This is a genomic window from Mycobacterium sp. IDUB_19 (assembly GCF_055419445.1).
The window spans coordinates 1-48,514 of record NZ_JBVAXR010000036.1 but is presented as its reverse complement, the minus strand read 5'-3'; the positions used below and the strand labels follow the sequence as shown (position 1 = coordinate 48,514).

47 protein-coding genes and 2 pseudogenes are annotated in these 48,514 nt (G+C 67.6%); 25 read left to right on the top strand and 24 right to left on the bottom strand.

The window, feature by feature from the left end; genetic code table 11:
- Positions 1-51 precede the first annotated feature (51 nt).
- Positions 52-1,488 carry a type I glutamate--ammonia ligase gene (gene glnA / locus ACZY0B_RS22270; protein WP_463766396.1) on the bottom strand — a complete coding sequence of 479 codons (1,437 nt, stop codon included), beginning with the start codon at positions 1,486-1,488 and terminating at the stop codon, positions 52-54.
- Between the two features lie 245 nt (positions 1,489-1,733).
- On the opposite strand from glnA, the gene ACZY0B_RS22265 reads away from it, so the two are divergent.
- Complete coding sequence (locus ACZY0B_RS22265; RefSeq protein ID WP_463766395.1) at positions 1,734-2,150, top strand: RDD family protein; 417 nt, start codon at positions 1,734-1,736, stop codon at positions 2,148-2,150.
- 12 nt (positions 2,151-2,162) lie between these two features.
- Here the strand turns inward: ACZY0B_RS22265 and ACZY0B_RS22260 are convergent, their stop codons facing one another.
- From ACZY0B_RS22260 to sucB, 6 genes are read right to left on the bottom strand one after another with little or no spacing between them, the layout of a single operon-like run.
- Positions 2,163-2,915, bottom strand: a complete 753-nt coding sequence (locus ACZY0B_RS22260) for a DUF4191 domain-containing protein (protein WP_463766394.1) — start codon at positions 2,913-2,915, stop codon at positions 2,163-2,165.
- Positions 2,916-2,959: 44 nt separating this feature from the next.
- The gene (gene lipA / locus ACZY0B_RS22255; RefSeq protein ID WP_463766393.1) at positions 2,960-3,898 is read right to left on the bottom strand and encodes a lipoyl synthase; all 939 of its coding nucleotides are present in this window, start codon (positions 3,896-3,898) and stop codon (positions 2,960-2,962) included.
- Positions 3,895-4,584 carry a lipoyl(octanoyl) transferase LipB gene (gene lipB / locus ACZY0B_RS22250; RefSeq protein ID WP_463766392.1) on the bottom strand — a complete coding sequence of 230 codons (690 nt, stop codon included), beginning with the start codon at positions 4,582-4,584 and terminating at the stop codon, positions 3,895-3,897. Before lipB ends, lipA begins: the two co-directional genes overlap by 4 nt.
- An 11-nt stretch (positions 4,585-4,595) precedes the next feature.
- Positions 4,596-5,495, bottom strand: coding sequence for an NAD(P)H-binding protein (locus ACZY0B_RS22245; RefSeq protein ID WP_463766391.1), 900 nt, complete (start codon positions 5,493-5,495; stop codon positions 4,596-4,598).
- 2 nt (positions 5,496-5,497) lie between these two features.
- Entirely contained in the window at positions 5,498-6,409 is a 912-nt protein-coding gene (locus ACZY0B_RS22240; protein ID WP_463766390.1) for a TIGR01777 family oxidoreductase, read from the bottom strand.
- A gap of 15 nt (positions 6,410-6,424) precedes the next feature.
- Positions 6,425-8,212 carry a 2-oxoglutarate dehydrogenase, E2 component, dihydrolipoamide succinyltransferase gene (gene sucB / locus ACZY0B_RS22235; RefSeq protein WP_463766389.1) on the bottom strand — a complete coding sequence of 596 codons (1,788 nt, stop codon included), beginning with the start codon at positions 8,210-8,212 and terminating at the stop codon, positions 6,425-6,427.
- 191 nt (positions 8,213-8,403) lie between these two features.
- On the opposite strand from sucB, the gene ACZY0B_RS22230 reads away from it, so the two are divergent.
- Positions 8,404-10,179, top strand: a complete 1,776-nt coding sequence (locus tag ACZY0B_RS22230) for an SDR family oxidoreductase (RefSeq protein WP_463766388.1) — start codon at positions 8,404-8,406, stop codon at positions 10,177-10,179.
- Between the two features lie 6 nt (positions 10,180-10,185).
- Here ACZY0B_RS22230 and ACZY0B_RS22225 read toward each other — a convergent pair whose 3' ends face one another.
- From ACZY0B_RS22225 to ACZY0B_RS22215, 3 genes are all read right to left on the bottom strand, one after another.
- On the bottom strand, positions 10,186-10,524 hold the full coding sequence (locus ACZY0B_RS22225; protein ID WP_463766387.1) for an aminopeptidase: 339 nt from the start codon (positions 10,522-10,524) through the stop codon (positions 10,186-10,188).
- 83 nt (positions 10,525-10,607) lie between these two features.
- Positions 10,608-12,167, bottom strand: a complete 1,560-nt coding sequence (locus tag ACZY0B_RS22220; RefSeq protein WP_463766386.1) for a leucyl aminopeptidase — start codon at positions 12,165-12,167, stop codon at positions 10,608-10,610.
- A gap of 31 nt (positions 12,168-12,198) precedes the next feature.
- Positions 12,199-13,302, bottom strand: coding sequence for an adenylate/guanylate cyclase domain-containing protein (locus tag ACZY0B_RS22215; RefSeq protein WP_463766385.1), 1,104 nt, complete (start codon positions 13,300-13,302; stop codon positions 12,199-12,201).
- A gap of 55 nt (positions 13,303-13,357) precedes the next feature.
- On the opposite strand from ACZY0B_RS22215, the gene gcvT reads away from it, so the two are divergent.
- The gene (gene gcvT, locus ACZY0B_RS22210; RefSeq protein ID WP_463766384.1) at positions 13,358-14,461 is read left to right on the top strand and encodes a glycine cleavage system aminomethyltransferase GcvT; all 1,104 of its coding nucleotides are present in this window, start codon (positions 13,358-13,360) and stop codon (positions 14,459-14,461) included.
- Positions 14,462-14,516: 55 nt separating this feature from the next.
- Positions 14,517-15,623 (top strand): branched-chain amino acid aminotransferase, encoded by a 1,107-nt coding sequence (locus ACZY0B_RS22205; RefSeq protein WP_463766383.1) that lies wholly within the window; start codon positions 14,517-14,519, stop codon positions 15,621-15,623.
- Between the two features lie 8 nt (positions 15,624-15,631).
- Here ACZY0B_RS22205 and ACZY0B_RS22200 read toward each other — a convergent pair whose 3' ends face one another.
- The 4 genes from ACZY0B_RS22200 to ACZY0B_RS22185 are packed head-to-tail and all read right to left on the bottom strand — an operon-like array spanning position 15,632 to position 18,650.
- Positions 15,632-16,390, bottom strand: a complete 759-nt coding sequence (locus ACZY0B_RS22200) for an adenosylcobinamide-GDP ribazoletransferase (RefSeq protein WP_463766382.1) — start codon at positions 16,388-16,390, stop codon at positions 15,632-15,634.
- A complete protein-coding gene (cobT, locus tag ACZY0B_RS22195; RefSeq protein ID WP_463766381.1) occupies positions 16,387-17,451 on the bottom strand; it encodes a nicotinate-nucleotide--dimethylbenzimidazole phosphoribosyltransferase in 1,065 nt (354 codons plus the stop codon). The genes ACZY0B_RS22200 and cobT overlap by 4 nt, the downstream gene beginning before the upstream one ends.
- On the bottom strand, positions 17,448-17,984 hold the full coding sequence (locus tag ACZY0B_RS22190; RefSeq protein WP_463766380.1) for a bifunctional adenosylcobinamide kinase/adenosylcobinamide-phosphate guanylyltransferase: 537 nt from the start codon (positions 17,982-17,984) through the stop codon (positions 17,448-17,450). Before ACZY0B_RS22190 ends, cobT begins: the two co-directional genes overlap by 4 nt.
- A gap of 27 nt (positions 17,985-18,011) precedes the next feature.
- Entirely contained in the window at positions 18,012-18,650 is a 639-nt protein-coding gene (locus ACZY0B_RS22185) for a DUF3043 domain-containing protein (RefSeq protein ID WP_463766400.1), read from the bottom strand.
- A gap of 240 nt (positions 18,651-18,890) precedes the next feature.
- Between ACZY0B_RS22185 and ACZY0B_RS22180 the strand changes: the two genes are divergently transcribed.
- Both ACZY0B_RS22180 and ACZY0B_RS22175 read left to right on the top strand, forming a co-directional pair.
- Entirely contained in the window at positions 18,891-19,967 is a 1,077-nt protein-coding gene (locus ACZY0B_RS22180) for a glycerate kinase family protein (RefSeq protein ID WP_463766399.1), read from the top strand.
- A gap of 70 nt (positions 19,968-20,037) precedes the next feature.
- Entirely contained in the window at positions 20,038-20,394 is a 357-nt protein-coding gene (locus ACZY0B_RS22175) for an iron-sulfur cluster assembly accessory protein (RefSeq protein WP_463766379.1), read from the top strand.
- Positions 20,395-20,417: 23 nt separating this feature from the next.
- Here ACZY0B_RS22175 and ACZY0B_RS22170 read toward each other — a convergent pair whose 3' ends face one another.
- Positions 20,418-21,086 carry an Rv0361 family membrane protein gene (locus ACZY0B_RS22170; protein ID WP_463766378.1) on the bottom strand — a complete coding sequence of 223 codons (669 nt, stop codon included), beginning with the start codon at positions 21,084-21,086 and terminating at the stop codon, positions 20,418-20,420.
- Positions 21,087-21,280: 194 nt separating this feature from the next.
- On the opposite strand from ACZY0B_RS22170, the gene ACZY0B_RS22165 reads away from it, so the two are divergent.
- Positions 21,281-22,255 (top strand): carbohydrate kinase family protein, encoded by a 975-nt coding sequence (locus ACZY0B_RS22165; protein ID WP_463766377.1) that lies wholly within the window; start codon positions 21,281-21,283, stop codon positions 22,253-22,255.
- A gap of 113 nt (positions 22,256-22,368) precedes the next feature.
- Here the strand turns inward: ACZY0B_RS22165 and asnB are convergent, their stop codons facing one another.
- Positions 22,369-24,369 carry an asparagine synthase (glutamine-hydrolyzing) gene (gene asnB, locus ACZY0B_RS22160; RefSeq protein WP_463766376.1) on the bottom strand — a complete coding sequence of 667 codons (2,001 nt, stop codon included), beginning with the start codon at positions 24,367-24,369 and terminating at the stop codon, positions 22,369-22,371.
- A 156-nt stretch (positions 24,370-24,525) separates the two neighbouring features.
- Between asnB and ctaC the strand changes: the two genes are divergently transcribed.
- The 4 genes from ctaC (at position 24,526) to ACZY0B_RS22140 (ending at position 27,828) form a co-directional block, all read left to right on the top strand.
- Complete coding sequence (gene ctaC / locus ACZY0B_RS22155) at positions 24,526-25,626, top strand: aa3-type cytochrome oxidase subunit II (protein WP_463766375.1); 1,101 nt, start codon at positions 24,526-24,528, stop codon at positions 25,624-25,626.
- 8 nt (positions 25,627-25,634) lie between these two features.
- Positions 25,635-26,054, top strand: coding sequence for a cytochrome c oxidase subunit 4 (locus tag ACZY0B_RS22150; protein ID WP_463766374.1), 420 nt, complete (start codon positions 25,635-25,637; stop codon positions 26,052-26,054).
- Positions 26,055-26,236: 182 nt separating this feature from the next.
- Positions 26,237-27,196 (top strand): MmpS family transport accessory protein, encoded by a 960-nt coding sequence (locus ACZY0B_RS22145; RefSeq protein WP_463766373.1) that lies wholly within the window; start codon positions 26,237-26,239, stop codon positions 27,194-27,196.
- Complete coding sequence (locus ACZY0B_RS22140; RefSeq protein WP_463766372.1) at positions 27,196-27,828, top strand: DUF2561 family protein; 633 nt, start codon at positions 27,196-27,198, stop codon at positions 27,826-27,828. The genes ACZY0B_RS22145 and ACZY0B_RS22140 overlap by 1 nt, the downstream gene beginning before the upstream one ends.
- A 19-nt stretch (positions 27,829-27,847) precedes the next feature.
- Here ACZY0B_RS22140 and ACZY0B_RS22135 read toward each other — a convergent pair whose 3' ends face one another.
- Positions 27,848-28,081 (bottom strand): hypothetical protein, encoded by a 234-nt coding sequence (locus ACZY0B_RS22135; protein ID WP_463766371.1) that lies wholly within the window; start codon positions 28,079-28,081, stop codon positions 27,848-27,850.
- A gap of 254 nt (positions 28,082-28,335) precedes the next feature.
- Between ACZY0B_RS22135 and ACZY0B_RS22130 the strand changes: the two genes are divergently transcribed.
- On the top strand, positions 28,336-28,776 hold the full coding sequence (locus tag ACZY0B_RS22130; RefSeq protein ID WP_463766370.1) for a DUF5994 family protein: 441 nt from the start codon (positions 28,336-28,338) through the stop codon (positions 28,774-28,776).
- 47 nt (positions 28,777-28,823) lie between these two features.
- Here the strand turns inward: ACZY0B_RS22130 and qcrB are convergent, their stop codons facing one another.
- The 4 genes from qcrB to ctaE are packed head-to-tail and all read right to left on the bottom strand — an operon-like array spanning position 28,824 to position 33,149.
- Complete coding sequence (gene qcrB, locus ACZY0B_RS22125) at positions 28,824-30,473, bottom strand: cytochrome bc1 complex cytochrome b subunit (RefSeq protein WP_463766369.1); 1,650 nt, start codon at positions 30,471-30,473, stop codon at positions 28,824-28,826.
- Positions 30,470-31,642, bottom strand: coding sequence for a cytochrome bc1 complex Rieske iron-sulfur subunit (gene qcrA, locus ACZY0B_RS22120; protein WP_463766368.1), 1,173 nt, complete (start codon positions 31,640-31,642; stop codon positions 30,470-30,472). The genes qcrB and qcrA overlap by 4 nt, the downstream gene beginning before the upstream one ends.
- A complete protein-coding gene (gene qcrC / locus ACZY0B_RS22115) occupies positions 31,639-32,508 on the bottom strand; it encodes a cytochrome bc1 complex diheme cytochrome c subunit (protein ID WP_463766367.1) in 870 nt (289 codons plus the stop codon). The genes qcrA and qcrC overlap by 4 nt, the downstream gene beginning before the upstream one ends.
- Positions 32,509-32,537: 29 nt before the next feature.
- On the bottom strand, positions 32,538-33,149 hold the full coding sequence (gene ctaE / locus ACZY0B_RS22110; protein WP_108921396.1) for an aa3-type cytochrome oxidase subunit III: 612 nt from the start codon (positions 33,147-33,149) through the stop codon (positions 32,538-32,540).
- A 161-nt stretch (positions 33,150-33,310) separates the two neighbouring features.
- Here ctaE and trpD point away from each other — a divergent pair, with 161 nt between their 5' ends.
- Positions 33,311-34,426, top strand: coding sequence for an anthranilate phosphoribosyltransferase (gene trpD / locus ACZY0B_RS22105; protein ID WP_463766366.1), 1,116 nt, complete (start codon positions 33,311-33,313; stop codon positions 34,424-34,426).
- Here the strand turns inward: trpD and ACZY0B_RS22100 are convergent.
- Positions 34,364-36,208 (bottom strand): annotated as a pseudogene (locus tag ACZY0B_RS22100) (DEDD exonuclease domain-containing protein); the annotation flags it as partial. The gene trpD and the pseudogene ACZY0B_RS22100 sit on opposite strands and share 63 nt — an antisense overlap.
- Before the next feature lie 130 nt (positions 36,209-36,338).
- Between ACZY0B_RS22100 and ACZY0B_RS22095 the strand changes: the two are divergent.
- The 4 genes from ACZY0B_RS22095 (at position 36,339) to pimB (ending at position 40,020) form a co-directional block, all read left to right on the top strand.
- Positions 36,339-36,593, top strand: a complete 255-nt coding sequence (locus ACZY0B_RS22095) for a hypothetical protein (protein WP_463766365.1) — start codon at positions 36,339-36,341, stop codon at positions 36,591-36,593.
- 185 nt (positions 36,594-36,778) lie between these two features.
- Complete coding sequence (gene ripC, locus ACZY0B_RS22090) at positions 36,779-37,957, top strand: peptidoglycan hydrolase RipC (protein WP_463766364.1); 1,179 nt, start codon at positions 36,779-36,781, stop codon at positions 37,955-37,957.
- A gap of 61 nt (positions 37,958-38,018) precedes the next feature.
- Positions 38,019-38,849 (top strand): hypothetical protein, encoded by an 831-nt coding sequence (locus ACZY0B_RS22085; protein ID WP_463766363.1) that lies wholly within the window; start codon positions 38,019-38,021, stop codon positions 38,847-38,849.
- Positions 38,850-38,859: 10 nt separating this feature from the next.
- A complete protein-coding gene (gene pimB, locus ACZY0B_RS22080; protein ID WP_463766362.1) occupies positions 38,860-40,020 on the top strand; it encodes a GDP-mannose-dependent alpha-(1-6)-phosphatidylinositol monomannoside mannosyltransferase in 1,161 nt (386 codons plus the stop codon).
- A 9-nt stretch (positions 40,021-40,029) separates the two neighbouring features.
- Here the strand turns inward: pimB and ACZY0B_RS22075 are convergent, their stop codons facing one another.
- Entirely contained in the window at positions 40,030-41,832 is a 1,803-nt protein-coding gene (locus ACZY0B_RS22075; RefSeq protein WP_463766361.1) for an AMP-dependent synthetase/ligase, read from the bottom strand.
- Between the two features lie 179 nt (positions 41,833-42,011).
- On the opposite strand from ACZY0B_RS22075, the gene ACZY0B_RS22070 reads away from it, so the two are divergent.
- The 5 genes from ACZY0B_RS22070 (at position 42,012) to ACZY0B_RS22050 (ending at position 45,441) form a co-directional block, all read left to right on the top strand.
- On the top strand, positions 42,012-42,401 hold the full coding sequence (locus ACZY0B_RS22070) for a polyketide cyclase / dehydrase and lipid transport (protein WP_463766398.1): 390 nt from the start codon (positions 42,012-42,014) through the stop codon (positions 42,399-42,401).
- A gap of 104 nt (positions 42,402-42,505) precedes the next feature.
- Entirely contained in the window at positions 42,506-42,943 is a 438-nt protein-coding gene (locus ACZY0B_RS22065; protein WP_463766360.1) for an SRPBCC family protein, read from the top strand.
- The gene (locus tag ACZY0B_RS22060; protein ID WP_463766397.1) at positions 42,936-44,222 is read left to right on the top strand and encodes an ArsA family ATPase; all 1,287 of its coding nucleotides are present in this window, start codon (positions 42,936-42,938) and stop codon (positions 44,220-44,222) included. Before ACZY0B_RS22065 ends, ACZY0B_RS22060 begins: the two co-directional genes overlap by 8 nt.
- Positions 44,219-44,617, top strand: a complete 399-nt coding sequence (locus ACZY0B_RS22055) for a hypothetical protein (protein WP_463766359.1) — start codon at positions 44,219-44,221, stop codon at positions 44,615-44,617. The genes ACZY0B_RS22060 and ACZY0B_RS22055 overlap by 4 nt, the downstream gene beginning before the upstream one ends.
- Before the next feature lie 86 nt (positions 44,618-44,703).
- The gene (locus ACZY0B_RS22050) at positions 44,704-45,441 is read left to right on the top strand and encodes a lysophospholipid acyltransferase family protein (protein WP_463766358.1); all 738 of its coding nucleotides are present in this window, start codon (positions 44,704-44,706) and stop codon (positions 45,439-45,441) included.
- Here ACZY0B_RS22050 and ACZY0B_RS22045 read toward each other — a convergent pair.
- Entirely contained in the window at positions 45,438-46,745 is a 1,308-nt protein-coding gene (locus ACZY0B_RS22045; RefSeq protein WP_463766357.1) for a glycosyltransferase 87 family protein, read from the bottom strand. The two genes, ACZY0B_RS22050 and ACZY0B_RS22045, sit on opposite strands and share 4 nt — an antisense overlap.
- A 90-nt stretch (positions 46,746-46,835) precedes the next feature.
- On the opposite strand from ACZY0B_RS22045, the gene ACZY0B_RS22040 reads away from it, so the two are divergent.
- The 3 genes and pseudogenes from ACZY0B_RS22040 to ACZY0B_RS22030 form a co-directional block, all read left to right on the top strand.
- Positions 46,836-47,738, top strand: coding sequence for a hypothetical protein (locus ACZY0B_RS22040; protein ID WP_463766356.1), 903 nt, complete (start codon positions 46,836-46,838; stop codon positions 47,736-47,738).
- A gap of 10 nt (positions 47,739-47,748) precedes the next feature.
- On the top strand, positions 47,749-48,255 hold the full coding sequence (locus ACZY0B_RS22035) for a polyadenylate-specific 3'-exoribonuclease AS (protein ID WP_463766355.1): 507 nt from the start codon (positions 47,749-47,751) through the stop codon (positions 48,253-48,255).
- Between the two features lie 83 nt (positions 48,256-48,338).
- A pseudogene (locus ACZY0B_RS22030) lies at positions 48,339-48,514 on the top strand (3-deoxy-7-phosphoheptulonate synthase class II); the annotation flags it as partial.

Below are 48,514 nucleotides of genomic sequence, written 5' to 3'. Positions count from 1 at the left end.
CACCCGCCCCGCGATCGCGGAACGGGTGGACTCAACCAGAACTACTGCGGCCTACACGTCGTAGTACAGCGCGAACTCGTACGGGTGCGGCCGGATCTGAACCGGCAGAATCTCGTTGTCACGTTTGAAGCTGATCCACGTCTCGATCAGGTCGGGCGTGAAAACGCCTCCCTCAGTGAGGTATTCGTGGTCCTCTTCCAGCCGGTCGATCACCGCGGACAGCTGAGTGGGTGCCTGCGGGATGTTGGCGGCCTCTTCCGGCGGCAGCTCGTAGAGGTCCTTGTCGACTGGCGACTGCGGTTCGATCTTGTTCTTGATGCCGTCCAGCCCGGCCATCAGCATGGCCGCGAACGCTAGATACGGGTTGCCCGACGAGTCCGGGCAGCGGAACTCCAGCCGCTTGGCCTTGGGGTTGCTGCCGGTGATCGGGATACGCACACACGCCGACCGGTTGCGCTGGCTGTAGACCAGGTTGATCGGGGCCTCGAAGCCGGGCACCAGCCGCTTGTAGGAGTTGGTCGTCGGGTTGGTGAAGGCCAGCAACGACGGCGCGTGGTGCAGCAGGCCGCCGATGTAGTGGCGCGCGGTGTCCGACAGACCGGCGTACCCGGTCTCGTCGTACATCAATGGGCTGCCGTCTTTCCACAACGACTGGTGGGTGTGCATGCCGGAGCCGTTGTCGCCGAACAGCGGCTTGGGCATGAACGTGACGGTCTTGCCGGCCTGCCAAGCGGTGTTCTTGACGATGTACTTGTACAGCTGCATGTCGTCGGCCGCGTGCAGCAGCGTGTTGAACTTGTAGTTGATCTCGGCCTGCCCGCCGGTGCCCACCTCGTGGTGGCCCTTCTCCAGGCTGAAGCCCGCTGTGATCAGGTTGGACAGCATCCTGCCGCGTAGGTCGACGTAGTGGTCGACCGGGGCAACCGGAAAGTACCCGCCCTTGGGGCGCACCTTGTACCCGCGGTTGGGGCTGCCGTCGTTCTCGGTCGGCTCGCCGGTGTTCCACCAGCCCGAGATCGCATCCACCTCGTAGAACGAGCCGTTGGTGCGCGAGTCGAAGCTCACCGAGTCGAAGATGTAGAACTCGGCCTCGGCACCGAAGTAGGCGGTGTCGGCCACGCCCGTGCTCTTCAGGTAGTTCTCGGCCTTGCGGGCGACGTTGCGCGGGTCGCGGGAGTACGCCTCGAGGGTGAACGGGTCGTGCACGAAGAAGTTGAGGTTCAGCGTTTTGGCTTCAGTGAACAGGTCTATCTGCGCGGTCGCAGGGTCGGGGAGGAGCAGCATGTCCGACTCGTGGATCGACTGGAATCCGCGAATCGACGAGCCGTCGAAGGCCAAACCGTCGTCGAAGACGCTCTGGTCGAAGAACGAAATCGGAATCGTGAAGTGCTGCATGATGCCGGGCAGGTCACAGAACCGAACGTCGACAAATTCGACGTTCTCGTCCTTGGCGAGCTTGAAGACGTCGTCGGGCGTCTTTTCCGTCACTGAAAGCTCCTTTGCTTGATAATCCGCGGCCTGACGCTATGGAGATGATGTTGCCCGCCCATCAACCCCGTGTTGCGCGGAGGTTACGTGACCACGCGTCCCACAAAGCAGAGCGGAGCACCGGCGGGTTCTATTGTGAGGCCCATGGATCGCAAAATCGTATCCGGTCCTCCGTGCGGACGCAGCAGACAGTACCGGCTTCCGGTCCCGGCGACCTCCATGGCTCCCGATCCGGCGAGAGGTCGATGATGCCGGAGTCGCGCCCGGCATACCCCGGCGAGACGCTCGGCCTGCCGCACAGCGGGCCGGGATCGCTGGCGTCGATGGGGCGCCGCCTGGCCGCACTTTCGATCGACTGGCTGATCGCCTACGGCCTGGCAGCACTGGCCATGGCGTTCGGCGTGTTCTCCGAGCGGATGTTGTCGACGGCGGTGTTGGTGATCTGGTTTTTGCTCGGCCTGGTTGCGGTGCGGCTGTTCGGATTCACGCCCGGTCAGCTGGCGCTCGGCCTTGGGGTGGTGGCGCTGGACGGACGCCTGGGCGTCGGCCGCGCGGCGGCGCGCGGGCTGCTGGTCGCCCTGGTGATCCCGGCGTTGTTCACCGACTGGGATGGGCGGGGCATCCAAGACCGGGTCACCAACACGGCCGTGGTGCGCCGCTGAATCCGACGGCGCCTACTTGCGGCGGACGGTGCGCTGCACGCCCTTCATCTTGCCGGCGTTGGGCAGCGGGCCCTTGGGCATGACGGCGGCACCGGCCCGCGACCCCAGCGCAGCCAGCCGCGACTCCAGGGTGTCCATCTGCTTGACGCTGATGTTGGCCGGAAGCCGGGTCAGATGACGCTCCAGCTTGCCCAGCGGAACCTCACCGTCGCCGTTGCCGACGATGACGTCGTAGATCGGCACGTCGCCGACCAGCCGCGCGGTGCGTTTCTTCTCTTGGGCCAGAAGCGGTTTGACCCGAGTGGTGGATCCCTCACCGACGAAGATGACGCCCGGGCGGCCGATCACCCGATGCACCGCGTCGAAGTGTCCGGTGGCCGCCACGCCCGGAGTGACCCGCCACTTGCCGCGCAGGTTGTCCAGCACCCAGGCCGCCGCACCGGTTTGCCCCTCGGCTTGGCGGTAGACGGATTTCTGGGCGCGGCGGCCGAAGATGATGAACGCCACCAGCAGGCCCAGCACCACGCCGAGCGGGATCAGGGTGATCATGGTGAACCCGCCGACCAGCACACCCACCGTCACCGAGACGGCCACGATCAGCACGAAGGCCCCGATCATGTAGGGGAGCAGGCGCTTGTCCTGTTTGCGCTGCATGTTGAACGCCTGCCACAGCTGGCCGCGGCGCTCCTTGGCCGCGGCCTTGCGGGCGGCGGTCGCCGCTGCCCGGGCGGCCTTGTTCTCGGCGGTACTGCGGGGTTTAGCCATAATCACTAAGAATACGTACGCGCCCGGTCGGCGACGGCCCCGAGTTACCCCACGGCGTCCGAGGCGCGGCCGCGCACGGCCTGCGCATACAGCCGGCCGGCGCGATACGACGAGCGCACCAGCGGCCCGGCCAGCACGCCCGCGAAACCCAGCCCCTCGGCATGCTGCGCGAACTCGTCGAACTCCTGCGGGTGCACCCAGCGCTCCACCGGGTGATGGCGCGCCGACGGACGCAGGTACTGGGTGATGGTGACGATGTCGCAACCGGCGTCGTGCAGGTCGGCCAGCGCGGTGCGCACCTCGTCCGGGGTCTCACCCAGTCCGAGAATCAGGTTGCTCTTGGTGACCAGACCGGCCTCGCGCGCCGCGGTGAGCACACCCACGCTGCGCGCGTAGGTGAAGGCCGGCCGGATCCGCTTGAAGATGCGTGGCACCGTTTCGAGGTTGTGCGCCAACACTTCCGGGCGCGACTCGAAGACTTCCGCAAGGCGCGCGGGCTCGCCGTTGAAGTCGGGGACCAACAGCTCGACACCGGTGGACGGGTTGAGCTCTTTGATCGCGCGCACGGTCTCGGCGTACAGCCACGCGCCGCCGTCGGGCAGGTCGTCGCGGGCGACGCCGGTGACGGTGGCGTAGCGCAACCCCATCGCCTGCACGCTCTCGGCGACCCGCCGGGGCTCGTCGCGGTCCAGCTCGGCGGGCTTACCGGTGTCGATCTGGCAGAAGTCGCAGCGGCGGGTGCACTGGTCGCCGCCGATCAGGAAGGTGGCTTCCCGGTCCTCCCAGCACTCGAAGATGTTGGGGCAGCCGGCCTCTTCGCAGACGGTGTGCAGACCCTCGCGCTTGACCAGGCTCTTGAGCTCGGTGTACTCCGGTCCCATCCGGGCCCGCGTCTTGATCCAGGGCGGCTTGCGCTCGATCGGGGTCTGAGCGTTGCGCACTTCCAGCCGCAGCAGTTTGCGGCCTTCGGGAGCGACAGTCACGTCGCCGATGCTACGCGGGCGGCGTCGTGTTCTCGCACCGGCAAGACGCCGTCGAGGGCATCGCACACCGCCTCGGCGACGGCCGCGCGGACCTCGTCGACGGTGATGATGCGCCCAAGTTCGGCGGACAACGACGTCACCCCGGCATCGGTGATACCGCAGGGCACGATGGAGGTGAACGCGGCCAACTCGCAGTCACAGTTCAGTGCGAACCCGTGCAGTGTCGTCGCTCGCGACACCCGGACTCCGATAGCGGCGACCTTGCGTGCGGGCCGGCCGGGCAGCCAAACGCCCGAGCGGCCGTCGACCCGGCCCGCGTCCAGGCCCAGATCGCAACACACCTTGATCAGCGATTCCTCAAGGCGCCGAACATAATTCACCACATCGAGGGGTTCACCCAGGCCGATGATCGGATAACCGACCAGCTGGCCCGGGCCGTGCCAGGTGATCTTGCCGCCACGGTCGGTGTCGACGACCGGGGTGCCGTCAACGGGTCGTTCGTGTGGCTCGGTGCGCCGTCCGGCGGTGTAGACCGCGGGATGCTCGAGCAGCAGCAGGGTGTCGCCGCCGCCGGCGACCCTGGCGTCGGCCAGGTCGCGCTGCAGCTGCCAGGCGGTGCGATAGTCGACCGTCCCGAGTTGACGGACCTCGATCGCCGCCCCGCTGGACCGGATGGAACCCATCACGCTGGCCAACGCTACGCGAACAGCTGCGGGTTCGCCGCGACGTACTGCTCGACGCTCAACGCGGGTTGGCCGGTGATCTGCTCGACGTCGTCGGTGGACCGGTCGTAGCGGCCCGCGCGGTGCAACTTCGCCATCGTCGCGAGGTGTTGCGCAACGTGTGCGGGCAGGCCGATGGGCTGAAGAACCTCGTGGACCCAGGTGTCTTGCGCGATGTCGGCGCCCGTGATCGGGCGATGTAAGGCGCGGGCGTACTCCGCGGCCAGCCCGTCGATGTCCAGGCTTGCCGGGCCGGTCAACTCGTAGACGGCGCCGATGCGACCCACCGGGTTCAGCAGCACCGCGGCGACCACGCGGGCGACGTCACTGGCCGCGATCGGCGAGGTCCGGCCGGTCCCGAACGGCAGCTCCAACACATCCCGTTCCCGCAACGACGGCGCGGCCAGCGAGGTGAAGATCGGATTGTCCAAAAAGGTTGTCGGCCGGATGTGCACCACCGGCACGCCCGACCAATTCATCACCCGCTCGGCGAGCCAGTGCAGGCGATGCTGACGAGACTCGTCGGTGCTCGTCAGCGTCATCTGCGACACCGTCATCTGCGACATGTTCACGATCACCTCGAGGCGACCCGATTCCAGCGCTGCCGCACACACCACCGCTGTCGCCTGCAGGTAGTCGGGCGAGACGCTCATCGAAAAGAACATCCGGTCGGCCCCGGCCATCGCGTCGACCACGTCGCGCGGCTCGGTCAGGTCGCCGACCACCACCTCGGCGCCCAACGCGCGCAGCGAGTCGGCTCTTTCGTCGTCGTGGTGCACCATGGCGCGCACCTGCTCACCGCGCGACCGCAACTCTTCGACCACCGAGCGACTCACGCCACCGATTCCCCCGCCCGCGCCGGTAATCAAGTACATGTCTAGTCCTGGTCTCGCCGGGCGGTGGCGTAGCCGAGCGCCTCGCCAATCGTGTTGTGGTGGAACTGGAAACCGGCGCGCTCCAGCGCGGACGGGATGGCGCGCTGACCGGTCAGCAGCCCCTCGTCGGCGAATTCTCCGAGCGCGGCCCGCACCGCGAAGGCCGGCAGCATCGTCGGGGTCGGACGATTGACCGCGCTGCCCAGGGCCGTGGTGAACTCGGCATTGGTGACGGGCGCGGGTCCGGTCATGTTCACCGGGCCGGACAGCGACGGGTGCGAGATCGCGAACAGCAAGGCCCGCACCTCGTCTTCCAGGCTGATCCACGACATGTACTGACGGCCGCTGCCCAGCCGGGCGCCCAGGCCCACCGAGAAAAGCGGTCGCATCCGGCGCAACGCGCCGCCGGCCGCGGCCATCACCAGGCCGGTGCGGGCCAGCACCACGCGGGCGCCGCCGTATTGGGCCGGCAGCGTCGCAGCTTCCCAGTCCTCGCAGAGCCGGGCGAGGAAACCCGTTCCCGCCCTGTCGTTTTCGTCGACCACGCGGTCTCTGGTGTTTCCGTAGTAACCCACCGCGCTGGCGTTGATCAGGGTTTCGACGCCGGCGTCGGCGACCGCGTTCGCCAGCACCTCCGTCGGAGTGATGCGGCTGTCGCGCAGGCGCTGCTTGAAGGCACCCGACCACCGGCGCTGACCGACGTTGACGCCGCACAGGTTGACGACGGCGTCGACGTCGGTCAGCGCCTCGGGGTCGAAATCGCCGCTTTCCGGATTCCAGTGCAGCTCATCGGAATTCGACGGAGTCCGGCGCACGATGCGCAGCACCCGATGGTCGGTGCCCCGTAGGGCCGCAGCCAAGGCGGAGCCGATCAAACCCGACGAACCCGCAATCGCGATGACGGGCCTGGTCAATTCGCTGAGCCTTTCTCAAAGCCCTAGGTCGGCCTCGAACGCTCCCTCTTCAAGCCGGTGCTTGATCGTGGTGAGGAATCGTCCGGCATCGGCCCCGTCGATCAGCCGATGGTCGTAGGTCAGCGGTAGGTAGCAAATCGAGCGCACCCCGATCGACTCGTTGCCGCTGTCGTCAACCACCACTCGCGGCCGCTTGACGATCGCGCCGGTGCCCAGCATGGCGGCCTGCGGCGGAACCAGGATCGGGGTGTCGAACAATGCGCCCTGGCTGCCGATGTTGGTGATGGTGAAGGTGCCGCCGGACAACTCGTCGGGCTTCAGGTTGCCCGACCGGGTGCGTTCGGCGATGTCGGCGATCGCGCGGGCCAACCCGGCCAGCGACAGGTCGCCGGCATTGTGGATCACGGGCGAGAGCAGGCCCTGCTCGGTGTCGACGGCGAAGCCGAGGTGCTCGGCGTCGTAGTAGGTGATCTCTTTCGAGTCCTCGTCGTAGCTGGCGTTGACGTTGGGGTGGATCTTCAGCGCGTCGATCACCGCCTTGGCGATGAACGGCAGGTAGGTCAGATTTACGCCCTCGCGCTCGGCGAACGCCGTCTTGGCCCGGGCCCGCAGCCCCACGATCTTGGTCATATCGACCTCGTGGGTCTGGGTGAGCTGCGCGGTGGCCTGCAGCGATTCGCGGGTCTTCTTGGCGGTGATCTGGCGGATCCGGTTGGCCTTCTGCGTGGTGCCGCGCAGGTGGGCCAGCGCGGGTTCCGGACTCGGCGCCGCCGCAGCCCTGGCCGCCGGGGCGGCGGGAGCCTGCGCGGCCGGAGCGGGCGTCTTGGCGGCGTCTTGCTTCTGTTGCGCGGCGGCCAGCACGTCCTGCTTGCGGATGCGGCCACCGACGCCCGTGCCCTTCACCTGGGCAAGGTCGATGCTGTTTTCGGTGGCGAGTTTGCGCACCAGCGGGGTCACGTACGGAGCGCCGTTACCCTGGGCCGCCGCCGGCTGGGCCGGTTCGGCCTTCGGAGCCGGTGCCTGGGCAGCCGGCGCGGGTTCGGCCTTGGGTTCCGGTGCGGGAGCGGGTTTGGCGGCAGGCGCCGGCGGGGCCTCGGCCTTGGGCTGGGGTGCCGGTTCGGGTTCCGGCTTCGGCGGGGGCGGCGGCGTGGCGGCGGCAGCGGAACCGGAGCCGATCCGGGCCAGCTCGCCGCCGACCGGCACGGTGGCGTCCTCGTCGGCGGTGATACTGACCAGGACTCCGGCCACCGGTGACGGAATCTCGGTGTCCACCTTGTCGGTGGACACCTCCACCAGCGCTTCGTCTACCTGAACCGAGTCGCCGACCTTCTTGAGCCAGCGAGTGACGGTGCCCTCGGCGACAGACTCGCCCAGCTCGGGCATCAGCACCGGGGTCGCGCTGCCGTTGCCGGAACTCGGCGGGGCAGCCTGCGCTGCGGGTTCGGGCTGACGCTCAGGCTCCGGTTGCGCCGCGGGCTCGGGCTCGGGTTCCGGCGGCGGCGGCGCGGATTCGGCCTCCGGTTGGCTTGGCGCCTGGGCGGGCGCTGCCGAGGCGCCGTCCGCGGCGGAGTCGCCGATGACGGCCAGCTCACCGCCGACCTCGACGGTGTCGTCCTCCTGGGCGACGATCTTCGTCAGCACACCCGCGGCGGGGGACGGGATTTCGGTGTCGACCTTGTCGGTCGACACTTCGACGAGCGGTTCGTCGAGTTCGACCGTGTCGCCTTCCTGCTTGAGCCAGCGGGTGACCGTCCCCTCGGTGACGCTCTCACCGAGTGCCGGCATCTGGACAGAGAAGGCCATCTCTTTTGACTCCTCGATTGCTCGTGGGTCGGCGCAGGTCGACATCTGACTTACCACACCGTGGTGTACTGCGTGTTGACGTCAAAACTATCCTGTCATTGCCTCTGCGTCGGCACACATCCAGGGCTGACCCGGCTTGCCACGGTGTGGCCGCTGTTAGTCAGAGCAAACCGCGGGGAGGCGGAGGTTCCATGCCGGCTACACAGGCACCCCAGAAGTTCGTTGATAGCGCGGACGGCGTCCGCATCGCGGTCTACGAAGAAGGCAACCCGGACGGTCCCACGATCGTGCTGGTACACGGCTTTCCCGATTCGCACGTGCTGTGGGACGGCGTCGTCCCGCTGCTGGCCGAGCGGTTCCGGATCATCCGCTACGACAACCGCGGTGTCGGCCTGTCGGGGACGCCCAAGGGAGTCTCGGAGTACACCATGGCTCACTTTGCCGACGATTTCGCCGCGGTGACAGGCGAACTGAGCCCCGGCCAGCCGGTGCATGTGCTGGCCCACGACTGGGGTTCGGTGGGTATCTGGGAGTACCTGAAACGGTCGGGGGCCGGCGACCGGGTCGCCTCGTTCACGTCGGTGTCCGGCCCGAGCCAGGAGCAACTGGTCGAGTACATCTTCAGCGGTCTGCGCCAACCGTGGCGCACGCGAAGGTTTGCCCGCTCGATCAGTCAGGCGTTGCGCCTGACCTACATGGTCCTGTTCTCGATCCCGGTGTTGGCGCCGCTGCTGATTCGGGCGGCGTTCTCGGTGCGGGCGGTGCGGCGCAACATCGTCGACAACATTCCCGATGAGCAGATCCACCACTCCGCGAACTTCGCCAGGGATGCGGCCAGCTCGGTAAAAACCTATCCCGCCAACTACTTTCGCTCGTTCTCCGGTCGCGGCCAGGCTATCCACGTCGTCGATGTGCCGGTGCAGCTGATCGTCAACACCCGCGACAAGTACGTCCGGCCGTACGGCTACGACGAGACCGCGCGGTGGGTGCCGCGGCTGTGGCGGCGCGACATCAGGGCCGGTCACTTTTCGCCGATGTCACACCCGCAGGTGATGGCGGCCGCGGTGCACGACTTCGCCGACCTGGCCGACGGCAAGGCGCCCAGTCGTGCGCTGCTGCGCGCGCAGATGGGCCGTCGCCGCGGGTCGTTCGGCGACACCCTGGTGTCGGTCACCGGTGCCGGCAGCGGAATCGGGCGCGAGACCGCGTACGCCTTCGCCCGCGAGGGCGCCGAGCTGGTGGTCAGCGACATCGACGAAGCCGCCGTCAAGGAGACCGCGGCCGAGATCACCTCACGCGGCGGCGTTGCGCACGCCTACGTGCTCGATGTGTCCGACACCGACGCGGTCGAGGCCTTCGCCGAGCGGGTCAGCACCGAACATGGCGTGCCCGACATCGTGGTCAACAACGCGGGCATCGGGCAGGCCGGCCAGTTCTTGGACACCCCTGCCGAACAGTTCGACCGGGTACTCGACGTCAATCTCGGCGGTGTGGTGAACGGCTGCCGGGCGTTCGGGCGACGTTTGGTCGAGCGCGGCACCGGCGGGCACATCGTCAACGTGTCGTCGATGGCCGCCTACGCCCCGCTGCAGTCGCTGAACGCCTACTGCACGTCCAAGGCGGCGACCTACATGTTCTCTGACTGCCTGCGCGCCGAACTCGACGCCGCCGACGTCGGGCTGACCACGATCTGCCCCGGCGTCATCGACACGAACATCATCAACACCACCCGGTTCGACGCGCCGGTGGGCAAGCAGGACGAGCAGGTCGACGGCCGGCGAGGTCAGCTGGGCAAGATGTTCGCGCTGCGCCGGTACGGGCCCGACAAGGTCGCCAACGCAATCTTGTCGGCGGTGCAGAAGAACAAGCCGATCCGACCGGTGGCGCCGGAAGCCTATGCGCTCTATGGCGTTTCGCGGGTGCTGCCGCAGGCGCTGCGCAGCACCGCGCGGTTCCGGGTGATCTAGACCGGCTCAGGCCGCGGGTGCACCTTCACGCCGCATCACCAGTGCACCGGCGATCCCGAGGATGCCGACGACCGTCAACGGGATGGTCCAGGTGCGACGGCTACCCAACGACGATTCGCATTGCGCCACATAGTCGGTGTGCGGCACGACTTGGTTGACGATCGGAATGCTCGCCACGCTCTTGTCATTGGCGTTGCGCGCCGCGGTGAGATCCGCGACGACCGCGTTCCCGCAGCCTATGGACGTGCCGCTGCCGTCCGACACCGATACCGGCACCAAGAGCCCGATCACACCGGCCAGTAGCAGCACCGCTGCCGCACCAAGGATCAACCGACGCACCGTCATGATTCGCCTCCCATCGACAATCGATCGGTGGGGAGGTTATCCGCGACGTGGGTGGTCTAAACCCGGGTGACCTCAGCCATTCACTAGCCCTTTTCGCAGATATCCTCGAGCACCGCGAACATCGTCCGGGTCGGTACGCCGGTGGAGCCCTTCGGCGAGTATCCCCACGGGCTGCCGGTGTTGTAGGCCGGGCCGGCCACGTCGATGTGCGCCCAGCCGACCCCTTCGGCGACGAACTCGCGCAGGAACACCCCGGCCACCAGCATGCCGGCGAAGCGTTGCCCGCTGATGTTGGAAAGGTCGGCCACTGTGGACTTCAGGTCGTCCTTGAGCTCGTCGGGCAGCGGCATCGGCCAGCCGTTCTCGCCGACCCGCTGCGAGATCGCGGCGACCCGATCGCGGAACTCGTCGCTGCCCATCACGCCGGGGATGCGGGCGCCCAGCGCCACCGTCTGCGCACCGGTCAGCGTGGACGTCTCGATGAGATAGTCCGGGTTGTCCTCGCACGCCCGCACGATGGCGTCGGCCAGGATGAGCCGGCCCTCGGCGTCGGTGTTCTGCACCTCGACCGTGATTCCGCCGTACTGCGTCAGCACGTCGCCGGGCCGCTGTGCCGTTCCCGAGGGCATGTTCTCTGCCATCGGCACGGTCGCGATCACGTCGATCGGCAGCCCGAGCTGCGCGGCCAGCGTGACGGTCGCGATCACCGCGGCGGCACCGCCCATGTCCGAGGTCATGTTGTGCATGGAGGCAGCCGGCTTGATCGAGATGCCGCCGGTGTCGAACGTGACGCCCTTGCCGACCAGCGCTACCTTCTTGGCTTGCTTGGGCTTCTTGGCCAGCTTCGACCCGCGGTGGATCAATCGCACCAGCCGCGGTGGCCGCGACGAGCCCTGCCCGACGCCGACAATCCCGCCGTAGCCACCTTTTTGCAGCGCCTTGTCATCGAGCACTTCCACTTCAAGGCCGACGGAGTCACCCAAAGCCTTTGCGCGCTGGGCGAATTCGGCGGGGAAGAGGTGGCTGGGCGGGGTGTTGACGAAGTCGCGGGCGGTGGCGACGGCGGTGGCGACGGCCGCGCCGTGCGCGCTCTGCTTCTTGGCTTCCTTGTCGGTGGCGAGCACGGTGATCTTGCTCAGCCCTTTGTCTTTGGGCGCGGTCTTGCCGCTGCGGAAGGCGGTGAACCGGTAGCTGCCCAGGATCAGCCCTTCGACCGCGGCGGCGGCGACGTCCTCGCCGGGCAACTCGCCCAGCGTGGTGATCACGGTTTCGGCTCCGCCCAGCGAGCGCGCGGCCACACCGGCGGCGCGCCGGATGGTGTCGGCGGGCCACTCGGATCGTGGCTTGCCCAGGCCGACCGTGAGCACGCTGGCCACCGGAAGCGCCGGTACCACGAGCCGATGTATCTGGTCACTGGCGCCGGTCGCCTCCAGCGCGATCAAGTCGGCCTCGATTTCGTCGATGGCGTCGCTGGACAGGAACGGCTCCGCCGACAAGACGACCGCGCCCGGCCGGTCTTGGGACTCATCGCTGTCACCGGTCGAGACGACCGGGACGAGCAAGACCGCAGAACCCACACCGCGTTTCGGCAGCGACGTGGCGACAGTGACGGAAGGAGCCTGGTATCCCGGTTCGGTACTCACGCGTCATCACCCTAGTCACCGGGGGTGGTCCTTAGCTCGGCAGCGTCCGCGCGTGTAGGTCGAAGGCGGTCACCGGCTCCTCAAACCCTTTGAGAGTCAACGGGCCATACGCGACCGCGGGCCAGTCGGGCAACTCGTCATGCAGCTCGGGTGTAGCCAGGATCTGTTCTGGCGTCGCTGCGGCCACGAGCCGGGCGGCCAGGTTGACCGGGTTGCCGAAGTAGTCGCCGTTGATGGCCACGACCGTGCCGTACGCCAGGCCGGCGCGGACCTGGAGTCCTTCCTCGCGCGCTTTGGGGTGCTCGACGAGATCAACCGCGGCCCGCACCAGCTGCCGGGGCGATGAGCTCACCCACATCACCTCGTCGCCGATGAACTTCACCACCCGGCCACCGTCGGCATGCACCACGTCGGAGACGGTGCCGGCGAACTCGTTGAGCAGATAGGACAACTGCGCCGGCGTCAGTGCCTGAGTCAACGCGGTGAAGCCGGACAGATCCGCGAAACCAACTCCGCACACCACCGACGCCGACGTGTCGCGAAGGACACCCTCGAAGTGCGTGCGGGCGCTGGTCAGGTGGTGGCGGTGCACGATGTCGATCAGCGCCCCGATCCGGGGGACGAACTCGGCGACCGAGCGGTACGCCTGCGCCGTGGCGAGCTCGTCACGGGTGTGGTTCATCTGGATGTCCGGCGTCCCGGCGCGGATCATCGTCGACTCGGCTTCAGCCAGCCGGGCCATGGCGGCGCCCAGTACCCGCAACAGACCCAATGCGCCGTCCTCGCCGACCACCACCTTGAGCGCGAGCCAGGTTGCCAGGGCGTCGACGTCGGCTTGGCTCAGCACGGGGACATCGGGACCGGCGACCGTGAGGCCGAGCAAAGCCCAGGCGCGCGCGACGTCCTGGGCTGTTATCCCAAGTTCGTCGGCCGCGGTCTGCAACGTGTAGATCGGCCGCCCCGACCACGACAGAACGTCGCCGGCCAGGCCGAACAGCCGGCCGCGGAGTTCGGCTTCCGCCATCTCCTCGACGGTGAACCCGAGATCGTCCAGATACTTGATCAGGTCGGCCCGTTCGCGCGGATCTGCGATTCCGGCCGCCTGAAGCGCTTCGAAATCCGAGGAATCGGACACCTACCCAAGTGTGCCACTAAAGCCGATAGTGGCGACCCCACTAAGGTGGGTCGTCGTGAGCGATGCGACGGAGCCGATCAAGGGACCGCTGGAAGATCGGCATCGCGAGTTGGGCGCCAATTTCGCCGAATTCGGCGGCTGGCTGATGCCGGTGTCCTATGCGGGCACCGTCAGCGAGCACAACGCGACCCGCAACGCCGTCGGTCTGTTCGACGTCAGCCACCTCGGAAAGGCGCTGATCCGCGGGCCGGGCGCCGCGCAGTTCGTCAACTCCGCGCTGACCAACGACCTGGGCCGGATCGCGCCGGGCAAGGCCCAATATACGTTGTGCTGCACCGAATCCGGTGGCGTCATCGACGACCTGATCGCCTACTACGTCGACGACGACGAGATCTTTCTGGTGCCCAATGCCGCCAACACCGCCGCGGTGGTCGAGGCGCTGCAGGCCGCCGCGCCCGCCGGCCTGACGATCACCAACGAGCACCGCTCCTACGCGGTGCTGGCGGTGCAGGGACCGCGATCGACGGATGTGCTCGGCGAGCTGGGGCTGCCGACCGAGATGGATTACATGGCCTACGCCGACGCCTCCTTCTCGGGCGTGCCGGTGCGGGTCTGCCGCACCGGGTACACCGGCGAGCACGGCTACGAACTGCTGCCGCCCTGGGATTCGGCGGCTGTGGTGTTCGACGCACTGGTGACGGCGGTGTCGAACGCGGGCGGCGAGCCGGCCGGCCTGGGGGCCCGCGACACCTTGCGTACCGAGATGGGTTACCCGCTGCACGGCCACGAGCTGTCACTCGACATCTCGCCACTGCAGGCCCGCTGCGGCTGGGCGATCGGCTGGAAGAAGGACGCGTTCTTCGGTCGCGACGCGCTGCTGGCTGAGAAGTCGGCGGGGCCGCGACGGCTGTTGCGGGGGCTGCGGATGCAAGGCCGTGGCGTGTTGCGGCCCGGGCTGACGGTGCTTGCCGAGGACAAGCCGGTCGGTGTCACCACGTCCGGGACGTTTTCGCCGACCTTGCAAGCCGGCATCGCGCTCGCGTTGATCGACACCGACGCGGGCGTGGACGACGGTCAGCAAATCACCGTCGACGTGCGCGGCCGCGCCGCAGAGTGCGAAGTGGTGCGCCCGCCGTTCGTCGAGCTGAAAACCCGCTAGCCACCGCACCTTCACGCGGGAAAAACCCGTTGGCACGCGCATATACAATCGGCGCATGACGAGCGGCCTTCTCGAGTTCACCGTTCAACGCGCGTCTAATCCCGCTAGTGGCGTAGAGCGTGACTCCATCCTGGCCGACCCCGGCTTTGGCAAATTCTTCACCGACCACATGGTCTCCGTCGACTACGACGAAGGCCAGGGCTGGCACAACGCGCAGGTCATTCCGTACGGCCCGATCCAGCTGGACCCCTCGGCGATCGTGCTGCACTACGCGCAAGAAGTGTTCGAGGGGCTCAAGGCATACCGCTGGGCCGACGGCTCGGTCGTGTCATTTCGCCCGGACGCCAACGCCACCCGGATGCGTTCGTCGGCCCGGCGGATCGCGATCCCCGAGCTGCCCGACGAGCTCTTCCTCGAATCCCTGCGCCAGCTCATCGCTGTCGACAACGCATGGGTGCCCCGGGCGGGCGGCGAAGAGGCGTTGTATCTGCGGCCGTTCATCTTCGCGACGGAGCCGGGACTGGGGGTACGGCCGGCCAAGCACTACCGGTACCTGCTGATCGGTTCACCGGCCGGCGCGTACTTCAAAAACGGCGTCAACCCCGTTGACGTCTACGTGTCAACGGATTACGTGCGAGCCTGCCCCGGCGGTACCGGCGCGGCCAAGTTCGGCGGCAACTACGCCGCGTCACTACTTGCTCAGGCCGAAGCCGCGGAAAACGGTTGCGACCAAGTGGTTTGGCTTGATGCCGTCGAGCGTCGCTTCGTCGAAGAGATGGGCGGCATGAACCTGTTCTTCGTGCTCGGCAGCGGCGGTACCTCGCGGCTGGTCACCCCGGAGCTGTCCGGGTCGCTGCTGCCCGGCATCACACGGGATTCGTTGCTGCAGTTGGCACTTGATGCCGGATTCACCGTCGAAGAGCGCAAGATCGATATCGACGAGTGGCAGAAGAAGGCCGCCGCGGGGGAGATCACCGAGGTATTCGCGTGTGGCACCGCCGCCGTGATCACGCCGGTCGCGCGGGTGAAGTACGCCGACAGCGAGTTCACCATCGCCGACGGCCAGCCGGGCGAAGTGACGATGGCGTTGCGCGACACGCTGACCGGCATTCAGCGCGGCACCTTCGCCGACACCCACGGCTGGATGTCCCGGCTGGGCTAAGGCCCACGTTAGAAGCGAACCAGCGCCGCGAGCGCCACGGCGCTGACGGTCGTGGTGAGTTCGATTGCGGCGCCCAGCACGTCGCCGCTGATGCCGCCGAAGCGGCGCACGCAGTGCGCCACCAGCACTGCGCCGCAGCACAGGGCCAGCGTCACCGCGGCCGGACCCTGCCACGGTCGCGGGCCGGCCAGCAGCGAAACCGCAAGCAGCACCACGACCCAGCCCGCCACCACCGGGACGGGCTGCGTGCCGGCGACTTGGACTCCCAGTGCGCTACCGTCGGCCGCCGGCACCGAACGGCGGCAGGCCAGCACGGCGGTCACCCGCCCGGCGGCGACCGCCACGATGATCGCGGCAAGCCCGTGGTGCCAGGTCGCACCGAGTGCGGCAAACGCCAATCCCTGCAACAGGATCACCAGCACGACGGCCGCGACACCAAACGGCCCGGTCGTCCCGTCGCGCATCACCGCCAGGGCGCGCGGCGGCGGGCCGTAGCAGCCCAGCCCGTCGGCCGTATCGGCGACGCCGTCGATGTGCAGTCCGCGGGTGGCGAGCAGAAGTGCTGCCACCGCAAGCAATCCCGGCAGCGGGCTGTACGCGCCGAAGGCCAGCGCGCCGCCCCAGGTGATGCCCGCGGCCAGCGTTCCCAAGGCCGCGCCGACTATCGGCAGCGCGGTCATGGTGCCGCGGCCCATCGCGGCGTCGCCGGAAGCCGGCATCGGCAACACCGTTCCAAATGCGAAAGCCGTTGCCAGCGAACGGATCACGGGGAAGGCTGAGCTTCGTCAGGCCGGTCGGATACGCCGGCCTCGGTGAACGTCGCCATCGACGACAGCGTGGCCACCGCGGCGCGCAGCACCGGCAGCGCGAGCGTCGCGCCGCTGCCCTCGCCCAGCCGCATGCGCAGGTCCAGAATCGGGTCCAGGTCGAGAGCGGTCAGGGCCAGCGTGTGGCCGGGTTCGGTGGAGCGATGACCCGCTTGCCACCATTGCCGCGCGCCCGGTGCCAGGCGTTCGGCGACCAGGGCGGCCGCCGTCACGGCCATGCCGTCGAGTAGCAGCGGGGTGCGCCGCACCGCGGCTTGTGCGCAAAAGCCGGCCATCGCGGCCAGATCCGCGCCGCCGCAACAGCGCAGCAATGCCACCGGGTCGGGCAACACCGGCCGTGTCCGGAATAGGGCGTCGCGGACCGCGGCCGTCTTGCGTGCCCAGCCGGCGTCGTCGATTCCGGACCCGAAGCCGACCACCGCGACCGGCTCGGCGTTGGTCAACGCCGCCACCAAAACCGCAGCCGCCGTAGTGTTTCCGATGCCCATATCGCCGGCGATGAGCAAGTCGGCGCCCGCGTCGACCTCTTCGTCGGCGATGCGTTGACCCGCCGCGATCGCGGTGGCGGTCTCCTCGTCGGTTAGCGCGTCCTGTACGGCGATGTCGCCGCTGGCGCGCCGCACCTTGTGGGCGCCGATCTGCTCGGACAGCGGCTCGGCGTCCACCGCCAAATCGGCGATCCGCACCGTCGCGTCCGCAATCGCGGCCAGTGTGTTGATCGCTGCCCCGCCGGCGTCGATGTTGGCGACCATCTGCGCCGTCACTTCCGGCGGGTACGCCGACACCCCGGAGCGGGCCACACCGTGGTCGCCGGCGAACACCACCACCCGGGCGCGCTCGAACTGCCGTGGCGGGCAATGGCCCTGGCAGGACGCTATCCAGATGGACAGCGCCTCGAGACGGCCCAGCGCCCCGCGTGGCTTGGTCAGGGTGTCCTGCCGTGCGGCCGCGGCCGCGGCGGCGGCCGCGTCAGGCGGCGAGATCGGCGGAAATTCCGTCATGTCCCGGACGATTTGATCGACACCGGCTGACCGGCCACCACCAACACCACCCGCTCGCAAAGTGTCGCGACTCGCTGGTTGAGCGAGCCGAGCTCGTCGGCAAAGCGGCGGCCGGATGCGGTGGCGGGCACCACGGTCAATCCGACCTCGGGGCTGACCAGCACCAGCGTGGATTCAAATGCGCCGACCGCCCCGATCATCTCTTCGACCGGAGCGGCCACCGATCCGTTCTCCCAGGCCTGGTGGCGATCCAGAGTGCCGGTCAGCCACGCGCCGAGGTCGTCGACGAGGGTCGGGGTATCCGGCGATTGCCGCAATTCGGTTGTGATGTCCTGGGTTTCGACCGTCGACCAGTGTGCGGGCCGACGGTCGCGATGTTTGGCGATGCGCCGTGCCCAGTCCGCGTCCGCCTGGTCGCTGAGACCGGGAGCCAGGTACCGGACCGGCTGGCCGGGTGGAAGTGACGTGGCGATGGCTTCCTCGGCCCACCGGGATTTGCCCGACCTGATCCCGCCGAGCACCAGGGTGCGCACTGGGGTCAGAAGGCTTTCCGGCGACGGCTAGTCGACACTGGCACCGCGCTCGATTTGGGGCCGGGGTGCCCGCATCCGGCGGATCTGGGAAGCCCGTCCAGCGGCGTAAAGGCCTAGCTTCCAACGGCTTTCGGTGTTACTCGGGAATTTCGCGTCGACCAGCCTGCTGACCTTGCGGCCCAGGATCACACCGTCGACGCCCATGATCGCGGTGATCACCAGCATCGCGGGAGAAATGTAGAGCTGCAGCTGCGGAACCGCGAACATGACGAACATCAGGGCCAGCGTCGAGGGCATGAACATGCCGAGCACGTTGCGTCGGGAATCGACGACGTCGCGCACGTAGCGGCGTATCGGCCCCTGGTCGCGGGGCAGCAGGTATGCCTCGTCGCCGGCCATCATGTGTTCCCGGCGATCCGTCATCCGGGCCCGGCCGGCGGTGCGTTCGGCCTTACGCTCCTCGCGGCTGAGTTTGGGGCCGGCCAGGGTTTTGCGGCGTGCCCGCGCCTCGGCGGCGGTCATGGGTGCCGGGGCGACGGGGCCCTTCTTCTTCGCGTTGCGTCGGGCTTGTTCGCGCTTGGGTGTGGGCCGGCCCTTGGGGTCGGTCCTTCGGGTCGCGCGAGTCTCTGCATCCGAGGCGGCATCGGACGCAGCCGGTGCCACCAGGTCCCCTTCCAGGAACTCCGCTTGGGTTTTCTTACGGCCCAACAACTTCACAACCGCCAGGTTACTTCGCGACCCGGCCAGTTCGGTGAACGACCCCGTCAGGCATCGCGATAGCTCTGCGCCCGCGCGATACTTGGACCTACCCTTAACGGTGATGAACGGCTACGGGTGATGGACGACGGCTCGATGGCCTCGGACGATGTGGCCACTGTTTCTCCGGGTCGTTTGCAGTTGCCGGCTATGCGGGTGCTGGTGGCCCCGGACTGCTACGGCGACAGTCTTTCGGCGGTAGAAGCTGCCGCCGCCATCGCGACCGGCTGGGGCCGCTCACGTCCGGGCGACCAGTTCATCGTGGCCCCGCAATCCGACGGCGGCCCGGGTTTTATCGACGTGCTGGCGAACCGGGTAGGGGAGAAGCGGCACATCGAGGTGATCGGGCCGCTGGACGAGACGGTGGACGCCCAGTGGGTGTGGGATCCGGACTCGGCGACCGCCTACCTGGAATGCGCGCAGGCCTGCGGCCTGGGACGGCTTGGCCGTCCCGCCGACCCGGAGACCTCGCTGACGGCGCACAGCAGGGGAGTCGGACAGCTCATCGCGGAAGCGCTGCGGGCCGGGTCGAAGCGGATCGTGGTGGGCCTGGGCGGCAGCGCGTGCACCGACGGCGGGCAGGGCATGATCGCGGAGCTCGGCGGCCTGGAAGTCGCTCGGCGGCAACTGGCCAATATCGAGCTCATCGCCGCCTCTGACACCGAATATCCCCTGGTGGGCCCTTGGGGTGCGGCCAGGGTGTTCGGGCCGCAGAAGGGCGCGGACACGGCCACCGTCGCGGCGCTTGAAGTCCGCCTCGAGGCGTGGGCGTTGCAACTTGAAGCGGTGGCAGGCCGCGACGTGAGCTCCGAGCCCGGGGCCGCCGCCGCCGGTGGGATCGGCGCGGGGCTGCTGGCGCTGGGCGGCCGCTGCGAGTCAGGCGCGGCGATCATCGCCGAGCACACCCATTTGGACGACGACCTCGAGACGGCAGACATGATCGTCACCGGCGAAGGCACGTTCGACGAGCAGTCCCTGCACGGGAAGGTGGTCGGTTCGCTCGCCGCGGCGGCCGGTCCGCTGGGAATTCCGGTGATTGTGCTGGCCGGGCAGGTCGGCCTGGAGAAAACCGCGGTGCGAACGGCGGGCATCATGTCCGCTCTGTCCATGGCCGAATACGCCGGCTCGGTGGGATTGGCGCTGGCCGACGCGGCAAATCAGCTGATGGGATTAGCGTCACAGGTGGCGGCGAGACTCGGGAATAGCGGTCCTGCGAGGTACCGTTGAGGCATTGGGTCCGACCCGAGTGGTTCGGGTGCCCGGGCACCTACCCAACAACAGGCATGTAGGAGACGTAATGACGGTGCAAAACGAGTCGACCGCCAAGACCCACGGCGCCATCCTCACCGAGGCCGCCGCGATCAAGGCGAAGTCCCTGCTCGACCAGGAGGGCCGCGACGACCTGGCGCTGCGTATCGCGGTCCAGCCCGGCGGGTGCGCGGGGCTCCGGTACAACCTGTTCTTCGACGACCGGACGTTGGACGGTGACCTGGTCGCCGACTTCGGCGGCGTGAAGCTGACGGTGGACAGGATGAGCGCGCCCTACATCGAAGGCGCGTCGATCGACTTCGTGGACACCATCGAGAAGCAGGGCTTCACGATCGACAACCCCAACGCCACCGGTTCTTGCGCTTGCGGGGATTCCTTCAACTGACCCTCAGCGGGTAGCACCCGGGGCTAGTACGAGCCCCCGGTACGCAGCACGTACGAGCACACCAAGATGTCGCCGCGCTGGAACAGCAGCTGCGCGACGCCCTGGACCTGCCCGCGCAGCGCGCCGCCGGTGGCCGGCGACACCTGCATCGTGAACAGCGCCTGAGCCTGGTAAGGCGACAAGTACACGATCTTGTCGATCGAAGTGAGCTGGACCTGCGAGAACTGCTTACGGAACGCGTCGCTGCTCAACTTGGCCAGCGCCAGGTCCGACCGCTTGTCACGCACGCCGTCGTAGAGGCCGCAGAGCGCGTTGCGGGAGATCTCGTCGGTGTTGCGATTCTCGAGCGCGTCCAAATACCCCTGAATCGCCGTTTTCGCCGATGCCTCGGAGAACGCGGCTCCGGTATTAGCCCCGTTGGTGCGAACGCCATAGACAATCGCCGCCGTGATCGCGGCCACCAATCCGATCGCCAACAGAACCCCGATGATCACCCGCCGCGGTGACCTCCGCTTCGGATAGCCCGGCGGCGCCGTCGGCCCGGGGTATGCGCCCGGCGGGGGTTCGTGCGCTGACCTGGGCGCGAAGGCCGTGTCGCCGGCCGGGGGGTCGTGCGGGAAGTCCACCGGTTCGGTATAGGGCACGGGTCCGTCGCCGCCGACAGTGTGGTTCGGCGTGTGCGGACCGCCCATAGTGGTTCTCCTACGGTGGTAGACACCGACCACGAGCGGGTACCGCCCGCGTATTCGGTCCCGGCGACTTGAGTGAGTTCCCTAGGCAGGCTAGCGCACACCCTTTCGGCGGCCGCGGACGCCGGCGGTGTCGGCCGCACGGTCGAAACGCGTGGGTAGGCTGGACGGGCTTACCGATGAAGGGTGGACATTTCGTGACGATCGTGGTGACTGGTTCGATTGCGACCGACAACCTGATGCGTTTTCCTGGCCGGTTTTCCGAGCATCTGCTGGCCGACCATCTGCAGAAGGTTTCGCTCAGCTTCCTGGTCGACGACCTGGTGATTCATCGCGGTGGCGTCGCGGGCAACATCGCCTTCGCCATCGGCGTGCTGGGCGGTGACGTCGCGCTGGTCGGCGCGGCCGGCGACGACTTCGGCGAATACCGCGAATGGCTGGAACGCCACGGGGTCAACTGCGAGAACGTGCTGATCTCCAAGACCGCGCACACGGCCCGGTTCACCTGCACCACCGACGAGGACATGGCCCAGATCGCGTCGTTCTACCCCGGCGCGATGTCGGAGGCCCGCAACATCAAGCTCGCCGACGTGGTCTCGTCCGCGGGCAAGCCGGATCTGGTGATCATCGGGGCCAACGACCCCGACGCCATGGTGGTGCACACCGAGGAGTGCCGGAAGCTCGGACTGGACTTCGCCGCCGACCCGTCCCAGCAGCTGCCCCGCCTGTCCGGGGAAGAGATCGACAAGCTGATCGACGGCGCGGCCTACCTGTTCACCAACGATTACGAGTGGGAGCTGCTGCTCAACAAGACCGGCTGGTCAGAGGCCGACGTGCTGCAGAAGGTCGGCCTGCGGGTGACCACGCTCGGCGCCAAGGGCGTCGACATCGTCGAACACGACGGCACCACCACGCACGTCGGCGTGGTGCCAGAGACCAGCCTCACCGATCCGACCGGCGTCGGCGACGCGTTCCGCGCCGGTTTCCTCACCGGGCGCAGCGCCGGGCTGAGCCTGGAGCGGGCGGCGCAGCTGGGTTCGCTGGTGGCGGTGCTGGTGCTGGAGTCGACCGGCACGCAGGAGTGGAAGTGGGACCACGACGTCGCCAAGACGCGCCTGGCCGATGCCTACGGCGACGAGGCCGCCGCCGAGATCGCCGCGGTGCTCGCCTGACTGCTTCACGCTTGGCGGCGTCGAGTGTGAGCCCACGGCCTCGAGTGTGAAGTGAGGGCGGGAATCCCCGCAATCCTGCGCCCGGGGTTCACACTCGAAGCCCTGGTTTTGCGCTAGAGCTGCACCGGATACACCGGCTCGCCGATCTGGGGCACCACGCTGTGCTCGACGAAGATCGCGTGCCAGAGCATGAAGATCAGCACCGTCCACAGCCGACGGCTGTGATCGCTGGTGCCGTTTCGGTGTTCGTCGAGCATCCGGCGCACCGCCGCGAGGTCGACCAGGTGACCGGCCTGCGAGGCGTCCACCGTCGCGTAGGCCCACTCCAGTAGCTCGCCCGCGCGCAACCAATGCCGGATGGGCACCGGGAAGCCGAGTTTGGGCCGGTGCAGCACATGCGCCGGGACGATGGGTTCCAGCGCGCGCCGCAGCGCGTACTTGGTGGTCGTCCGGGTGATCTTCGCCTCGACGGGTAACCGGGACGCGACGGCGAACACCTCCGGATCCAGGAACGGCACCCGAAGCTCCAGCGAGTTCGCCATCGTCATCTTGTCGGCCTTGACCAGAATGTCGCCGCGCAGCCAGGTGAACAGGTCGACATGCTGCATGCGGGCCACCGGGTCCCAGCCCGCCGATCCGGCATACACCGAGGCCGTCACGTCGGTGTGCGTCCACTCGTCGCGGAACCCGGGCAGTACGTCGCGCAGCTGCACATCCGAGAAGCTGCGGGCGTTGCCGTAGTAGCGCTCCTCGAGCGTCAGCGAACCGCGATGCAGCAAGCTCTTGCCCCGCATGCCGGCGGGCAGCGGTTTGCTCATCTTTCCCACCGAACGCCGCAGCGGCCCCGGCAGGTAGTCAAAGGGCTTCAGCGACAACGGTTCTCGATAGATCGTGTATCCGCCGAACAGCTCGTCGGCGCCCTCGCCGGAGAGCACCACCTTGACGTGCTTGCGGGCCTCGCGGGCGACGAAGAACAGCGGGACCAGTGCCGGGTCGGCGACTGGCTCGTCGAGGTACCAGACGATCTCAGGCAGGGCGGCGACGAATTCGCCCGCGCTTACCACCTTGGCGATGTGGCGCGCGCCGATCGCCTCGGCCGAGGCCACCGCGACGTCGATCTCGGAGAATCCCTCACGCTCGAAACCGGTGGTGAAGGTGATCAGCCGCGGGTTGTGCCGGATGGCCAGCGCCGCGATCGCGGTGGAGTCGATGCCGCCGGACAGGAACGACCCGACGGTGACGTCGGCACGCATGTGCTTGGCCACCGAGTCCTCGAGCACCGCGGTGATCTCGTCATAGCGGGCCTGCTCGGTGTCGCGGGTGATCGGCACGGCGGCGAACCGCGGCACGAAATACCGGGTGATCTGCGGCGCCACTCCGGGCCGGATCCGCGCGTAGCAGCCCGATTCCAGTCGGCGTACCCCGCGGTGCAGCGTCTCGGGTTCCGGCACGTACTGCAGGACGGTGTAATGCTGCACTGCGCGCTCGTCGATCGTGGTGTCGAACCCCACCAGGTCGACCAGGTCCAGCAGGCACTTCTTCTCGCTAGCCACCGCGGTGCCGCCGGTGCCGGTCGCCATGAACAGCGGCTTGATGCCGAAAGGGTCACGGGCGCAGAACAATTCGCGGTTGACGGTATCCCACAGCGCGAAGGCGAACATGCCGCGCAGCCGCGTCAACACCGCAGTGCCCCAGTGGTGGTAACCGGCGACGATGGCCTCGCCGTCACCGTCGGTGGCGAAGGCGGCGCCGTGCTGGGCAGTCAGCTCGCCGCGCAGCTCGAGGTAGTTGTAGATCTCGCCGTTGAAGACCAGCACGTAGCGGTCCGGCGCCTCGGGCGGCCCCCAGCGCAGCGGCTGATGCGAGTGCGCGAGGTCGATGATGGACAACCGGTTGAAACCGAACACGACCGACCCGTCGTCGCCCGGATCGGTCCAGGTGCCCGGCTCGTCGGGCCCGCGGTGGCGCATCTGATGCGACGCGCGGGCGATGGCGCTGTCGGCTCGGGCGGCATGTGCCGCGGCGGCGGCGTGATCGTCCCCGGCTGAGCCGGGGCCGGCCGCCCGGTCGTCCAGGCCGGCCGGGTCGGCGACAAAGGCCAGCAGTCCACACACGGCGCCCCAGTATGCCGCACTTCGGCGATGCTTGGGCGGACCGCACCGGGCCGGTCGTGACGACGCGGCCGCCGGGCCGGTCGGGGTTTGGTCGCCGGGCTGAGCGGCGTGGTCTACGCTGCGTAGTATTCGACGTTCGAGCAGGGAGGCGCCAACGTGACACCCGGCGGGCAGTTCCGTTCGCAGCGTTTGTCGCAGGGCATATTTCAGCGCCGTTCGTCAGATGCACCGCGGGGCCTTTCGCGTCGTCTTCGACCGCTGGCGCTGGCCGGGACGCTGGCCGTATTGGCGGTCACCCTGAGCGGATGCAGCTGGCAAACGGTACTTGGCATGGGCTGGCCCGAGGGCATCACGCCGCAGGCCCACGTCAACCGGGAGCTGTGGATCGGCGCGGTGATCGCATCGCTGGTCGTCGGGGTCATCGTGTGGGGCCTGATCTTCTGGTCGGCGGCTTTCCACCGGAAGAAGGCAACCGACACCGAACTGCCCCGGCAGTTCGGCTACAACATGCCGCTGGAGCTGGTGCTCACCGTGACGCCGTTCCTGATCATCTCGGTGCTGTTCTACTTCACCGTCGTGGTGCAGGAGAAGATGCTGCACCTGGACAAGAACCCCGAGGTTGTGATCGACGTCACGGCCTTCCAGTGGAACTGGAAGTTCGGCTATCAGCACGTCAACTTCAAGGACGGCACGCTGACCTACGACGGTGCCGACGAGGCCCGCAAGAAGGCGATGGTCTCCAAGCCGGAGGGCAAAGACGCGCGCGGCGAGGAGCGCGTCGGGCCGGTGCGCGGGATCAACACCGAGGACCGGACTTACCTGAACTTCGACAAGGTCGAAACCCTGGGAACCCCCGAGGAAATTCCGGTGCTGGTGCTGCCCGCCGGTAAGCGCATCGAATTCCAACTGAATTCCGCCGATGTCATCCACGCTTTCTGGGTGCCGGAATTCCTCTTCAAGCGCGACGTGATGGCTTGGCCGAAGCAAAACAACTCGGTCAATGTGTTCCAGGTGTCAGAGATCACCAAGACCGGGGCATTTGTCGGCCACTGCGCGGAGATGTGCGGCACGTATCACTCGATGATGAACTTCGAGGTTCGCGTGGTTGAGCCCAACGACTTCAAGGCCTACTTGCAGCAACGGATTGACGGAAAGACGAACGCCCAAGCGTTGCAGGCGATCGCCCAGTCCCCGGTGGCGGTGACCACCCATCCGTTCGACACCCGCCGCGGCCAGCTGGCGCAACCGGTAGGTTAGGACACGCAATGCATATCGAAGCGAGGCTGTTCGAATTCATCGCAGCGTTCTTCGTCGTCACCGCGGTGCTCTACGGGGTGCTGACGGCGTTGTTCGCTACCGGTGGTGAAGAGTGGGCGGGCACCACGGCGTTGGCGCTGACCGGCGGTTTGGCGTTGATCACGGCCACCTTCTTCCGGTTCGTGGCGCGTCGCCTCGATACTCGGCCCGAGGACTACGAGGGCGCTGAAATCAGCGACGGTGCAGGCGAATTGGGATTCTTCGCCCCGCACAGCTGGTGGCCGCTGCTGGTCGCGTTGTCGGGTTCGGTGGCCGCGGTCGGTATCGCGCTGTGGCTGCCATGGTTGATCTTCGCCGGCGTCGTGTTCATCCTTGCTTCGGCCGCCGGATTGGTCTTTGAGTACTACGTGGGCCCGGAGAAGCACTGATTTGCGTCTCAAAGGTAACAATCCGGGCATCAGTTGAGCCGTCGCCCGTTTGCCAAGACTTCTTTGCGCTACTCGGTTCGGTAGGGTTTGCGCAGGCACATGAGAATCTCCCCAGCACGAGCGACACGAGGTACCCCTGAAGCCCCGTGCGTAGGTGAGGCAGTTGGACAGGGCAGGCAGACATGAGCGGGCCGAAACCCCCGGGATCCGATCCTGACGAATCCGATTCCGCCAGTGAGCTCGGCCACGAACCGAATTCGAGCAGCGAGCCCGGCGATGAATTGGAAACGGTCGACGAGCACGACGGCGAATCACATTCCCATCACGAACTCGAACCCTTCGACGACAGCGGCGCAATAGCGGCGGCCGACCACACCGGCGAGACGGACGCTTATTCGCGCGCCTACTCCGCACCCGAGTCCGAGCATTTCCTCAGCGGCCCGTATGTGCCGGCCGATCTGGGGCTCTACGACTACGAGAACTACGAGACACCCGAGGACGACGACGATGACGACGGCACCCCACGCTGGCCGTGGGTGGTCGGCGTCGCGGCCATCGTGGCCGCGATCGCGCTCGTGGTTTCGGTGTCACTGCTGTTCGCGCGCACCGACACCAACAAACTCGCCAACCCGGGCACCAGCACGTCGTCCACGCCGCCGGTGCAGGACGAAATCACCACGACCAAGCCGCCGCCCACGACCGAACCGCCGCCACCGCCGCCCCCGACAGCTACGGAGACTCAGACTGTGACGGTGACGCCGCCGCCCCCGCCTCCACCGGCGCCACCCGCGCCGCCGCCCGCGCCACCGCCGGCCACCACGTCGGCGACCGCGGCCCCGCCCGCGCCGCCGCCGACGACGACCCCGGCCGGCCCACGGCAGGTCACCTATTCGGTGACCGGGACCAAAGCGCCGGGCGACATCATCTCGGTGACCTACGTCGACGCCTCCGGCCGGTCGCGTACGCAGCACAACGTGTACATCCCGTGGTCGATGACGGTCACACCGATCTCGCAGTCCGACGTCGGCTCCGTCCAGGCGTCCAGCCTTTTCCGGGTCAGCAGGCTCAATTGCTCGATCACCACCAGCGATGGAACGGTGCTGTCGTCGAACAACGCCGATCAACCGCAGACGAGCTGCTGATGGTCAGCAGATACTCCGCGTACCGGCGCGGGTCCGATACCGTGCCGCCGGACGTCATCGATCGGCTCCTGCTGGGCGTGTGCGCCGCGATCTGGCTGCTGTTGCTGGGCGTCAGCGTGGCTGCTGCCGTCGCGCTGGCCGATCTGGGCCGGGGCTTCCACAGCGCGGCCCGGAATACGCACAGCACGCCGTGGGTGTTGTACGCGGTCATCATCGTGTCCGCGTTGATCATCGCCGGGGCCGTCCCGGTGCTGCTGCGGGCACGCCGAATGACCAAGGCCGAGCCGCCGGTGGTTCGGTCGACGGCTCTGCAGGGACGCCCGCAGACCAGACGGCCCGCAACGCGCACCGTCGTCGACCGGGTGCGCCCGCAGCGAGGCCAGGCGGCCGGCTCGGCAGGGGACTGGTCCGGCGAGGCCGTGGACCGAATCTGGTTGCGCGGCACCGTCGTCTTGACCGGCGCGATGGGCATCGCGCTGATTGCCGTTGCCGCGGCGACCTATTCGATGGCCGTCGGGCACGACGGTCCGTCGTGGGTCGGTTACGGGCTGGCCGGGGTCTTCACCGCGGCGATGCCGGGCCTCGAGTGGTTTTTCGTTCGGCAGCTACACCGCGAGGTCGCCGCGAACTAGTCGATCGCGCTCGGCAGTATCAAGATGCTTTGGCGTACCTGCGGACCAACTCGTCCTCTTGGAACGTGCTGGTGTGCTGCAGGCCCCCGTCGTCACGGCAGAAGAATGTCCACTGCCCTGGACTTTTCTGGGGTGTGCCGATCATCTTGACGGTGTAACGCCGACCGGTGGGGAGCATCGTGCCGATGACGTCACCGACCCGAATCTGCGAGGGGGGAATCTCGGGTGCGTCGCCCCAGTTTTGTATCGCCATAAAAAATCACCCTCGCTTCTGTTGTCTCTACACTACGTGCAATTGCTGCGATCCGTGTCGGTCATCGATAGGTCAGGTCGGTAATCACCGACCCATGGCGTAGCGTCAAGCGTGAGTTGCTTTCGTTGTCAGCGGTCGTGCACGCAGCAGATGACATCTACTCCGCCGCCCTGCAGCCGTGAGGGCGGTGCCGACGGCGAAGGGAAGCCCGTGAACTGTGCAGCCCTGCCCATCGCGCGCCAGCGACATCTGCGATGACCCGTCCGTTGGGCGGTCGAGGCCGAACCAATCCCATCCGGCTATCGGTTGCTCGTGAGCTTGGCCGCGTCATCGACGGCGCGTGGTGGCCACGCGTAGACCGCATGACCAAGGAATTGCCTGATCTGGTCGCAATCCTGACTCCCATGCTGGGGAACATCACGTCCATCAACGTGAATTGGGAACCGCTACAACGACCACCCGACTTCAACTGGCCGGGGTGGGAACACAAACGCCAGCACGTGATGACCATCAGCGGCGGAGACAGTCAGATCAACCTGCTCATCATCCCGTACGCGACGTACAGCGCGCTCGCCCTGATGGTGCTGCGGTGCGCCGCCAACCTGCCTGTTGGTGACGCCGACCGCGAGAAGCCCGCTTTTGTGACCGCGGGCTCGATCCTGCGGGCCGCCGAACAGCAACGCGCGGCCGTCTAACCCTGGCCACGCCGACGGCTCGGGCCGCCGGCTAGGCGGTCCGAGAGCTAGTGCTCGCCGTTCGTGGATCCGTTGGTGCTGTCTTGGCGCTCGCGCAGCGCGGTCAGCGCGCGTTGCTCAGCGGCGTGGGCCGCCTCGCGCAGCGCCGTGTCTTCGGACACCGGGTCGGCGAACAGGAAACTGCCGGTACCCGGCGTACCGGCCGAGCCCAGCTTGTTCATCTTGTTGGGCACCGGCGCCCCCTGGTACTCCAGCGGTAGCGGGTGGCCGTGGTCGTCGACCGGGCCCAGCGGCTGGTGCAGCTCGATGTACGCGCCGTGCGGCAACCGCTTGATGATGCCGGTCTCGACGCCGTGCTCGAGCAGCGCGCGGTCGCTGCGCTGCAGACCAATGCACCACCGGTAGGTGATGAAGAAGACGAACGGCGGCAGGATGACCATGCCGATGCGCCCGATCCACGTCGTCGCGTTCAGCGAGATGTGGAACGTGAAGGCGATGATGTCGTTCATCGCGGCGAGCGTCAGCAGCATGTAGAACGCGATCGCCATCGCGCCGATCGAGGTGCGGACCGGGACATCCCGCGGGCGCTGCAGCAGGTTGTGGTGCGCATAGTCGCCGCTGAACCGCTTCTCCAGGAACGGGTAGATGATCAGCAGGATGAAGATCCCACCCATGATCAGCGCCACCCAGACCGGGGCGGGAATGGTGTGGTGCCAGAAGTAGAACTCCCACGGCGGCCAGATACGCGCCAGGCCTTCCGTCCACATCATGTAGAAGTCGGGCTGCGATCCGGCCGACACCTGAGATGGCTTGTAGGGGCCCAGGTTCCAGATCGGGTTGATCTGTAGCAGGCCGCCCATCAGGCCGAGCACGCCAACGATGGCGGCGAAGAAGGCGCCGGACTTGACCGCGAACACCGGCATCACGCGCACGCCGACGACGTTGTGCTCGGTGCGTCCCGGGCCGGGGAACTGGGTGTGCTTCTGGAACCACACCATGGCCAGGTGCAGGCCAATCAGCGCCAGGATGATGCCCGGAATCAGCAGGATGTGTAGGGCGTACATCCGGGGAATCAGGATGGTGCCGGGGAAGTCACCGCCGAATAGCGCCCAGTGCAGCCAGGTTCCCATCACCGGCATGCCCAGCGTGATCGACGACAGCGCGGCCCGCAGACCGATACCGGACAGCAGGTCGTCGGGCAGCGAGTAACCGAAGTAGCCCTCGAACATGGACAGGATCAGCAGCAGCGAGCCGATGACCCAGTTCGCCTCGCGCGGGCGCCGGAACGCGCCGGTGAAGAAGATGCGCGCCAGGTGCACCATGATCGACGCGGAGAACATCAACGCCGCCCAGTGGTGGACCTGCCGGACGAACAGGCCGCCGCGGATCTCGAAGGAGATGTCGAGCGCCGATTGGTAGGCCCGCGACATCTCGACGCCGCGCAGCGGCTGGTAGACGCCGTTGTAGGTGACGTCGACCATCGACGGGTCGAAGAACAGCGTCAGCCACACGCCGGTGAGCAGCAGCACGATGAAGCTGTACATCGCGATCTCACCGAGCAGGAACGACCAGTGCGTGGGGAAGACCTTGTTGAGCTGTCTGCGCACCGCCGCCGACGGGTGGTAGCGCGTGTCGACCATCTCGCCCTGATGGGCCAGCACATCACCGATCTTCGGGGGACTCAGTTTCGGACTCATGTTGTCGTCCTCTCCCAGAACGCAGGACCGACGGGCTCGATGAAGTCACCGTTGGCAACCAGATACCCGTTTGAGTCAATGGTGATCGGCAGTTGCGCCAACGCACGGGCGGCCGGGCCGAAGATCGGCTTGGCGAAATGCAATGCGTCGAACTGCGACTGGTGGCAGGGGCACAGGATTCGGTAGGACTGCTGCTCGTACAGCGATGACGGGCAGCCCAGGTGCGAGCAGACCTTGGTGTAGGCGAAGAACTCGCCGAAGTTGAAGCTTTCCTGGCCTTGCCGTTTGACCATCCGCGGCATGTCGGTGGGGCGGATACGGATGAGCATCACGGGATTACGGACACCCATCTTGATGGTGACCAGCTTCTCGTGCGACTCCACAGTGGTGCCGTCGCCGTCGGACTCCCGCCACGGGAACACGGTCTCCATGCCGCCGGCGTCCATGTCCTCGGGGCGCATCTTGACGAACGGCGCCCCGTTGGTTGCCCCGGTGGACCGCGCCAGATAGATCGTCTCGCCGTGGTAGCGCGGGGTCCAACCCGACGTCCACAGCTCCGCTTTCATGCCGTCGGCGGTGGGCACGACCGGCTTCCACGGGTTCTTGATCAGGCCGCCGGCAAACGCCACCAAGGTGCCGAGACCGAACGCGCCCATACCCAGACCGAACGATGCTCCGATCAGCTTCCGGCGTCCGATCGTCGACGTCTCGTAGGCGTCGGTCAGGTTGGCCACGACCGTCTTGCGGTCGAGGTCGCGGGACGCGCCGTCGTGGCGGTCCTGAATCGAAATCTCTTCCGGGATAAACCGTTTCTGATACAGGATCGCGCCGATAGCGATCGACAGGACGGACATCCCGAAGGTCAGGCCGTACAGCGGGGTGGTCAGCGAATAGAGGAAGTTTCCTGCCTCTTCGTTCGACTTGTACTCCCACGGCCAGAACAGGAAAATCAGCAGCAGCGCCAGCCCGAAACCGCCGCCCAGCAAAAGCCATAGGGCAACGCCGCGTTCGGCGCGCTTCTCGGCCTTGGTGCCCTCGATCGGCCAGCGAGGCTCCTTGAAGACGGTCTCGACGCCGTCGATCTTGCCGCCCAGGTCGAGCAGTTCTTTGTTGGACATCGCGGCCAGTGCGGCCTGGTCCGGCTCTGGGCCTTTACCGGCTTCGCTCATGCTCGCGCCCCAATCCACAGTGCCAGCGCAATGGCGGCCACCATCCCGATGATCCATGCCGCCATACCCTCGGGCGCGGGTCCGAAGCCGCCGAGGCCATAGCCACCCTGAGAACGCTCCTCGGTGACGCCCTTGACGTAGCCGATGATGTCCTTCTTGGCTTCGAAGGACAGCTGCCGGTCGGAGAACTTCGGCATGTTCTGCGGGCCGGTCATCATCGCGGCGAGGATCTGCTGCTCGTTGGCCTCGCCCAGGTCAGGCGCGAACTTGCCGGACGAGAGCGCTCCGCCCTTACCGGTGAAGTTGTGGCACGAGGCGCAGTTCAGCCGGAACAGGTCGCCGCCGCGGCCGAGGTCGTTGCCGCGCAGCGACTGCATCGCGATGCTGCCGTCGGGGTTGCGCACGACGGCGGGGCCACCTCCATTGGCCTGAACGTATGCGCCCAGCGCGTCGATCTGGCCCTCGTCGAAGATCGGCTGCTTACGCGGCGCCTGCGCTTCGCCGCGCATGGCCGGCATCCGGCCGCTTGACACCTGGAAGTAGACGGCCGCCTCGCCGACGCCGATCAGGCTGGGCCCGTGGTCGGGCACACCCTGCAGGTTGGCGCCGTGGCAGGACACGCAGGAGGTGTCGAACAGCTGCTTGCCGGTGCGCAGCAGCGCCGAGGACGACTCGTCGGCGACGGCCACCTGGGGAGTGGGGGTCAGCACGGCGGCCAGGCCGCCGGAGATGGTCAGCGCGATCATCAGCAGCAGGCCGCCCGACAGGCGGCGGCGAAGGCGCCGCCGCGACCGGCTGCTCTGCTCTTTGCGGGGCTGACTCTGCGGCCTGCGGCCGCGGGATCGGGTGAATCCCAGTTTCTTCAACCGAGCACTCCTGTTCGTCTAGCGCCGGCTCAACGGATGAAATAGATCACGGTGAACAGCGCGATCCACACGATGTCGACGAAATGCCAGTAGTAGGAGACGACGATGCTGGCCGTCGCCTGCGCAGGCGTGAACTTGCTCATCCCGGTGCGCGCCAGCAGGAATATGAAGGCGATCAGTCCGCCGGTGACGTGTAGGCCGTGGAAACCGGTGGCCAGATAGAACACGCTGCCGTAGGCGCTGCCGTGGATGGTCGTCCCGTGGGTGGCGAGGTGGAAGTACTCGTAGGCCTGCCCGAGGACGAAGAACAGTCCCATCAGGAAGGTGATCACGTACCAGCGGCGCAGGCCGAAGACGTCGCCGCGCTCGGCGGCGAACACGCCCATCTGGCAGGTGAACGACGACGCGATCAACACCAATGTCACCGGCACGGCTTGGTACAGATTCAGCTCGGTGGGCGGCGGCGGCCAGTTCCCGCCCGCCTGCGCCCGCGCGGTGAAATAGAACGCGAACAGGCCAGCAAAGAACATCAGCTCGCTGGACAGCCACACTATGGTGCCGACACTGACCATGTTGGGCCGATTCAGCGAATGAACTCGCGACGTGATCGCAGTCCCCGAGGTCCCTACAGCACTCGTCACATCCGCAAGTATGACGCTTTGTAGTTGTTGAACACTACCCGGGGCGGAAATTCGCCTCCGCGCGTCGTTTTCGGAGACTTACCCCGGGCTTTGCCGACGCCTTTCCGAAGGCCCGGAATCCAAGGTTGGGCCGCGGTTGGTCCTCGTGGGACCATCGGCGCGTGGCTCTGTCATCTGAGGCTCCTTCGCCCCGGGCGTTTTCCGCGATGTCCCCGGGCGCAAAAGGCGGGGCTACGCCGACGTGGCCGCGGCTGTTGGGCCGTTTGACCGACGGGCAGAACCTGACGCGGGGGCAGGCCGCGTGGGCGATGGACCAGATCATGACCGGCAACGCGCGCCCGGCCCAGATCGCCGCGTTCGCGGTCGCGATGAAGATGAAGGTGCCCACCGCGGCCGAGGTCAGTGAGCTCGCCGAGGTGATGCTGAGCCACGCGCTCCCGATCCCCGGCGACGCGATCGGCGACGACGCCGTCGACATCGTCGGTACCGGCGGCGACGGCGTCAACACCGTCAACCTGTCCACAATGGCCGCGATCGTGGTCGCCGCCGCGGGGGTGCCCGTGGTCAAACACGGCAACCGCGCCGCTTCCTCGCTGTCCGGCGGCGCCGACACGCTCGAAGCCCTCGGGGTGCGCATCGACCTGGGCCCCGACCAGGTCGCGCGCAGTCTCGCCGAAGTCGGGATCGGGTTCTGCTTCGCGCCGGTGTTCCATCCGTCCTACCGGCACGCGTCCGCGGTACGCCGCGAGATCGGGATACCGACGGTCTTCAATCTGCTTGGGCCGCTTACCAACCCGGCTCGACCGCGGGCCGGGTTGATCGGCTGCGCATTCGCCAACCTCGCCGAGGTGATGGCCGGCGTGTTCGCCGCGCGGCGGGCCAGCGTGCTCGTCGTGCACGGCGACGACGGCCTGGACGAATTGACCACGACCACCACGAGCACGATCTGGCGGGTGCAGGCGGGCACGGTCGACAAGCTGACTTTCGATCCTGCGGGATTCGGGTTCGCCCGCGCCGAGCTCGACGAGCTGGTGGGCGGTGACGCGCAGGCCAACGCCGAGGAGGCGCGAGCCGTGCTGGGCGGTGCCAAGGGCGCGGTCCGCGACGCCGTCGTGCTCAACGCGGCCGGAGCGATCGTCGCGCATGCGGGCCTATCCAGTCGCGCTGAATGGTTGCCGGCGTGGGAGGACGGGCTGGCGCGCGCCGGCGCGGCCATCGACTCCGGGGCCGCCGAACAGCTGCTCGCGCGTTGGGTGCGGTTCGGCCAGCAGGTCTGAGTCGGGGCCGTGCGCCGGATCCTGTGTGCAGGCCAGCCGCGCCGAGCGCGCCGCGGTGGCCCACCCCGCCCAGGCGCCGGCGGATCGCAGCGGTGAAGCCCAGCCGACGTCGTCGGCGACCCGCACGATGCGCACTCCCGGGGCCAGCAGCCAACGCGCGATCAGGGCGGTCTCTTCGACCAGCGCACCGCCCAACGGGGCATCGGCCGTCAGAATAGCTTGTGCGCCAGCGTGAATCGCGTCGATGACCGGCATCGGCGGCACCCCACGCCTGGCGTTGCCGGCTGCGGCCAGCTGGCCATAGCGGATGACGGCGAGGTGATAGCCCCCACCGCCGTCAGGAGCGGCGGCGATCAGCTCGGGCAGGGCTGCCAGCGCCCGCAGCCGCTGGCCGCGCCACAGCATCTCGACGGCGGTGGCGGTGCGGTCGCGCAGCCGCGCCGCACTCTCGTAGTGGCGATGCTCGGCCAGCGCCGTGACCTGACCAACGGCCGCGTCCAGCGCGCTGTCGTCCGCGCCGTCGATCAGGGCCGCGGCCCGCTGTGTCGCCGCCGCGTACTGCACCGCGGTCACGTCGCGGGCGGCGGGACAGGGCGACACTTCGACCTCGGGGCAGGCCGGTCCGTGCCGGGCCGAACGGCCGAGTCGCGTTGTGCACGTTCGGATTCCGGTGAAACGTGCCAGCAGCCTCGCGGTGTCGGCGGCGTCGGTGCGCGACCGAAACGGCCCGATGGCACGGTCGTGTCGCGGGGCCCGCACCACCGACAGCCGGGGGAATGCCTCGTCGCTCAGCGCCACCCACCACCAGCGCTGCGGGAACCTCGACCGGCGGTTGTACGGCGGGGCGTGCGCGGCCAGCATCCGCAGCTCGCGCACCCCGGCCTCCAGCGCGTGGGCGCACTCGACGTGGTCGACCGCGCCGGCCAGCGTGACCATCTCCTTCATCCGGCCGCGGGGGTCGGCGCCGGTGAAGTACTGGCTCACCCGGCGGCGCAGGTCGACGGCGGTGCCGACGTAGAGCACCTCGCCCGAGGGCCCGCGGAACAGGTAGACCCCTGGCCGGTGCGGCAGCCCGTCAGCGAGCACGCGCTTGCGCCGCTGGGTCGGTGTCACGTCGGGCAGATACGAACGAAGTTCGGTATAGGTGTGCACGCCCTGATTGCCGACCCGCTCGATAAGCGCATGCAGCACTTCGACGGTGGCGCGGGCGTCGTCGAGGGCGCGGTGGGTGGGTTGGGCGGCGACGGCGAACAGCCGCGCCAGGGCCGCCAGCCGCACGCTGGGGGCTTCCTCGCGGCTCAGCACGCGACGCGCCAGACGGACCGTGCACAGCACTTGTGGCCGGGGCCAACGAATTTCGCAGTGCTGCGCGGCGGCCCGCAGAAACCCGATGTCGAACCCCGCGTTGTGGGCGACGAGCACCGCGTCGCCGGCGAATTCCAGAAACATCGGCAGCACCGCGTCGATGGTCGGGGCGTCACACACCATGGCCGTGGTGATGCCGGTCAGCGAAACGATCTGGGGCGGGATGCTGCGCTGCGGGTCCACCAGGGTGCCGAATTCGCCGACCACGACGCCGCCGCGGACCTTGACCGCCCCGATCTCGGTGATCGCGTCGGCACGTGCCCCGTCGCTGCCGCGGGCGCGTCCGCCGGTCGTCTCCAGGTCCACCACGACGAAGGTGATCTCGCGCAACAGGGTTTCTTCGAGTGGCGTCCAGCTCGATTCCGTGCTGGATCCCAGGTCGGCGAAACTCAGTTGAGTCCCACCAGTCACACCCATGGGCGTGACGTTAAGCATCGGGACCGACACCGGCGACGTTCCCACGCCGGTCGCGCTCGCCAAAAGATGTCGGTGCCCGCGGTTAGCGTTCGGGTCAGTACGACCAAGCCGGACGAGAGGACCCATTCCGATGACCCACAGCAGCGGGCCCGACAGCAAAGGCGGCGCGGCGTCAGGACCGGGTGCGCCGGTGGTGATCGACTGCGACGATTGCGCGGCGCGCGGCCCGGGATGCCGGGACTGCGTAATCAACGTGCTACTCGGGGTACCGGACACCTTGTTGCAGGACGAACGTGCCGCACTCGAAGTGCTTGCGGAGGTCGGATTGGCGCCGCGGTTGCGTTTGGTGCCCATTCACCGCAATCGAGGGTCTAGTGTCGCCTAATGGCCCCGAGTGTCAAAACGCCTGGACCGCCTGAGTTATCCGTCTTCTTCACATAGTTATGACAGAAATCTTGCCATTTTCTTAACGATCTTGTTTGGACAAACGCCGATATCGTTTCGTAACCTGTTTGAGACCTAAACCCAGATCGACCTCGAACGTCGACGGCAGTTTAAGGAAGCAATACTTTGAGTTTCGGCTCCGCGCATTCGATCTCGCGTGTCATCACGCGGTCAGTCGTCGGAACACTGGCAGGCCTCACGGTCTTATCGGGTGTTTGTGCCGCCAACGTGATCGCCGATCCGGCCGACGACGCATTGGCAAAGCTCACTGAGCTATCCCGGCAGGCCGAGCAGACCACCGAGGCCATGCACAGCGCGCAGCTCGACCTCAATGAGAAGCTCGCCGCGCAGCAGGCCGCCGACAAGAAGCACGCGGACGACCAGGCCGCGGTGGACGGGGCCAGGGCTCGCCTGGCCACGTTCCAGACCGCGGTCAACAAGCTCGCCGCCGCGACCTACATGGGTGGCCGCGTAGACGGCATGGAGGCCATGCTGACCGCGGAATCGCCGCAGGGCCTGATCGACAAGATGGCCGTCCAGCGTGTGATGGCGACCCAAATGTCCACGCAGATGTCGAGTTTCCGGGTTGCCGGCGCGCAGGCCGCCAAGGCTGAGCAAGCTTCGGCCAAGTCCGCCGCCGACGCCAAGAGCGCGGCCGAGCAGGCCGCCGCGGTGCGGGCCAGCCTGCAGTCCAAGCAGAGCCAGCTGCAGGTTCAGATCGCGGTCGTGAAGTCGCAGTACGTGTCCCTGTCGCCACAGCAGCGCACCGCGCTCGCCGACCCCGGGCAGGTTCCGGCGGCCGCTCCGGCGCCCGGTGCGCCCGCACCGGACGCGTTGCCGCCCGGCGCCCCGCCGGTGCCTGGTGCGCCAGCGCCGGGTGAGGCTCCGCCGCCGGGTGGAATGCCCGGACTGCCCGGAATGCCTGAAATGCTTCCCGGTGGTGGCGGTGGCCCCGGCGGTGACCGCGCCAACGTCGTCCAGGCGGCGTTGACCCAGGTCGGATCGCCTTACGTGTGGGGCGGTGCGGCCCCCGGCGGGTTTGACTGCTCCGGATTGGTGATGTGGGCTTTCCAGCAGGCCGGTATCGCGTTGCCGCACTCCAGCCAGGCGCTCGCTCATGGCGGCCAGCCGATTGCGCTGTCGGATCTGCAGCCCGGTGACGTGCTGACCTTCTATTCCGATGCGTCGCACGCCGGCATCTACGTCGGTGACGGCATGATGATCCACTCGTCCACCTACGGCGTGCCGGTGCGGGTGGTTCCGATGAACTCCTCCGGCCCGATTTACGACGCCCGCCGTTACTGATCGTTCCCGGCCAGGGCAATTCCGTCGGCAGCGCCGGTGGCTCCCGATTCTTTTGGCCTGGGTGTTTGTTGTCGAGTTCGTTGCGGCAGCGGCCGTGCCGTTCGACGCGCGCAATGGCCGGATCGAAGGCGCACAGCTGGTCGCGCCCGCTCATCGCCACCCGAGCGGTGCGCGAGCGCCCCTGGTCGTCGGCGACCGCGAGATCCGATTGCTCAGCCTCGGCGGCCCGGCCGCCGAGGCTCTGCTGACCCGGGTCGCGTCGAACATGGGCGCCGCCGTCGACAAGGTGGATGCCTTCTGGGGGGTCGGCTGGTCGCGCGATATCTCGGTGGTGGCCACCGGCTCCGACGACCAGTTTCGTGCCGCCGCCGGCGGCGGCACGCCAGAACAGTGGGCGGACATCGCGGCGGTGACCGTCGCCGATCAGATTGATCCCGCCCATCGGGTGGTGGTCGGTCAGCGGATCGTGTTCGCCCCGGGCGCGGTGGCCATGAGCGATTCGGCATTTCGAATTGTGTTGACTCATGAGCTTTTTCATTACGCATCGCGCGCCGACACCGCACTCGACGCGCCGCGGTGGCTGGCCGAAGGCGTCGCCGATTTCGTGGCCCGCCCCAATGCCCCGGTGCCGGCCGAGGACCGCTCGCAGAACCCGTCGCTGCCGGCGGACTTCGAGCTGGATACCCCGGGGCCGCAGCGCTCGCTGGGCTACGACCGGGCCTGGTGGTTCGCCCGCTTCGTCGCCGACACCTTCGGAACGCCCAAGCTGCGCGCCTACTATCTCGCCGTCTGCGGCGTAGCCCACGCCGAGCCGTTTGCCGCCGCCCGCGACGTACTCGGCATAGACGCGGCGGCCCTGCTCGCGCGCTGGCAGCAATGGATGGTCGGCTAGCCTGACGCAGGTGAGCCGGGTCCTGCTGGTAACCAACGACTTTCCGCCGCGGCGCGGCGGCATTCAGTCCTACTTGGGCGAGTTCGTCGGTCGGCTGGTGGACGCCGGATCGCATTCGATGCTGGTGTACGCGCCGCAGTGGAAGGGCGCCGACGTGTTCGACGCCGACGCGGTCGGCTATCGGGTGGTGCGCCATCCGGGCACGCTGATGTTGCCCGGGCCGACGGTCGACACAAGGATGCGGCGGCTGATCGGCGACCACGGCATCGACACCGTGTGGTTCGGCGCGGCCGCACCGCTGGCGCTGCTGGCGGCGCGTGCCCGGCAGGCCGGGGCGAGTCGGGTGCTGGCCAGCACGCACGGTCACGAGGTGGGCTGGTCGATGCTTCCGGTGGCGCGTTCGGTGCTGCGACGCATCGGCAACGACACCGACGTCGTCACCTTCGTCAGCCGCTACACGCGGTCCCGGTTCGCGACGGCGTTCGGGCCGGCGGCGTCGTTGGAGTACCTGCCGTCGGGGGTCGACACCGATCGGTTCCGGCCCGACCCGGCCGGCCGCGAGGAGCTGCGGAAGCGTTACGGGCTGGGGGAGCGGCCCACCGTCGTGTGCCTATCCCGGCTGGTGCCGCGCAAGGGCCAGGACATGCTGATCAAGGCGTTGCCGTCGATCCGGCAGCGCGTCGACGGCGCCGCCCTGGTGATCGTCGGCAGCGGTCCCTACCTCGACACGCTGCGCAAGCTCGCGCAGGACTGCGGCGTGGCCGACCACGTGACGTTCACCGGCGGGGTTCCGTCGGATGAGCTGCCCGCCCACTACGCGCTGGCCGACGTGTTCGCGATGCCGTGCCGCACCCGCGGTGCGGGTATGGACGTCGAGGGCTTGGGCATCGTCTTCCTGGAAGCCTCGGCGGCCGGGGTGCCGGTGGTCGCCGGTGAGTCGGGCGGAGCTCCGGAAGCCGTGCAGCACAACAAGACTGGGCTCGTCGTCGACGGAAACTCGGTGCAAGAGGTCGGCGATGCCGTCGCCGAGTTGCTGGGCGATCGCGACCGGGCGGCCGCGATGGGCACGGCCGGACGCGAGTGGGTGACCTCGCAGTGGCGCTGGGACATCCTGGCCGCCCGCCTGGCCGACCTGCTGCGGGGCCAGCCCTCGTCGGCCACGCCGGCCTGACTCGGGCCGCTACTCCTTCTCGTAGAGCGCCTCGATATCGGAGGCGAACTTCTCGGCGACCACGTTGCGCTTGACCTTCAACGTCGGGGTGAGCTCGCCGGTGTCCTCGGTGAAGTCGACCGGCAGAATGCGGAACTTGCGGATCGACTCGGCGTGCGAAACCGCCATGTTGGCCTGCTTGACCGCGGCGTCGACTTCGGCGACCAGATCCGGGTCGGTGGCCAGCTCGCCCACCGACGCGCCGGATGGCTTGCTGTTGCGTTGCTTCCAGCCGTCGAAGGCCTCCGGGTCGATCGTGATCAGGGCGCCGATAAACGGTTTCGCATCGCCGACCACCAACGCCTGGCTGATCAGCGGGTGCGCCCGCAGTTGGTCTTCCAGCACGGCGGGGGCGACGTTCTTACCGCCGGCGGTGACGATGATCTCCTTTTTGCGGCCGGTGATCTTCAGGAAGCCGTCTTCGTCGAGCGCGCCGAGATCGCCGGTCTTGAACCACCCGTCGGCGAACGCCTCCTGGGTGGCCTGCTCGTTGCGCCAGTAGCCGCTGAACACCACGCCCCCGCGCACCAACAGCTCTCCGTCGTCGGCGATGCGCATGCTGTTGCCCGGCAACAACGTTCCGACCGTCCCGATCTTGACCTTGCCGACCTGGTTGACCGTGATGGCCGAGCTGGTCTCGGTCAGGCCGTAACCCTCGTGAATGGTCAGGCCCACGCCGCGGTAGAAGTGGCCGAGCCGTGCGCCCAGCGGTGCGCCGCCGGACACCGACGCGTGGCAGTCGCCGCCCAGCGCCGCGCGCAGCTTGTGATAGACCAGCCGGTCGAACAACGCATGCTTGGCGCGCAGCAGCAGCCCGGGTCCGCCGCGGTCGTAGGCCTCGCTCCAATCCACCGCGGTCTGCACGGCCCTCGCGAAGATCCGCCCCTTGCCGTCGTTGGCGGCGTTCTGCTCGGCGGTGTTGTAAACCTTCTCGAACACCCGCGGCACCGACACCACGACCGTCGGCTTGAACACCGCGAACATCGGCAGCAGGTTTTTGATGTCGCTGGTGAAGCCGACGGTCACCCTGTTGGCGAAGGCCGAGAGCGTGAGCGCGCGGGCCAGCACGTGCGCCAGTGGCAGAAAGATCAGCAGCCGCTGTCCCTCGTGCAACAACGTCGGGAGGCACTCCTTGGCTCCCCGCATCTCGTAGAGCAGGTTGGCATGCGTGAGTTGGCACCCCTTGGGACGTCCGGTGGTGCCTGACGTGTAGATCAGCGTCGCGGGGTTTTCCGGGCGCAGTGCCGAAAGCCGGGCGGTCAGCTCTTCCGGGTCGACCGACGCGCCGGCCTCGACGAGCTGGTCGAGTGCCTTGGGGCCCGAACCGTCGATATGCAGCACCCGGCGCAGGGCCGGAAGTTCGCCGGTGAGCTCGGTGACCATCGCGGCGTGCGCGTCGGTCTCGGCGAATGCCACGACGGCTTCCGAGTTCTGCAGAACCCAGCGCACCTGCTCCGCCGACGAGGTCTCGTAGATCGGGACGGTGACAGCGCCGACGGACAGGATGGCCAGGTCGAGGATGGCCCACTCGTAGCGGGTGGCCGAAAAAATGGACACCCGGTCGCCGCCCTGCACACCCAGCGAGATCAGGCCCAATGCCGCGGCACGAATCTGCTCGGCGGCCTCGGCACAGGTGACGTCGGTCCACACCCCGTCGACCTGACGTTGATAGATGACAAAGCTGGGGTCGTCGCGCTCGTGCTCGAAGACCATGGCCGCAATGTTGTCGTGCTCGCCGACGGAAAAGCGGGCAGGAACGCTGTACTCACGCACTCTGTTGACCTCGATTGACCTAGTGACCGTTGGCCGGCTTGCTGTGATCCAGACTAATCGCGGGATTCGCGCAGCCCGGAGGCAGTCGGTCGGGCAGCTTCGCCATTGCCGCGAGCTGGGTCCGGGTTCGGCGTGCCCTCGGCGGCGTGCGGCGGATATTGATGTGTGAAGCTGACACGATGCACAGCATCCAGATCGCGGACCAGACGTACGTCGCCGCCGACGGCGCGCGGGTCGGCGGCGCGGTCTCCGACCAATCGAACTGGCAACGCTGGTGGCCAGATCTGCGGCTGCAGGTCGTCGAGGATCGCGTGGAGAAGGGCATCCGCTGGGCGGTTACCGGGGCGCTGACCGGCACCATGGAGATCTGGCTGGAGCCGTCGCTGGACGGGGTGGTGCTGCACTATTTCCTGCACGCCGAACCCACGGGCGTGGCGGCGGCGCAGCTGGCGAAACTGAATCTGGCGAAAATGACACACCGCCGTCGGGTGGCGGGCAAGAAAATGGCTTTTGAGGTCAAGACGACTCTGGAGCAGTCACGTCCGGTCGGTGTTTCTCCGGTAGTTTAACTCCGGTCAAGGTTCGCCCGGAGAGTACGGTTTCGGTCCGAAGGCGGGGTACTACCGGAAGATGACCGGGTGGACCCGCGTGCGGGAGAGAGGGTAGCGGCCAGGTGGCGGAGAAGACGACCCAGACCATTCACATCGAGGCGGACCCGGGCACGGTGCTGCAGGTGATCGCCGACATCGACTCGTATCCGGAATGGATCTCGGAGTACAAGGAAGCCGAGGTGCAGGAGCGTGGCGCCGACGGCTACCCGAAGACCGTGCGATTCGTGATGGACGCCGGTGTCATCAAGGACACCATGGTCATGTCCTATCAATGGCCGGCCGACCACAAATCGCTGAGCTGGACCCTGGTTTCCAGCTCGCTGCTGCGTTCCCTTGAGGGGTCATATCGGTTGGCGGCCAAGGGTTCTGGCACCGATGTCACCTACGAACTCTCGGTCGATCTGGCCATCCCGATGATCGGGTTGCTCAAGCGCAAGGCCGAGCGCAGGCTGACCGACACCGCCCTGAAGGATCTGAAGAAACGAGTCGAGGCTGAGTGAGTCCGGATCACCCACCCCTCCCCTTTCCAACGCCTTTTCCGGGGCCCGGATCAGTCTCTTCGTTGGTAAGGGTGGGGTAGGAAAATCCACCCTCGCTTCTGCTACCGCGGTCTGTGACGCGATCGAGGGGCAGCGCGTGCTGGTGGTCTCAACCGACCAGGCGCACTCGCTGGGCGACGTGCTCGGCATCCCCGTCCCGCCCAGCGGCCGGGGCGAAGCGGTCCGGGTGCTGGCTGCCGACGCCGAGACGAGCAGTGGCTCGCTCGACGCGATGGCGTTGGACACCCTGGCCCTGCTCGAGGCCCGGTGGCATGAGGTGGTCACCGCATTGGACAAGCGGTTTCCCGACTCGGAGCTGAGTAGCATTGCCCCCGAAGAACTCTCGGCGTTGCCGGGCATTCAGGAAGTGCTCGGGCTGCACGCGGTCGGCGAGCTCGCGGCTTCCGGTCGATGGGATCGCGTCGTCGTCGACTGCGCCTCGACCGCCGACGCGTTGCGCATGCTCACCCTGCCCGCCACCTTCGGGCACTACGTGGAGCGCGCCTGGCCGCGTCATCGCCGGCTGTCCATCACAGCCGACGATGCTCGCTCGGCCGCGGTGGTGGAGCTGATCGAGCGCATGAGCACCAGCGTGGAGCAGCTCAGCGGATTGCTCACCGACGGCGACCTGGTCAGCGCGCACCTGGTGCTGACCCCCGAGCGAGTGGTGGCCGCCGAGGCCGCCCGGACGCTGGGCTCGCTGGCGTTGATGGGTGTGCGCGTTCAGGAGCTGATCATCAATCAGGTTCTGGTGGAAGACGAGTCCTACGAGTACCGCAACCTGCCCGAGCATCCGGCGTTCTACTGGTACGGCGAGCGCATCTCCGAGCAGCGCGCGGTGCTCGAGGAGCTCGATGCCACCATCGGTGATGTGGCGCTCGTGATGACCCCGCACCTGGCGGGCGAGCCGATCGGCCCCAAGGCGCTGGGCGGATTGCTCGACAGTGCACGTCTTCGGCGTGGAACGGCGCCACCAGGACCGTTGCGCCCTATTGTGGATCTCGAATCGGGGTCGGGACTTGGGTCGATATACCGTATGCGGCTAACGTTGCCCCAGCTCGACCCCGGATCGCTGTCGCTGGGCCGGGTGGACGACGACCTGATCATCAGTGCCGGCGGGATGCGGCGCCGGGTTCGGTTGGCGTCCGTACTACGGCGGTGCACGGTGCTGGACGCGCATCTACGAGGCGGTGAGCTGACAGTTCGTTTTCGACCAGATCCGGAGGTGTGGCCTAAGTGAGTAAGGCACACTCCGATCTTGGCCCGGAACTGCGCAAGCTCGCCGAGACGATTCTCAACGGGATCGACCCCGCCGTGCGAATGGCTGCCGCAATGACGGCGGGCAACGGACCCGGGACCGGCAAGTGCCAGCAGATCTGGTGTCCGGTGTGCGCGCTCGCCGCATTGGCGACCGGCGACCAGCACCCACTGCTGACCGTCATCGCGGACCACAGCATCGCCCTGTTGGAGGTGATTCGCGCGATCGTCGACGACATCGACCGGTCCGCCGAACCAACACCGCAACCGCCTCCGGACGGCCCGCCCGGCGGTGCAGCAAACGCCGAGGACGCCCCCGCGGACGATGCCACCGTGCGGACCCGCTATCAGCCCATCCCCGTCACCATCGAGGAGTGATCGGCACGCGTTGAATGTGGTCCCTTCCGTCACGGATGGGTACAGTTGGCGCAGAACACCGGCGGTTGCGGGCGAAAGGGCGGGCCATGTGGTACTGGCTATTGAAGTACGTCCTCCTCGGCCCGTTGCTACAATTGCTGGGCCGGCCGAAAGTCGAAGGCCTGCAGCATGTTCCGAGTACAGGTCCGGCAATCCTGGCCAGTAACCACCTCGCTGTCATGGACAGCTTCTTCTTGCCGCTGGTGGTTCGGCGGCGGATCACGTTCCTCGCGAAGTCCGAATATTTCACCGGCACCGGGATCAAGGGCTGGTTCAGCCGGTGGTTCTTCACCGCCGTTGGTCAGGTGCCGATCGACCGCGCCGATGCCGACGCCGCTCAGGCCGCGCTGCGAACCGCCCAACGGCTGCTCGGCGAGGGCAAGTTGATGGGCATGTACCCCGAGGGCACCCGCTCGCCCGACGGGCGGCTCTACAAGGGCAAGACCGGCCTGGCCCGGCTGGCGCTGGAGACCGGCGTGCCGGTGATTCCGGTCGCGATGATCGGTACCGACGTCGTCAATCCGCCGGGCACCTCGATGCTGCGCTTCGGCCGGGTGACGGTCCGGTTCGGCAAGCCGATGGACTTCTCCCGATTCGAAGGCCTGGCCGGTAACCGTTTCATCGAGCGAGCCGTCGCCGACGAAGTCATCTACGAGCTGATGGAGCTCTCGGGTCAGGAGTACGTCGACGTCTACGCCGCGACCGTGAAGAACCGCGGCAACGACTCGACCGACCAGGGGTCGACCGACGAGCCCGCGCGGATCCCCGAAACCGCTGCCGGCTAACCGACGACGTTCACGTCGCTGATGAGCTGGCGGCCCGCGTCGGAATCGGTGCGGCCCTGCGAATCCCGAGTTGCCATCCGGGTGGTCACCGTGAGTCCGGCGGTGACGATCACGGCCAGCGCCCACCACACGTAGGACATCCCGAGAAGTTGGCGCCACCAGTTGGCCGTCTCCTCATGGTGCTTGGGCATCAGCTCGAGCGGGATCCAGTACATCAGCGCCACCCCGGCAACGGTCAGCACGCCCAGCGCGACGTTGCGGCGGCGCCAGCCCAAGACCGCCGTCACCAGCAGCGTGGGCAGCACCCACACCCAATGGTGTGACCACGACACCGGCGAAACCATCAATCCGAACAGCGCGACGCAGATGATCGCCAGCGTTGTCTCGCCGGCCCGCAACACCCGCCGCATCGCCCACACGGTCAACGCCAGCACGGCCAGGCACAGGGCCACCCAGAGCAGGAAGCGCAGCTGCTCGGAAAGCCCGATCCGCGCCAGCGCACCCGCGATGTTCTGGTCGGTGTTCAGCGCCGCGGAGCCAATCCGATCGGTGTGGTGCACGGTGTGCGTCCAGTACTCCCACGAGTCGCTCCAGGCCAGGATGAACCCGAGCAGCGTCGCCGCCGCAAACGACGTCATGGCCGTCAACGCCGTGCGGAAGTCGCGACGCACCAGGAAATACAGCAGGAACACCGCCGGAGTGAGCTTGAGCGCGATGCCCAACCCCAACAGCAGCCCGCGAGGCCACGGCGTGCGGCGCGGCACACAATCGGCGATCACCAATGTCATCAGCACGACGTTGATCTGGCCGAACGCGAAGTTCGAGCTGATGGGCTCCAGCCAGATCGAGGCCGGCGCCACCACAACCACGGCCAACCACCACCGGCGCAGCCAGGCCGGCCCGGGCAGCAGCACCGAGGTGTTCCAGACGTCGAGGCGGGTCAGCACGATCACCGTCGAGACGATCAGCAGCACCAGCGTCAACGCCGTGATCGCGACGCTGGCCGCCGGCATGTGCAGCCAGGCGAACGGGGCGAACACGATCGCCGCCAGCGGGGGATAGGTGAACGGAAGATTCAGTCCGATGGGTGTGTGGAACAGCACATCACCGCGGTACAGCGGACGCCCGTCCAGCCAGGTCTGACCGCCCATTTGATAGATGTCGATATCGATGCGATATGGGGTGTGCGCGAACAAGCCCCAGGCCGCGTAGCCCAGCGCCGCGGCGGCCAGCAGCCACAACAGACACCACAACAACGCCCACCCCGGTCGGCTGCCCACACCGGGCGCCTGCGAATTACTCATGTCGCAGAACAGCGTAATCGGTGCCAGTGGCCGTCACGTTGCGCAGCGCGGCTCCCGCGTCGCGGGGACGTGCGGGCGTAGGTTGCAAACGTGTTGCACTGGTTCGTGCCCAGAGTGGCCCACTGGTTCTCCCATGACATCGTCCGCGGTGGCCGGCTTCCCTTGCTGTGCTGCCTGGTCGCCTTCATCCTGACCTTTTTCGTCACCCGAACTTTCGTGCGATTCATCCGCCACCGCGTCGACTCCGGCCTTCCCCCCAGATGGTGGCAACCGCGCAACGTCCACATCGGGGGAGTGCACATCCACCACGTGGCGTTCGGGGTGGTTCTGGTGATGATCTCCGGGCTGACGCTGGTGACGCTGTCAGACAACGGGCAAGAACCCGAAAACACATTTTCCGCAATATTTTTCGGCATCGGCGCGGCGTTGGTGCTCGATGAGTACGCGCTGATCCTGCACCTGTCCGACGTCTACTGGGAAGAGGATGGCCGCAGTTCGGTGGACGCGGTCTTCGCCGCCGTGGCGGTGGCCGGATTGCTGATCATGGGGCTGCACCCGTTGATGTTTTTCTTCCCATTCGCCCACGGCACGGATTCGTTCGCATGGCGCATCGCGGTCCTGGGCGCGATGGTGATGACGCTGCCGCTGGCGGTGGTGGTGGTGCTCAAGGGCAAGGTGTGGACCGGTCTGCTCGGCATGTTCATCGTCGTGTTGCTGGTCATCGGCGCGATCCGGCTGTCGCGCCCGCACGCCCCGTGGTCCCGCTGGCGATACACCACCCAGCCGGAGAAAATGCGGCGCGCCTTGCAGCGGGAACGCAGATGGCGCCGGCCCGTCGTGCAGGCCAAGCTGTGGTTGCAGTGCGCGATCGCCGGCACGCCGCGCCTGCCCGACGAACGCATGGTCGACGCCCAGCTTGACCACGACGTACATCCCGCGCCGCCCCCCGAGGGAACCGAGCCCATCCTGGTCGGCAGATTGCTTGCCCCCTAGGCTGTCTGCGGTGCGGTACTTCTACGACACCGAATTCATCGAGGATGGCCGCACCATCGAGTTGATCTCGATCGGGGTGGTCGCCGAAGACGGCCGCGAGTACTACGCCGTGTCCACCGAATTCGATCCCGGGCGCGCCGGCGCCTGGGTGCGCACCAACGTGCTGCCCAAGCTGCCGCCGCCGGCCTCACAGCTGTGGCGCTCGCGCACGCAGATTCGTCGCGACCTGGAAGAGTTTTTCGGCATCTGGGGTGCCGAGCCGATCGAGCTGTGGGCCTGGGTGGGGGCCTACGATCACGTGGCCTTGTGCCAGCTGTGGGGGACGATGCCGGGCCTCCCCAAAGCCATCCCCCGCTACACCCGGGAGCTGCGCCAGCTGTGGGAGGACCGGGGATCGCCGCGACTGCCGCCGCGGCACCGCGACGTCCACGATGCGCTGGTCGATGCCCGCGATCAGTTGCGCCGATTCCGGCTGATAGTGTCCGGCGACGATGCGGGCGCCGAAGCGACCCGTTAAGCAGCCCCGGCCGAGCTGGGGGTACCGGTCGGAGCGCGCACTGAATGGCGTTAGCCCTGGCTGGCCACAGATATCATGGACCGATGAACTGGACCGTCGACATACCGATCGACCAGCTGCCGGCGCTGCCGCCGCTGCCCGCCGACCTGCGGACTCGGTTGGACGCTGCCCTGGCAAAGCCGGCCGCGCAGCAACCGGCCTGGCCCGACGACCAGGCCGCGGCGATGCGCACGGTCCTGGAAAGCGTCCCGCCGGTGAC

Bases quoted from the DNA above. Each gene is read 5' to 3' on its own strand.
- ACZY0B_RS22265 (WP_463766395.1), top strand. From the start codon at position 1,734: ATGATGCCGGAGTCGCGCCCGGCATACCCCGGCGAGACGCTCGGCCTG.
- ACZY0B_RS22260 (WP_463766394.1), bottom strand. From the start codon at position 2,915: ATGGCTAAACCCCGCAGTACCGCCGAGAACAAGGCCGCCCGGGCAGCG.
- ACZY0B_RS22245 (WP_463766391.1), bottom strand. From the start codon at position 5,495: ATGTACTTGATTACCGGCGCGGGCGGGGGAATCGGTGGCGTGAGTCGC.
- sucB (WP_463766389.1), bottom strand. From the start codon at position 8,212: ATGGCCTTCTCTGTCCAGATGCCGGCACTCGGTGAGAGCGTCACCGAG.
- ACZY0B_RS22230 (WP_463766388.1), top strand. From the start codon at position 8,404: ATGCCGGCTACACAGGCACCCCAGAAGTTCGTTGATAGCGCGGACGGC.
- ACZY0B_RS22225 (WP_463766387.1), bottom strand. From the start codon at position 10,524: ATGACGGTGCGTCGGTTGATCCTTGGTGCGGCAGCGGTGCTGCTACTG.
- ACZY0B_RS22205 (WP_463766383.1), top strand. From the start codon at position 14,517: ATGACGAGCGGCCTTCTCGAGTTCACCGTTCAACGCGCGTCTAATCCC.
- cobT (WP_463766381.1), bottom strand. From the start codon at position 17,451: ATGACGGAATTTCCGCCGATCTCGCCGCCTGACGCGGCCGCCGCCGCG.
- ACZY0B_RS22180 (WP_463766399.1), top strand. From the start codon at position 18,891: ATGCGGGTGCTGGTGGCCCCGGACTGCTACGGCGACAGTCTTTCGGCG.
- ACZY0B_RS22175 (WP_463766379.1), top strand. From the start codon at position 20,038: ATGACGGTGCAAAACGAGTCGACCGCCAAGACCCACGGCGCCATCCTC.
- ACZY0B_RS22170 (WP_463766378.1), bottom strand. From the start codon at position 21,086: ATGGGCGGTCCGCACACGCCGAACCACACTGTCGGCGGCGACGGACCC.
- ACZY0B_RS22150 (WP_463766374.1), top strand. From the start codon at position 25,635: ATGCATATCGAAGCGAGGCTGTTCGAATTCATCGCAGCGTTCTTCGTC.
- ACZY0B_RS22145 (WP_463766373.1), top strand. From the start codon at position 26,237: ATGAGCGGGCCGAAACCCCCGGGATCCGATCCTGACGAATCCGATTCC.
- ACZY0B_RS22140 (WP_463766372.1), top strand. From the start codon at position 27,196: ATGGTCAGCAGATACTCCGCGTACCGGCGCGGGTCCGATACCGTGCCG.
- ACZY0B_RS22135 (WP_463766371.1), bottom strand. From the start codon at position 28,081: ATGGCGATACAAAACTGGGGCGACGCACCCGAGATTCCCCCCTCGCAG.
- ACZY0B_RS22130 (WP_463766370.1), top strand. From the start codon at position 28,336: ATGACCCGTCCGTTGGGCGGTCGAGGCCGAACCAATCCCATCCGGCTA.
- qcrB (WP_463766369.1), bottom strand. From the start codon at position 30,473: ATGAGTCCGAAACTGAGTCCCCCGAAGATCGGTGATGTGCTGGCCCAT.
- qcrA (WP_463766368.1), bottom strand. From the start codon at position 31,642: ATGAGCGAAGCCGGTAAAGGCCCAGAGCCGGACCAGGCCGCACTGGCC.
- ACZY0B_RS22095 (WP_463766365.1), top strand. From the start codon at position 36,339: ATGACCCACAGCAGCGGGCCCGACAGCAAAGGCGGCGCGGCGTCAGGA.
- ACZY0B_RS22070 (WP_463766398.1), top strand. From the start codon at position 42,012: ATGCACAGCATCCAGATCGCGGACCAGACGTACGTCGCCGCCGACGGC.
- ACZY0B_RS22050 (WP_463766358.1), top strand. From the start codon at position 44,704: ATGTGGTACTGGCTATTGAAGTACGTCCTCCTCGGCCCGTTGCTACAA.
- ACZY0B_RS22045 (WP_463766357.1), bottom strand. From the start codon at position 46,745: ATGAGTAATTCGCAGGCGCCCGGTGTGGGCAGCCGACCGGGGTGGGCG.